The organism is Aminobacter sp. SR38, assembly GCF_014843375.1.
Lineage (GTDB): Bacteria > Pseudomonadota > Alphaproteobacteria > Rhizobiales > Rhizobiaceae > Aminobacter > Aminobacter ciceronei.
Window position 1 is genome coordinate 344853 of the sequence record NZ_CP062113.1, and the last position, 57671, is coordinate 402523.

Here is a 57671-nt window from a genome sequence, read left to right on the forward strand (position 1 = left end):
GTGATCAGCTTGGAGCCGAAGTAAGTCTTGTCGACGTCATAGGAGTCCGCTGCGAAGCCATCGAGCTTGGCCTCGGCATAGGCCATCAGGCGAGAGTCCTTCTTCAGCAGTTCCATCGACACCGCATCGGCGATCAGCAGCACGTCCGGCTGCGGGCTGTTTGCGGCAAACTCGGCGGCGAGCTTGGCGAGGATATCGCTGGTGCCCGAACGGTAGACCTGCACGTCGACGTCAGGATGGACCTTCTTGAAGGCCTCGACGGTCTTGGTCGCATCAGCTTCCGGCTGCGACGTATAAAGGGTCAATGTTTCAGCGCTGGCAGCGCCGGCGAAGAGCGCCACGGCCAGGGCGAGCTGGCTTGCGGCCAGCCTGGCGAATGTCGTTTTCATGAAACCTCCTGTTGTGTCCACACATGGCAAGTCGGCTTCAGATCCGCGTGCCACGACCTCCCTACACAGCGCGTTTGACACTTGGGTGACGGAACGCTGACACATTTATGATATGATCATTTGTTGCGTGTCAAATACAAATGATCATGCTGCATTGCGAAATTTGGAGCATGAAAACAGGCTTCGGAACCGGCATCCGGCCCTTGCGCCAGACTGCAGAACAGCCATTCTCCAGAATCGTTGTGGCGCCGAGGGGGAGACCGGACAAGGAATGCGCACGAAGCAGGAAATGCCGGTCGAGCCGGGTGCCGCCATGGTCTCGTCCGACCTCGCGGTGAAGACGGCATGGCTCTATTATGTCGAGGGCCTGACCCAGGAACAGATCGCCGACAAGCTGAAGGTCAGCCGGGTCAAGGTGATGCGCACCCTCGCCGCCTGCACCGCCGACGGCGTGGTGGTAACGACGATCAACGCCCAGACCGCCAGGCAGGTCGAGTTCGAGCGGGCGTTGGAAAAGCGTTGGGGGCTCGACGCCGCGATCGTGGTGCCGACACCTTCGGCCGACGAACATCTGGAACGGGCGATCGGCCATTCGGTGGCGCTTTATCTCGACCAGCAGATGCAGGACGGCATGACGCTGGCGATCGGCGGCGGGGCGACGCTTCACTCCAGCATCGGCTTTCTCAACCGCCGGCAGCTCATGAACGCAAGCGTTGTCGCCCTGGTCGGCAGCCTGCCGCACTCACAATGGGTCAACCCGTCGGCGGTGGCGGCAAAGGTTGCGGAGACGCTTGGCGTCGACAGCTACCAGATCACCGCGCCGGTCATCGCCCACAGCCGCGAGCTGCGAGACCTGTTGTGGGCCCAGCCGGAACTGCTCGACGTGCGCAAACGCGCGGCAAAGGCCGATGTCGCTCTTCTGACCGTCGGAGAGATGTCGGCCAACGCCACCATCTTCCGCCACGGCATCGTGCCGCAATCCTTCGTCGCCCCGCTCAAGGCCAAGGGCGCAGTTGCCAATATGTTATGCTACTTCATCGATGCCGAAGGCAGGATGGTCGACCACGAGGTCAATGACAGGGTCATGGCGATCGATCTCGAGGCCGTCAGCGCCGTGCCGAACCTGGTCCTTGCCGCCGGCGGCAAGCGCAAGATCCCGGCCATTCGCGCCGCCCTTGGAGCCGTCAACGCCAATGTGCTGATTACCGACAGCGACAGCGCCGCAGCGCTGACCTAGCTGTCCTGAGACCTCCGGGCAGCGGTTTAGAGCAGCCCTCTTTCGCGCAGAAAATCCTCGATGCCGACATGGGTCATGGCCTCGAATTCGGCGATGGCCTCGGCCATCTTCCGGCGCTGCGCGGCAAGCAAGGTGAAGACCTGGCGCATTTCACCGGAGACGCCGAACCGGCCCCAGCGCTCGGCAATGTGGCCGGGAAGGCCGATATCGGCACAGAAGGCTTCCAGGCTGCCATAGCCGAGTTCCTTGACAAAAGCCCTCGCCGCCTCGGGCGACATACGCTCTTCGACGGCATGGTCATGCAGGCGCTGCGCGATAAGCCTGACGTCGGAAGGCGACGCCCTCATGACCTTGCTGACCAGGGAGCGGACATTCTCCGGGTTGAAATCAGGCATGGGACCTCCAATTGTGGCAAAGCTATCCGGTTCGTCCGGCGGCTCGTCGAGCAAGCCGCCATTCGCGATCATGCAGGCCACACCGGGGGATGACAAGCACGGCAGGCATTTGTAGCTCAGGGCGCTTCGATCATCCGTCTTGCGCTGTGTTCATCGGTGATCAGCACCGTCGGCTTGACCAGCTTCATGGCGCCGAGCAGCGCGTCGATCTTGTCTGAGCCACCCGAAGTCAGGATGCGCAGCGGCGCACGCAGGATGCGGTCGACATCGACCGACATGCCGAGCTGGTTGATGGGATGGTCGACAAGCTTGCCGGCGCGGTCGAAGAAATGGAACAGAAGATCGCCTACCGCGCCCTTGGCAGCCAGCTTTTCGCGCTCGGCCTCGGTCAGGAAGCCGCCGCGATAAAAGGTCGAGGCCGAAGCGATGTCGCCGACGCTGACCAGCACCGCATCAAGCGAATCGGCCAGCGCAAATACTTCGGACAGGCCGCAGCGCTCGATCAGCGCACGCTTGGTCTCGATGCTGTCGACGACGGCAGGCGCCGGAATGAGATAACCGTCGCCCTGGAAGGCCTGGGCGAAGCGCCAGGCGAATTCGGCCGGGTTGGTACGGCGCGCGACGCCGACGCCGCCGAGCAGCGAGATGACGCGGAAATCACTGAGTGGTTTGCCGCTGATGTAGGGCAAGGTGCCGGTCAGCGTGCGGCCCCAGCCGACGCCGACGGACATGCCCGACTTCATCGCCTCGGATAGATAAGCGCCGGTTGCCGCTCCAATCGTCGGGATCGGATCAGCGCCCTCCCCGGAGAGCGGTGCGACGATCGCCCGCTGGACGCCGAACTTCTGCTCCAGCGCCCGCTCCTGGCGGACGATGTCGGACAGGTCACCTTCGATGGCGATCTTGATCTCGTTGCGCAGGCGCGCCTCGGCCAGCATGCGCACCACGGTGACGCGGCCGACGCCGAGAACCTCGGCGATGTCGTTCTGGGTCATCTGTTCGATGAAGTACATCCACGCGGCGCGGACCCGCAGCCGGTCAGCCCGGCTGTCGGTGGGGGACCCCTCGACATCCTGAGGTGTCTCGGCGGTACGCGATTTTCCACCCGACCCTTTGACACCTTTGCTCACGCCGCCCCCCCCGTTTCAGTTCACATCACTTTTCAAGGAACCGCGGCAAGGTCAAGCGGCGAGGTGTCGCGATCGATTTGCACCCCGCGCAAAACAGTGCTGCAATGCCCCGAGGCTGCGGCTTCGTCACGGAGCCGCCACGGCAGCAGGGAATGCGCAAGATGCTGAGAAGTCTTTCGGAAGATGTTGTCGTCAACATCAAGGATCGCCTTCGCGACATGCGCCATCTCGTCCGCTCCAGCCGCCACGACAATCCCGGCGGACCGCGCCGGCCACAAATGGCCGAGCCGTTTGCCCCGCCACGTGAAATCGAGCGCCTGCTGGGTCGCGCTGCAAGCGTTGTCGATGACACGCTGACCGTCGCCGAGACGGTGTCGCGCACGCTGCTGCCGATGGTGCGCACCGGTGACGGCGCCCGGCTGCATGGCTTCGACACCTATTTCGCCACCGGGCGCTCGGCCACGGTCGAGGGCGAGCGCTTGTTCCGCCGCGACCTTTATGCAGCTTTCAAGGCCATGCCACGAAAGGCAGTCGGCGATGGATTGCCGCTTCACGAAGCAGGTTTCAGCCAGGCGCATCTGGCCGTCCGCAAGAAGCATGGCGGTTTGCTCACCGCCATGCACATGGCGAGCCCGGAGAGCCGGCTTGAAGCTGTCGCTGCCGTTGCCGCCGCAACGTTTGTCGAACTGCTTGCCTGCCAGCCCCTGTCTGGCGACGAGGCTATGGTCCGTGCTCTCGTGCCGCTTGCGCCCATGGTGCTTGCCGCGGCCATCTTGACGTTGTCGCCATCGGGTATGAGCGACGCCGACCTGCTGGAAGCCACCGGCATGGCGGTCGACGCGCGCCGCGAGCGCATCTTGCGCGCACTCGACGGTGCCAACCCGGCCAACGAGCTTGGCGCCATCTTCCGGGTGCTGCTCGCGCATCTGCCCTGAGCCGGCTAGGCGCCGAGCTCGGCTATCCGCTTCTTGGCACGCTGGATCGAGGCCGGGCTCATCGAGAGCTCGGTCAAGCCCATGCGCAGGAACTCTGGGATCAGGTCCGGCCGCCCGGCGGCCTCGCCGCACATGCCGACCATGATGCCCGCCGCTACCCCTGCCCTTGCCGTCATCTCGATCGCCGACATGACAGCGACATTGGTCACGTCGTTGAGCTTGGCGACCGTCGGGTTCAGTCGATCGGCGGCCATGATGTATTGGGTCAGGTCGTTGGTGCCGATAGAGAAGAAGGCGACTTCTTTCGCCAGCGCCGGCGCGATCAGAACCGCAGCCGGCGTCTCGATCATGACGCCAAGCTGAAATTCGCCGAAGGTTACCTTCTCCGCCGCAAGTTCGGCCTTGCAGGTTTCGATCAGCGCACGCGTCGCGCGCACTTCCGACACGTCGGCGACCATCGGCAGCATCACCTTGACGTTGCCATGGACGGCTGCGCGCAACAGCGCTCGCAGCTGCGGCTTGAAGATGTCCGGCCGATCGAGGCACATGCGAATGCCGCGCCAGCCGAGGAACGGGTTCTCCTCCTGAGGGAACTCGATACCCGAAATCGGTTTGTCGCCGCCGATGTCGAGCGTGCGCACGATAACAGGATAAGGCGCAAAGGCCTTGGCAAGAGCCGCATAGGTCTCGGCCTGCATGTCTTCCGAAGGCAGGTGCATGTGACGCATGAACAGCAGTTCGGTACGGAACAGGCCGACGCCCATCGCACCCGCTTCGCGGGCGGCGTCGATCTCTTCGAGTGAGCCGATATTGGCGGCCACTTCGATGACCGTGCCGTCGGCACGGCGCGGGGTGGTGTCGCGGAATGCCTTCAGCGCTTCACGCTCGCGTGCGGCCTCGTCGATGCGGGTGCGGAAGCGGTCGAGCACCGGGCCCTCGGGATCGGCCACGACATGACCGCGATGACCATCGAGCGCGATCTCGCGTGCCTTGGCGAGGTCATGCACCTGCGCGCCCATGCCGAGAACCGCCGGAATGCCATGGGCGCGGGCGATGATGGCGATGTGGGATGTAGCTCCGCCATGGCCGCAGACGATGCCGCCGATGCGCTTCAGCGGTGCGCGTGCCAGGTCCCAGGCGCCGATGTCCTCGGCGATCAGGATCGCGCTCTCGGGAATGTCGTCGAGGCTGATGTCGGCCTGGCCGAGCAGCGCCAGGCAGATCTGGCGACCGACCGCCTGAACGTCATCGGCGCGGGCGTTGAGATAAGGATCGTCGACCTGGCCGAACTGGGCCGAAATCTTGGCGGCGGCGCCGATGACCGAGGTGACCGCGTCGCTGCCGGTGTTGATGGTGGCGACCACTTCGTCGCGCAGCTCGTCGTCAGCGGCTATGTCGCGCAGCGCGGCGATGATGCCACGATCATTTGCCGACAGCGTGTCCGATGCCAGCGAGGCGTTCATGCGCGCCTGCACGGCCTCGACAGCCTCGGCGAAGCGAACGAGTTCGGCGTTGATGTCGCCAACCGAAAGCGTGCGGCGCTCCGGCTTGATCTCGGGCGGGAAGTGGGCGAAGGCGGTGCCGACGGCATAGCCCTCGCTGGCAGCCACACCCTTCAGGGCGCCTGATATCTCTTCCTCGAATGCCGCGGGCTTGGTCGGTTCGATCTTGAGCGTCACGCCCGCGGCGGCGGCGGCATCAGGCTCGCCCGGCGCCTGTTCCTCGGCCAGACCGGCGAGCGGGTTCTCGAGATAGCCGACCAGCGCTTCCACTGCCTCGATCTCGTCAGCACCTTTGGTGCGGATCGTGACTTCGTCGTTTTCCTTGACGGCGAGCAGCATCAGCTTGACCGCGCTCTTGGCGCTGGCCGACTTGCCGTCCTTGATGATCTCGACCTCGCTTTCGAAGCTCTTGGCGAGCTTGACGAAACGGGTGGCGGGCCGGGCATGCAACCCTTCATGCACTCTGACGATCGTCGAGCGTTCCATAGGCAGGTCTCTTGTTCCAGGTCAGTATAGCGGCGTAACGCGCGGCAATCAGCGGCCGATGGTAATGGCTGCGCCGGCCTTGAGAGCTCCGACGAGCACTTCGCCCTCGACCACCGAGGCGCAGATTTCGCCCGGCCGCTCGGCGGCATCGGCGCCGTTGAAATTGATGACCACGTGGCCGATCTCGCGCACCTTGTTCCAGGCACTGTCGCCCATGGCGGTGATGGTGCCCTCGAGTTCGCCGATGGCAATGGCGGCGCCGACGACTGGGGCCGCGTCGCTCGGCCCGACTTCAGCCTTATGCAGCACCGACACCTCGGCCAGTTCAGGCGGAGCACCGTCGGCGAACAGGATCAGCACGCCGCCTTCGGCCAGCTCTGCCACTTCCGGTCCGATTGCCGTTATGAGCGTCTTGAGATGAACCGACATGATCGAAGCCTTTTTCTGGGCCCGGGCTGGAATGCTGTCCGGGCGTACCTGTTTTGCCGGCTTGGCCGGCCGATGAAATGCCCGGCGACGACAAGCGCCGCCGGGCAAGGATCTTAGAATACGACCAGGCTGACCGCCCAGGCGATGAGCACCGAGACCGGGCCCATGATCTGGCGGCTGATCAGAACGGCGGGAACGCCGATCTCGATGGTCTTGGGCTTGGCCTCGCCGAGCGCCAGGCCGACCGGCACGAAGTCGCAACCGACCTGGGTGTTGTAGGCAAACAGTGCCGGAAGCGCCATTGCCGGCGAGATCGTGCCGTTGGCGATCTGCGGGCCGATGATCGCCACGCCGATGACCTGGGCGATGACCGCGCCTGGCCCGAGGATGGGCGACAGGAACGGCAGGCCGCAGATGGCCGAGATGACCAGCAGGCCAACGATGTTGTTGGCCAGCGGCCCCATCGGCTGGGCGAGCACGTCGCCAATGCCGGTATAGAGGATCAGGCCGATCAGCATCGTCACGAACGCCATGAACGGCAGCACGTTGCGGACGACCTGGTCGATGGTGCGGCGGCCGGCATTGAAGAAGATACCGACGACACGCCCCATGACGCGGCCGATGCTGGCGACGAGGTTGATGAACCCGCCGTCGTTGGACGCTGCGGGGGCGGTGGTGTTTGTCGCCGTCGCGAACGAGGCGTTGTTCGCGTTGGAGGCAGAGCTTGCCGATGTCACGGCTTCCGAACCGTCGGCCATGGTGATGTCGCTTTCCTTGACGCCCGACACGTAGATGTCTTCGGTGATGAACTGGGCGAGCGGGCCCGCCTGTCCCACCGGGGTGAGGTTGACGGTGGGGATGCGTTTGCGCGGATACACCCCGCAACGCGCGGTGCCGCCACAATCGACGACCACCACCGCCATCTCGCCTTCGACCGGCGGCGACTTGAAGCCATCCACGGCTTCAGCACCGGTCATCTCGGCGATGCGGGCAGCGACAGGGTGGATGCCGCCGCCGGTGACGGAGACGACCTTGTTGCGCTGGTCCGTCGGCTGGACGACCAGGGGACCGCCCCAGCCGCTCTTGCCGCGGGAAATCTTGACTGCCTTGTAAGACTTGGCCATGTGCCCCTCCCCGCCCTTACAGCTCGACGCCCTGTCGGCGTGCCATGATGGCGGTGATGCGCTCGGTCAGCATGCCCTTGAGCAGGATGACGACGAGGCCGACGATGGCGTACCAGATGGCCACCTGGATGTGATAGCCGCCGGGAACAACGCCCTTCTTCTCAAGCTCGAGCAGAGCCACGAGGATGCCGCCCCAGACGAAGTATTCGCCCGGATTGATGTGCGGGAACAGGCCGAGGGGTGGATGCACGTAGGACACGGCCGCGTCATAGAAGGCGGGCTTGTGCTTTTCTTCCAGGAAAGAGCCGAAGGTGTAGGCCATCGGGTTGGTCAGGAAGAACACCGAGATCAGCGGCAAAACGGTGTAGCGGGTCAACGCGATGCGCCCGGCGCCACGGGCGATGCCGTGAACCCTCTCCTCGCCGACGAGCTCGGTCAGCGCGTAGAAGGCAGTCATCAGCACGACGAGCGTCGGGATGATGCCGGTGACGAAACCGGCGAAGACCTCACCGCCCTTCTGGAAGATGCCGATAAAGTATTTGCCGATGCTGGTGAGCCAGCCGAGCTGTTCCTCCTGAGCAACGGTGTTGAGCTTTTCCTTGAACTGCTCGACGGTCAAGTCGCCGCTCGCCTGGGCGAGCACGACGAGATCGTTCGTCGCTCCCTTGACGGCGAGCTTGCCGTGAATTGCAGCATCCGTGGCCATTGAACCCGCGACATGCAGGTTCTGGACGGCCATGTCGGCGTGCTGCGCCAACATAGATAGGACTGACATTTCTCCTCCTTGATATCCTCACCCTAGGGACCGCGCCCGAAAGGTGCCGTCCCTACATACCCACTGGCTTGAGGCCGGCGAGGCCGGGCCCCTTTGGCTCGAGCCGTGCGCGGTCGACTTGTTCGACAGCCTTCTTCACGGCTTCCGCCACACCGGCTTCCCCCTCTCCCAGTACAGCGGGATTGGACCGGAGTTGATCGAGGGAAATTCCCTCCAGGTTTTCATGACGCTTGAATTTGGCGAAGACGGAGCGCCCGGTCATGGTCAGCAGCCGCTGGACCTTGAGGTCCGGCGTGACCACGATCAGCGCGATCGTTCCCTTGCCCAGACGGCCGCGGCAATTGCCGGCGCCGACATAGCCATCCTGGTACTTCGCCGTGATGCCCTTGAAGACATCGGCGTAGTGCCGCATCTGGATCCACACGCCGAGCGACTGCAGCGCCCAGACGACGCCCAGAAGCAGCAGTCCCCACTGCCAGATTGCCATAAGGCTCTTCCTCCCGAAGTCCTCCGGAGCGACGACATGCTGAGCCGCTCACATATCAATCAAAGAACATTTGTCTTTATGAATGTCAATATGTATAACTTTGGACACCCCGCACGGTGGTTCCGATCCACAGCGGCATTTGGCATTTTGCCTGCCGGTGGTATCTTCGGACAGGGCAGGAGCACTGCGACGATGGACCTGATCTTCAAGAACGAACTGGCGCTGGTGCCCGACCTCCGTCACAGGCTCAGGCAGTTGCGCTGGTTCCGCACGACCTTCCGCAACAGCGCGCGTGCCATCACCGCCCGCTATGGCATCCGCTTCGACATCGACGAGAAGAAACTGACGCGCATCTTCCTCGACTGGGTCGAGATCGTAAACGCCCAAAAATCATATGCACAGCTCGACCGCGCCGACTTCATCGTCTACGCCGCCGGCCTCGCCCTCAAGGAGCTGATCAGGCAGGCGCCGGTGCGGATCGACGATGCGCGTCCTCCCGACGCGTCGACACCGGCGCAGGCCATTCCCGACATCGTAAGGTTCTGGCCGGAGGGCTTCGTCTACACCAACTTCTGCGTCTGCTCGATTGCCGTGCTGTTCGAGCAGGAGTTTGGCGAAGCCCCTGCCCTCGACGCATGCGCCGACGACCTCAGGACCTGGTGGTCCTACAAGGAGAATACGGCCGAGATGCCGAGCTATGCCGTTGCCTATCTCGACCGCTTCCTCGGCGCCGAACCCAACTGGCTCGCGCCCGACCTGCCGGAAGAGCGCAGCGCCATGCAGCGTGCGCTGCAGGCGTCGCCACGACCCGAAGCGATCGGCCGGAACTAGATCTTCCACCATCGCGGCTGCAACGCGGCGCGACCGCAGCAGCCTGCTTTCGACAAACGACGGCCTGTGCGCCGCAAAGCTTCCTGGAGTTCGACTTGCCCAAAGACAGCCTGGTGATTTTCGATTGCGACGGCGTGCTGGTCGACAGCGAACCGCTGGCCGCCCTTGCCTATGTGCGCGCCTATGCCAGGAACGGCCTCGAGATCGAGGCAGAGGTCATCTCGCATTGCGTCGGCATGAAGCAGGCCGACATCATCGCCAAGATCCACCAGCTCACCGGCCATTTGCTGCCCGACGACGCCACCGACGATATCTGGGGCGAGACCAAGGCGCTGTTCACCGAGCAGCTGGCCTCGACGCTCGACATCGCCGCCTTCCTGTCGAAGCTCGAAGCCGCCCGTTGCGTCGCCTCGTCCTCGTCGGTCGAGCGCATCAACCACAGCCTCGACGTCACCGGCCTCGCGCATTATTTCGGTCCATCGATCTTCAGTTCGTCGATGGTCAAGAACGGCAAACCGGCGCCCGACATCTTCCTCTTTGCCGCCGAGAAGATGGGTTTTGCGCCCGAGCGCTCGGTGGTCATCGAGGACTCGCGCTACGGCGTGCAGGGCGCTGTCGCTGCCGGCATGACGGCCATCGGCTACGTCGGCGGCGGCCACACCCATGACGGCCACGGTCCGGAGCTTATGGCGGCGGGCGCATCAGCCGTCTGCGCCAGCTGGGACGAGATCTCGGCCGAGCTGCTCAAGCGCGGCTTCGTCTGACGACAAACCACCTTTCCCGTTGTTGCCGCTACTTGATGCGGGCATGGTCGCGCATCACCGCGACCAGCTGGTCATGCGGCATCGCCTGGATGCGGAAACGATCGAAGGCGGTGCCGCCGGCGTCCTCGGCCGCCAGCATCGCATTGACCACGGCTTCCTCCACGCTGTCGACGGTCGCGGCATAGACCTGATCCAGCTTCTCGTCATTGACGATTTCGAGGTTCAGCCTGGCCGGCGCATGGTGGGCCATGGGTTGCGAGTTGGCGGTCGAGAAGGCCAGGAAGATGTCGCCTGAATTGTTGCCCCCTGGTGTGCCGCCACGGCCGATGCCGATGGCGGCGCGGCGCGCCAGCCGCTGCAGCTGATGCGGCGCCATCGGCAGGTCGGTGGCGACGACGACGATGATCGACCCGCGTTCGGCGAGCTGGCTCTGGGGCGTGCCGTCGCGCATGTGCTCGCCGACGGGCACGCCCCTGATCGTCAGCCAGTCACGCTGGCCATGGTTGGCCTGGACCAGCGTTCCGATCCTGTGCTCGCGGCCGCCGAATTCGACGATACGCGACGACGTGCCGGTCCCACCCTTGAAACCATAGGTGACCATACCGGTGCCGCCGCCACAGTTGCCTTCCTGGACCGTCCCCGATGACAGGCTGTCTAGGGCGGCCCTGACGTCCGCTTCGGTCAATGGCAGGCCGTTGATGTCGTTCAGCACGCCGTCATAGGTCTCTGCAATGACAGGCATGATCCAGAGGAAGTTGTCGGTGTCATAGGTCGAGGCATAGCGCTCCAGCATCCATTTCACGGTCGCGTGGTGGGCCATGCCGACGGCATGGGTATTGGTGATGACGACAGGACCGAGGAAGTAGCCGCCATCCTCGATCCAGTGCGTGCCGGTCATCTCCCCGTTGCCATTGAAGCGGTGCACACCTGCATAAACCGGGACGGGCGTCGGCGAAGCCGCATGCGGCAGGATAGCGGTCACGCCGGTGCGCACCGGGCGCTTGCGGCCGGGCCTCGGTACATCTTCGAAAATTGTCCTGAACCCGACGCCAATGCCCTCGACATCGGTGATGGCATTAAACGGGCCGGGCCGGCCCGGAAACGGCAGGCCGAGGTCGCGGGCCCGGGCTTTGGTGGCGGGAGATTTGGGTTTGGTCATCAGGATCATTTCTGCCGGGAGCGCAGGTAGAGGCCAAGCGAGGCCACGACGAAGGAGAAGGTGAGCATCATCACCGCAATCGCATTGATCTCGGGTTTGATGCCGCGGCGAAGCATGGCGAAGATGAACATCGGCAGCGTCGTCACATCGACGCCGGCGATGAAGTAGGTGATCACCAGGTCGTCCATCGAAATGATGAAGGCAAGCAGCGCGCCGCCGATGATGCCTGGCAGCAACTGCGGGAACACAACCTTGCGGAATGTCACCCACTCGTTGGCGCCGAGATCGGCGGAGGCGTTTTCGAGCGTGCGGTCCATGCCGGCAAGACGCGCCGACACGACGATGAAGACATAGGAGATCAGGAAGGTGCACTGGCCGATGATGATCGTTTTCAGGCCGAGCGTGATCCCCGAATTGACGAAGAAGATCAGCAAGGCGATGCCGAGCACGATGTCGGGCATCAGCATCGGCATGAACATCACAGTGCGATAGAAACGTTTGCCGAAGAAGGCGAAGCGGTAGAGCGCAATGGCGATGGCGGTCCCGAACACGGTCGCGATTATGGTGGTGGAGGTCGCGATGATCAGGCTGTTCCAGACCGCCTGGACGAGTTGGTCGGTCGATTCGATGTAAAGGGCATTCTCCGAGATCGTCGTCTTGAAGCCGAGGACCTGAGCGTACCACTCGGTGGTGAAGCCGCTCCACGTCATCATGTTCACGGGATTGGAGTTGAACGAGTAGACGGCGATCAGCACCAGGGGGATGTAGATGAAGGCGAAGAACAGCATGGTGTAGGCAATCAGCCCACCGCGGAAGAGAAAGCGGGCAATCTTCATCTGCAGCCCCTCAATTTGTGGCGTCAGCGCCGCGGCGACCGGACGCGACGACATGGATGAAGAGCAGCACCAGCATCACGCTCATCACCATCATCGCCAGGGCCGACCCGAAGGGCCAGTTGCGGGCAGACAGGAACTGCTGCTCGATGAGATTTCCCAGCATCATCACCTTGGCGCCACCAAGAACAGCAGGAACGACGAAGTTCCCAAGCGCCGGGATGAAGACGATGATGGCACCACCGGCAATGCCAGGCGCGGTCAGCGGCAGGATGATGCGGACAAAAGTCCGGACCGGGCCCGCGCCGAGGTCGAGCGACGCGCGTACCAGCGTCCAGTCGAGCTTTTCGACGCTGGCATAGATCGGCATGAACATGAACGGGATGAAGATGTAGACCATGCCGAGCACGATCGCGCCGTCGGTGTAGATGAGCTCGAGCGGTCGGGCGATAAGGCCCGTCGCAAGCAACGCTTCGTTGACGATGCCCGTCTGGCGTAGGATGAGCACCCAGATGAACAGCCGCACGATCAGGCTGGTGAAGAACGGCAGTGTGATCAGGAAGAGGCAGAAATTCCTCCAGCGCTCAGACAGCCGCGCAATGCAGAAGGCTGCGGGATAACAGACGACCATGGTGGCGATGACGGTGAAGGCCGCGATCTTGAGCGAGCGCAGGAAGATCGAGAGGTAGACCGGGTCGAAGACCTCGAATGCCGGGTCGGCGAAACCGAGGATGCGGCCATAATTATGCGGATAGTAGGTCCACTCCACGCCCCCATAGAGGCCGGGGGCGAGAAAGCTGGTGACGATCATGATCGCCAGCGGGCCCAGGAAAAAGACAGCTAGGAACAGCGTCACCGGGGCGAGCAGCAGCGCCAGCTGAACGCGGCGGCGACCGGCGAGAGACATCTCAGATGCCATCGGCGTCGCACCTGATGAGATGGACAGCGGAAGGATCGTAGGACAACCGCGCTTTCCGTGCCTGTTCGACCTTGCCGATAAAGCTGCGCCGGCCGGCCGGGATTTCGGCAACGACCTTGCGACCCTCGGCCGTGTGGCCGAACAGCTCGAATGACGAGCCGACGAAGACGATCTGCTCGACCTCGACGTCGAGGAAAGGATAGTCCCGTCCCTCCCCCGTAATGAAGAACTGTTCGGGGCGGATCAACGCCTTGGCCTTGCCTGACACTTTCCCAAGCGACGGCTGGTGGCGGATCGCGAGGCCATCGCCGGTCAGCAACCATCCGTTGTCCAGTTGGCCTTCGAAGAGATTGCTGGCGCCGACGAAGGTGGCGACGAAACTGTTTGCCGGCCGGTCATAGATGTTGCGCGGGGTATCGAGCTGTTGGATGCGTCCGCCTGACAGAACGGCGACGCGATCCGACATGGTCAACGATTCCTGCTGGTCGTGCGTGACGAAGATGAACGAGATGCCGAGCTCGCTTTGCAGCGTCTTCAGCTCGATCTGCATCGACTGGCGCAGGTTCTTGTCCAGTGCCGACAGCGGCTCGTCGAGAAGCAACAGCTTTGGCCGGGCAATGATGGCACGGGCGAGCGCCACGCGCTGCTGCTGGCCGCCGGAAAGCTGGCGTGGCCAGCGGCCCTCCATGCCGGAGAGGCCGACCATGTCGAGTGCAGCCGCGACCTGCTTGTGGCGTTCAGATTTGGAGACGCCCGCAACCTCAAGCGCGTAGCCCGTATTCTCGCCGACGGTCATGTGCGGAAACAGCGCATAGTTCTGGAAGACGGTGTTGACGGGCCGGCGATAGGGCGGCCGTGTCGTCAAGTCGACACCGTCGATCAGAATGCGGCCGGCATCGAGCTCGACAAAACCGCTGATCGCCTGCAGCAAGGTCGTCTTGCCGCAACCCGAAGGGCCGAGAAGCGTCAGGAACTCGTTGCGATCGACATCGAGGTCGATCTTGTCGAGCGCGACCACGCTTTGACCTTCCGGCGTGGGGAAGGTCTTTGCCGCTCCCTCCAGCCGGACAATGGAATCTCGCATCTGTCGTTCCCCGAATTGTTATTCAAATAACTCTTGTGCGATTTCGAGATTTGGATACCATTTGATCATCCAAGTCAACGGCCACCAGAAGCCGGAGCCGGAACACGCGAAGCCGGCCTGGGCAGATAACCACACAGAGGAGAATTCGATGAGGATCATGAACCATGCCCTCGCGGGCGCCCGCCCGACCAGGCGAAGCCTGCTGGCGCAAGTCGCCGCACTATCGATTGCGGCCGCCATGACGACGATCGCGCCGGCCAGCGCTGCCGAGCTCAACATCTACAACTGGGGCGAATACATCAATCCGGCGGTGCTGAAGAAATTCGAGGACGAAACCCAGATCAAGGTCAACCTGTCGACCTACTCCTCGAACGAAGAGATGCTGGCGAAAATCCAGGGCGGCGCCACCGGCTACGACATCGTCTTCCCGTCGGTGCACATGCAAGACATCATGGCCAAGCTCGACCTGCTCGAGAAGACCGACATCAACACCTATGAAGGCTTCAAGAACATCGACCCGGCCTTCATGCGCGCCAAGAGTGACCCCAAGGGCGAGTACTGCCTGCCCTACGCATTCGGCTCGGTCGGCATCTTCTACAACCGCAAGATCCTCGGCAAGGACATCACCGGCTGGAAGGACCTGATCGCCACGGTCGAGGCCAAGGGCCTCAAATTCACCCTGCTCGACGACATGCGCGAGGTGCTCGCAGTCGGTCTCATCCTCAACGGCAACAAGGTCAACTCGACCGACCCCAACGAACTGCAGCAGGCCGCCGACACGATCATCGCGATGAAGCCCGATGTCGCCGCCTTCACCTATGACACGCGCCCGATGGTGCAGTCGGGCGACGTCGCAGCGGGGCATTTCTTCGTGGGCGCCATGGTCGACGTGTTCGGCAACACTGCCGACCTCGGCTATGTCATCCCGGAAGAAGGTGCCACCATGTACCAGGAGGACATCTGCGTCCTCAAGACCGCGCCCAACAAAGAAAACGCGCTCAAATTCATGCAGTTCTACACCCGTCCGGAGGTCGCCGCGCTCAATGTTTCCCAGCAGACCAACGGCACCGCGAACGTCCCGGCGCGGCAATTGACCCCCGACAACATCAAGAATAGCAAGGAGATCAATCCTTCGCCCGAAACGATGCAGCGGCTGCAGATTTTCGAGGATCTGGGACCTGGCCTGCGCCAGCTTGACCGGGTCTGGACCAAGGTGAAGACAGCCCAATAGCTGCCTGAAAGGCGGTTGGCCGGAGAGGACATGGCGCAGCGAATCCTGAAGCTCGTGCAAGGCGAGGAGCTGAGGCGGTCGAAATCCGACAAGCTGATCGCCAACTACATCGAGCGCAACCTGGCGGAAATCCCGTTCGAGACGGCGCGATCCATTGCCACCCGTCTCGAACTGTCGCCGATGACCGTCGGCCGCTACCTCCGCCGCATGGGCTTCGACGGCCTCGACCAGTTGAAGCATGAGTTGCGGCGCGGCAGTTCCAACCCTGCCTGGCAGGTCAAGGGCCCGGTCGACCGTTTCCGGAAGGACATCCGCGAGGGCAAGCTGCTTGCCGGGCTCATCCAGCAGCAGATCGACAATCTTGGACGGATCTATGAGCTGACGGCGGCTCCCGAGTGGCAGCAGACGATCGACGCGCTGGTTTCGGCAAGCGAGGTCTATGTCGCCGCCTACCAGAATGTCCGCGGCATCGCCCAATATTTCGCCAGCCAGCTGTCCTACACGCGCCCGCGTGTGCAGTTCGTAGACGGCCTGAACGGCACCTATTCCGAACTGCTCGATGGCTCGGTCGAAGGCCGTGTGCTGTTCCTGCACGACGTCAGGCGCTTTGCCGCCAAGGCGCGCCCACTTGCCATGGAAGCGCGGCGCATGGGCGTGAAGGTCGTTCTGCTGACCGACGAGTTCTGCCCCTGGGGGCCGGAGGTGTCAGACATCTGCCTCGTCGTGCCCGGTTCGCACGGTCCGCTCTGGGACGGCTCGGCAACAATCGTCGCGGTGATGGACCTGATGCTCAGCAACATCATCGTGCTGCTTGGCGACGAGGTCGGCGAACGTGTCGACCTGCTGACCCGGCTGCAGAACACGTTTGGCGACTTTGAGAGCTGATCCAGTCGCATACAAAATCCCCACATACGTCGCGTGGGGATCTCGAAAGCATTAGGCCCGCGCCATCTCCAGGAGGATCCTGAGCACCTGCTCACGCCGCTCGACCTGCGGCATGTGGCCGGTGGCCTGGAAGACATGCAGCGCAATTTCGCCGGGCAACCCCTGCGACTGACTTGCCGGGATGATCCGGTCGTTGGCGCCGACAATGACACGAACCGGAATGCGCAAGGCTGCCAACAGCCCCCTGATGTCGAAGGTCTGGGTGCCATCAGCGAAGAAGCGGTCCGATATCACGCCTTGTGCAGCACGCAGTTCGCTGTCGCCCGCCTGCGCCAGCGTGGCGTTGACGAAAGGCTTTGATAGAACCTGCTCGTCTGATACCAGTTGGCGAAGCCATGGCATCAGGCTTGCCTCGCTCTTTGCCCGCACGAAACCCTGCAGGAAGGCACCGTTGATCTCGGGGCCGAGGCCGGCCGGCGCGATCAGCGCCAGTGCACGGACATCGGCATGGCCGCGCGCGGCAACGGTTGCCGCCACGGCTCCACCGAAGGAATGGCCGACAAGCAGGATCGGGCCAAGGCCAAGCGATGCCAGCGTCGCCTCGACATCCGCAGCGATGGCGTCGAGGTCGGCAGGTGTCTGGCGCGGCGAGCCGCCATGTCCGGGCAGGTCGAGCGCCAGCAGCGGTGCATCGACCGGACCGGCCGCCAGCATCGGCCGCCAGCTGTTGAGGTCGGCCCCGAAGCCGTGGATCAGAACGATCGAACGCCCTTCACCCTGTCGCAGCCAGGCAAAGTTCAGCGGTGCCGCGCCAGCGGACCGCTGTGGCGCCGGCCGCGGCTGGGAGGATGCCGGCGGCCTGGAAATGATCCGGTCGGGCCAAAGCGCGGCTTTCGCCTCAAGCTTAGGCGCCGTCATGGCGCTTTCGACGTCCTTGCGCATGATGCGGCCCTTGGGGCCGGATCCTGCGATGGTGTCGAGCGCGAGCCCGGCTTCCGCCGCGAGACGGCGTGCGAGCGGCGTGGCGCGCGTGCCGTTCAATGACATGGACGGGGCGACGGTCTTCACCCGGGCGAGCTCTGCCGGAGACACCGGGGCGATCGCTGCCGCGGCAGCCGGCGCAGCAGGAACCAAATCCTGCACAGGCTTGGCTTCGGCTGCTGCGTCCTTGGCCGGCTTGCCGGCTTCGCCCTCGGCGTAGATCCAGGCAACGGCTTCGCCGACCGGGATGTCTATACCTTCCTTGCCTGTAATGTCGCGGATGGTGCCCGAGGCTGGGGCGTCGATTTCCATCGCCGCCTTGTCGGTCTCGATCTCGAACAGCAGGTCGCCCTTCTTGACCGCAGCACCTTCGTCGACATACCAGCGCGAGATGCGCCCGGTCGCCATGTCCATGTCGACCTTGGGCAGAATTACTTCGACCGGCATGGTCTAGCGGCTCCCCGTGGCGAGGCTGCGCGCGGCGGCCAGGATGTCGGGCACTTGCGGCACGGTCGCCTTTTCCAGTTCCGGATTGTAGGGGATCGGCGTCTCGGCGCCGCCGAGGCGGACGATCGGCGCATCGAGGAAGTCGAAGGCCTCGCTCTCGGCGATCATGGCGCTGACTTCAGCTCCAACGCCAAGGGTCTTCACGCCTTCATAGACGCAGAGCAGGCGCGACGTCTTCTTGACACTCTCGATGACGGTTTCCTTGTCCATCGGCCTGATGGTGCGCAGGTCGACGACCTCGACGTCGATGCCTTCGGCTTCGAGCGTCTTGGCGGCTTCCAGCGCCTTGTGCACCATGATCGAGGTGGCGACGATGGTCAGGTCGCGGCCCTCGCGGCGGATCTCGGCCTTGCCGATCGGCACGGTGTAGTAACCCTCGGGCACCGGACCCTTGGTCTTGTAGAGCAGCTTGTGCTCGAAGATCATCACCGGATCCGGATCGGCAACGGCCGCGAGCAGCATGCCCTTGGCGTCGTGTGGCGTCGCCGGCTGTATGACCTTCAAGCCGGGCACATGGCCGAGCCAAGCTTCGAGGCTCTGGCTGTGCTGGGCTGCAGCACCCGTGCCCGACCCTGCCGGAAAGCGCATGACCACGGGCACCGACACCGCGCCGCCGAGCATGTAGCGCATCTTGGCGGCCTGGTTGACGATCTGCTCCATGGCGAGCGTGGCGAAGTCGGAGAACTGGAACTCGAAGATAGGCCGGAGGCCTGTCACGGCGGCACCTACGGCAACGCCGGCGCCACCAAGTTCCGAGATCGGCGTATCGATGACACGGTCGGCGCCAAAACGCTCGACAAGGTCGCCCGTCACCTGGAAGGCGCCGCCATAGACGCCGATGTCCTCGCCCATCAGGACGACGCGTTCATCGGTCTCCATGGCAATCGCCATGGCTTCCTGGATCGCCTGGGCATAGCTCAGCTCGCGCACGGCCTGATCCATCACACAGTCTCCGTGTAGACGTAGCGTTCGAGATTGCGGATCTCGGGCGACGGGCTCGCCTTGGCAAACTCGATGCCGTCGGCAATCTCCTTGGCGACCGCCTCGCGGATGGCCTCGATACCTGCCTGGTCGATGATGCCGAATTCCATCAGTTCATTCTCATAGCGGACGATGGGATCGCGGTTGGTCATCCAGTCCTCGATCTCTTCCTTGGTCCGGTAGCGGTTACGGTCGCTCTTGGAGTGGCCGCGATGGCGATAGGTCTTGGACTCGATCAGCGTCGGCCCCTCTCCTGCCCTTGCACGGCGAACGGCCTCGTAGCTGGCTTCGGCGACGTCGGACAGCACGTTGCCGTCGACGATCACACCCGGCATCGAATAGGCGGCGGCGCGGTCGGCGACATTCGGCACCGCGGTCGAGCGCGCCATCGAGGTCGACATGCCGTAGCCGTTGTTTTCGCAGACGAAGATGACCGGCAGCTTCCACAGCGAGGCCATGTTGAGCGCCTCGTGGAAGGCGCCCTCATTGTTGGCGCCGTCGCCGAAGAAGGAGATGACGACTCGATCAGAGTTCAGGCGCTTGGCGGTGAGGGCCGCACCCACGGCGATCGGAATGCCGCCGCCAACGATGCCATTGGCGCCGAGATTACCCGTGGTCACGTCGGCGATGTGCATCGAGCCGCCGCGGCCGCGGCAATAGCCGGTCGTCTTGCCAAAGAACTCGGCGAACATCTTCGATACTTCAGCACCCTTGGCAATGCAGTGACCATGGCCGCGATGCGTCGAGGTGATCTGGTCGTCATTGGTGAGCGGCATGCAGATGCCCATGGCGCTCGCCTCTTGACCGATGGACAGGTGCATCGTGCCGTGGATCAGGCCACGCATGTAGGATTCTTCCGCGCCCTCTTCGAACTGGCGGATGAGATACATCTTGTGCAGGGCCTGCTTCAGCCGCTCGGCACTGTATTCCCGGTAGATGAAGGGCAGGTTCACGCCCGTCGGCAGGTCCTTGGTCTTAAGCTGGGCCACGATTATGCCTCCGCCCCATAGACCAGCCGGTCCTGTCGTGCGCGCAGCTCGGCGATCTTGGAGCCTGGCGCGACTGATGCATTGGCCGTGGTGATCAGCTCGCCCTTCTTGATCGGGGCGGTGACGGTGCCGCCCTGCAGCAGGCCGCAAGGGATCGCTTTTGCCGCACGGGCCTCGCCTGCCGTCATGATCCAGGCGCGGTAGGTGTATTCGCCGATGGCGTCGAGCGTATCGCCGGGCGCAAGATCCTTCTTGGCGACGGCACAGACATCAGCCACCGGCCTGGCCAGCGGCACCATGTCGGCCTTGCCGTAAAGCACCACACGGGCACAGGTCAGCGGCACCTCGAGCGAGGTCAGGTGATAGGGCCGGTGGAAGGTGAAATACGGGCCATGGCCCATCTTCAAATCTTCCATGCGCTCGCGGATGCGCGGATGCGACATGTCGGCGATGACGAACACGCCGGGGGCAACCCCCTTGCCGATCGAATAGTCGACGACGCCGACCTTGGAGAGAACACCGCCGTCCTTCTCCGGGACCAGCACCTTGTTGAGCTCCGGCAAGGTCGCGGCCGGGCCGTGCATGCCGGCCTTGTCCGGCACCAGACCGGTGGCATTGGCGATCGCCGCCATCTCGACCATCGTCTTGGAGCCGTCGACGAACTCGACAAGCATACGCACGTTCATGTTGCGGCGGGCCGCTTCCTCGGCATAGTCGTGCGGCACCGCGTCGATGTTGAGCGGGTTGTTCTTGCCCTTGCCGGCAGCGACGATGGTGTGGCCCATCGCCGAGACGAACTCGATCAGCTCCATGCAGGACGACGGCTCGTCGCCGGCGCCGAGCGAATAGGTGACGCCAAGCCTGTCGGCCTCTGACTTGAGATAGGCACCGATGGTGACGTCGGCCTCGACATTCATCATCACCAGATGCTTGCCATGCTCCATGGCGCGCAGGCCGATCTCGGCGCCGACGGCAGGAACGCCCGTCGCATCGATGACGACGTCGATCAGGCCGCTGTTGAGGATGAGATCAGCATCGTTGGTGACCGCGACCTTGCCGGCCTCGATGGCTTCGTTCAGCGCCGAACCGGAGGCAACTTCGCGGGCGTGACCCTTCTCCTGATAGGCGATGTCGACGGCGCGATGCGCGTTGGGCAGGTTGAGCTCGGAGATCGCGCCGACCTCGATGCCGGGCATGTGCGCCACCCGCGCCACGATGTCGGTGCCCATCTCGCCCGAGCCGATCAGGCCAATGCGGATCGGCTTGCCGGACTTGCCACGCTCGGCAAGATCCCGCGCCAAGCCGACAGGGGCTACGTTGATGGTCATCCGATGGTTCCTCCCGAGCACGCTCTGCAATTGCGCCCAGAGGTAATGAACATCTGTATTTGTGTCAATACGAATGTCCATGGTTGGGCGATTCATGGACTCGGTTTGAAGTTTCCAGCTGTGACTACTCAAGCACTCTGAACGGCGGTAGCCGCCGCTGCGCACAGATGACGAACAAAGCGACGCGACAGGGTTTCAGCCAGTGACGAAGCTGTGCAGAAGGCCGACCTGCGCCAGCAAAGCTCGACCGGCCGGCATGATAAGCTGTGAACCAGGGGAGGCCCTATGCTACGTCCACCACAAGCTTGAACAGGCAATCTCCGGGCTCGGTCAGTGCCGGAGCACGTTGGCAGGCGACAAGGCCAGACTGCGCGAAGTGAACTGACCTGGCAGGCTCCGACGGCCCTGCAATCGGATGGATTGTTCCGGCAAGATCTCCTGCCTCAACCTCGTCTCCCACCGCCACCGCAGGTTCGAAGATCCCCCTGACCGGCGCATAGGTGAAGGCCTGCCTGCCATCGACCCGCATGGATCGTGTTGCTTCAGGCGGCTCGACGATGGCCTCGGGCAGGATGCCCATATGCTTCAGCACACGCAGTACCCCGTCGCGCGCGAGCTTTTCACCCGCCCGTGACAGCGACGCGCCGCCGCCCAGTTCGGTCGTCAGGGCAGGAATGCCGAGCGCCTGGGCTGTCGCCGACAGGGTCGTGGCACCGCCGCCGCCCGAACCATCGCTGATCGAGCCGATGGGGGCGCCAAAGACATGCATGAGTTCGACGAGCCGTGCCGTCTCGGCTGCGGACTTGCCCACACGGATCAGGCAGCAGGGGAGATAGAGCAGCGAGCTGCCACCGGAGTGCAGATCGATGACGATGTCGGCGAGCGGCAGAAGCACCTCTGAGACATAGTGGGCGATCATCTCAGTCGGTGAGCCATTGGCGTCGCCGGGAAACATGCGGTTGAGGTTGCCCTGATCGAGCGGCGACACGCGCCTGCCTGCGTCGACTGCAGGATAGTTCAATGCCGGCAGGATGATGATGCGGCCACGGAGCTCGCCGGCATCGAGCTGCCGGGCGAGCTTGCTGAGCGCGACCTGGCCCTCATACTCGTCACCATGATTGCCTGATATCAAGAGTGCGGTTGGCCCGGCACCATTCCTGATGCAGACGATCGGGATCGGGATGGTGCCATACGCCGAACGGTCACTCGAAAACGGCAACCGCAGAGAACTGATCTGCTTGCCGTCCCTGTCAAAATCAACGTCCGTCCAGATGCGTGTGTCGTTCGCCACCGGTCCGTCCCTTCTCATCTGCCCACACGTCGTCAATGCAGCAGCGTGTTGAGGAAAGACTGGGCACGCGGATGACTGGGCGTCGAAAAGAACGTCATCGGCGATGCCTGTTCGACAATGCTGCCCTGATCCATGAACACCACCTGGTCGGCAACCTCGCGGGCAAAGCCCATCTCGTGGGTGACGCAGATCATCGTCATGCCTTCCTGGGCCAGCCCGGTCATGACGTCGAGCACCTCCTTGACCATTTCGGGATCCAGTGCCGAGGTTGGCTCGTCGAACAGCATCAGCCGCGGGTTCATGCAGAGCGCCCGCGCGATCGCCACCCGCTGCTGCTGTCCACCTGACAGTTGCGCAGGGTATTTGTCGGCCTGTTCGGGAATACGGACCTTTTCCAGGAAATGCCGCGCCAGGCTCTCGGCCTCCTTGCGCGGCATGCGAAGTACCCGCCGCAGGGCAAGGGTACAGTTCGACAGAACAGTCAGATGCGGAAACAGATTGAAGCTCTGGAACACCATGCCGGTCTGCCGGCGGGCGAGAGCCGTCTCCCTGGCATTGTCACCCAGCCGGACCGTGCCAAGTGTGACGGTTCCCTGCTGGTAGGCTTCAAGTCCGTTGAGGCAACGGATCAAGGTGGATTTGCCCGACCCGGAGGGTCCGCAGATCACGACGCGGGAACCGCTTGGGATGGTGAGGTTGACCTCCTTCAACACATGGAAAGCGCCATACCACTTGTTGAGCGAGGTGATCTGAACGGCAGGTTTGTCGTCTGTGAGGGTCATGAAGTACCTCTGCAATCGCTTGAAGGCAGCGATTTAAGTGTGTGATTTCGTGTAAACGTGACTGGCGACTGGGATGCCGGCTGGTCGGCTATCTGGCTGTCGGCCCCATCAGCCTGACCTCGAGCCGTTTGATGGCTTGCGAGATGAGGAGTGCGAGGCCGAGGAAGATGAGGCCGGCGACCGTCAAAGGCTCGGCATAGCGGTAGGTCTCGGATGCGATGTCGAAGGCACGTCCCAGCATCTCCGGCACGGCAAGCACGGCCAGATAGGGCGTCGCCTTGAGGATCGAGACGAAGTAGTTGCCCATGGGTGCTGCGATGTTGCGCAGCATCTGCGGGGCGATGACAAAGACGGTCAGTTCCATCCTGCCGAGTCCGAGTGCCCTTGCGGCCTCGCCCTGGCCCTTGGGGACGGCATCGATGCCGGCCTTGAACACCTCCGCGAGATAACCGCTGTAATAGAGGCTGAGCCCGATCATGCCTGTGGCAAGCGCGCCAAGGCGAATGCCATAGAACGGCAGAATGAAATACAGGCAGTAGAGCCAGACCAGCACCGGCGTTGCCCTGATGAAGTCGATCAGAAAGCGAACGAACAACCCTCCCGGCCCGCCGGAGCGGCGAACGAGTTCAAGGCCGAACCCGACTGCCGAGGCGCCAACGCAGCTGACTGCTGCCACCAGCAGCGTCATGCCAATGGCGCCAAGGATGGTCGGCACAGTCGACAGCGCAAAGGCGATATCAAACTGCACAACGCGCCTCCCTTGCCGGGTTGATGCGCCGTTCCACCCAGCGTCCGAAAAGTGCGACCGGGTAGCATACGATGAAATAGGCGAGCAGCAGCGAGCTGTAGATCGGCACCGGGTCATACTCGATCTGCGAGATCTCCTTGGCGCGGAAGGTCATGTCGGTCAGCGTCACCAGCGAGACAAGCGATGTCGCCTTCACCAACTGAATAAGCTGGTTGATAAAGGTCGGGCTCATGGCGACGAGTGCCTGCGGCAACTCAATGCGCAACAGGATGGTGGCACGCGACAGCCCCAGTGCCTGGCCAGCTTCCTTCTGGCCGCGATCCAGCGCCTGCAGGCCGGCTCTCACCGCCTGGCTGGCATAACCGCCAATGTTGAGCCCGAGCACCATGGCACTGACAGTCATTGCCGACAGCGCCAGTCCGGCAAGCGGCAGGGCGTAATAGAACACGAACAGCAGGATGATGACGGCGGAGCTGCGCCAGAACTCGATGACCGATGTCACCACGAGCCGCGCCGGGCCCGTGGTCAGGTACTGGGCAACGCCAAAGACGAGGCCGAAGGGAATGGCAAAGACAAGGCCATAGAGCGTCACCAAAGCGGTGACGCGAAAGCCCTGCAGGATGCCGAGCCAGATCTCGAATATGGTCATTTGCCGGCACCAGCCCTACCGCAGAGCTTCTCGACGGTGACGGTATCAGGCACGACCTCGGTCTCGCCAAAGCCATATCTGGCCATGACCTTGGTCACCGTGCCATCCTTGGTCAGCGCCAGAAGCCTTTCATCCCATAGTGCCCTGAGATCCTGGTCTTCGCTGCGGAAGGCGACGGCGGCATAAGTTGCCTGCTCGTCTGTCGTCACGAAGGGGTTGGCACTCTCCAGTCCCTTGAGCTTGCCACTGGCAAGCAGCCCGATCACGGTCGGCGACGACAGCACCGTCACATCGATGCGGCCGGAGCGCAGGGCCGAGATGTTGGCCTCGATGTCGGGGAACAGCAGCATGTTGCTTTCCGGCACGCCGGCGACAGTCGCATTCCTGACCGACACGCTGCCGCGGCCGGCACCCATGATGATCTGCTTGCTGACGATATCGTCAAAGCCATGGATCTGTTTTGGATTACCAGTGAGCACGATGGCTGCGTCATGCACCTTGAGATCGGGAGTGCCAAAGGCAACCTGCCGGCAGCGCTCCGGCGTGATCGAGAGACCAGAGGCCACCGCATCGAAGCGGCCGGCGAGCAGCCCCGGGATCAGGGCGCCGAATTCGGTGACCCTGATGTCGATTTCCTTGACGCCAAGTTCGGCAAAGGCGGCCCTCAACAGATCCGGATGCCATCCCTTGGCCTCGCCGGTGGCTTCATCACGAAAGCCCCAGGGCGTCCGGTTGTGAATACCGATGACGATCTTGCCTTCGCGCCGAATGCGCTCCTTCGTCGTCTCGGCAAAGGCCGGACCACCTGGCAAGGCGACGATCAGCGCGAGCAAAACGCACCACGTGAATGCAAGCCGCAGGCGTACAGAACTTCTGAAGGTCATTCTCTCTCTCCCATTGTTGTAAAAGGTGCCTGCCCACCCGCCGCTCCACGGCACGCCTGATACGTGACGGCGGGCATCGCCTGCCTCGCCTCCCGCGATCCTGCAGTGCGTTCAGCTTCGCTGTTGATGGCTTTCGCGGACTATGGTGCCGTCGGGCACGGATGCGCGAAGGCGGTTCGTCTCGCCGTCCAGGCCGCGATGCTCAGCGTGCTGCCGCCGGCTATCCGCCGGCAGCACGTCCGCGCCGCGGTCGCCCAATGCCTGGAGATCCGCCAGGACCGACTGAATTTGCGGCCAGGGAAATGCCGATGTGTCGCCCATGTTCTCGCCGCCGCCGACGATGATCTTCAGCTTGGCGATCACCCCGGCAAGTGACTGGGCGGGAGTGGCGGCAACAGCGTCGAGGATCTCTTCTTCTGCCTCAACGGCCTGTGCCTCGGCGGCACGGGCTCGTGAGTATCCGAACTCCTGGTCGAGCTCGTTCCAACGTGTCTGGTGATCCGCTGGCAGCGGTGCGCTCTGCTGGTCGTTCTCAGCTCCAACGCGTGGTTCAGAAGCCCTCAGGGCATTCCTGATCCTTATCTCCAGACGCTGCTGCAGCCGGCACAAAACCACGGCCATGTGGTGTGCCTGTTCCCATTCCTGCAGCAGGACCACGCATGGGTCGATGGTGCCAAGCAAACGCGCGGCGGTCTTCTCGGCCAGTCTTACGCCAAGCGAGCTGTCACCTTCCGCCTCGTCATCCACAGCACAGCTCTTCCTTCGTCCTCCTTGGGTGACGAAAGGCAAAGCTGTGGTATTGTCGGAATCAGCCATGATCCGAGCTCCAACCAGCTTGGGTTTGGTCAGGCCGAGTGAGGTGCAGCAACACCTCGTCGGCCGTCTAACTAGCTTTACTAGTCGCCGTCATTAACCCGAGTTTTTTGACCAATGTCAATTAAAAATAACGACTTTGAATGATGGGGGCTATTTCAGTCGCGCAATGCAGAGCGGCAAGGGCTATGCTTGGTTGGAGCCAAGGCGAACTAGCCGAGGCCGCGACAGTCTCCAAGACAACTGTCGTCGATTTCGAACGGGGCACACGTACTCCTCATCGCAACAACCTTGCTGCAATTCGTCATGCACTTGAACGCGCGGGTATTGTGTTCATACCGGAAAATGGTGGTGGAGCCGGCGTGCGGTTTGCACGGCCAACCAGCGACAATTGATGTTGGCCGCTGAAGTGAGTTGAATTTGCCGCGGTGCTTCGTCACGGTTCATCCACCCGATTGGTGCACGGATAAATTAACTTGTAGAGAGCCGCACGCCTTTATTAAGTCTGCGGAACCCGCACATTACCAAATCACTCGCCAAGGTGAAGGCTTTGAGGGCGCTCTGAGCGGCCTCCCCCAAAGACTTATGCTGCGCCTGCGTTTCATAGCTTCCACGCCAATCCCTGGCGCTGTGCCATTCGCAGCTGCTCGACCTGCGTCAATGTCTGCGCTGTGCGCTCATGAGCAGCGAGTTGCTGGGCGACACGCATCAAAGGCCATGCGTCACGTAGCTTCTCTCGCTCGCTAGCTCGAAGGCCCTCCGCGGCCTTGTCAAAGAGAGCACCCGATGCCTCACGCGCGGCGTTGCCGAGCAACGTCCGCTCGCCGAGGCGTTCAGCAATGGCACGGTTGAAGCCATCGATCTCCAGCCTCACCTCACGATTGTCGCGGATATGGGCGAGTGCGGCTGGAAGATCGTTGCGGTCGATTGCCTCGCGGATCGTTTCCAGCACTGACCTGGCGGTCGGTGACAGGGCCGGGATGTCGATCGAGACACGGTGACGATGTGCCTGCTCCTCCTTTTCGATCCTTTCGGTAGCAACCGTGCGCATCTGCAGATAGCGCTCGATGTCACGTTTCAAGGCCGGCACATTGACCTCGGCAACACGGCGCGCCTCCTTGTCAGCTTTTGACGCGAGAAGGCCCGTTCGCCCTTTGAATGCTCCGAGCGATGCCGGCTCGCTGACGAGCTGAGCAAGCGTGTGTTGCGCAGCCTTGTGGTTAGTCAGAAGCGCATTGAAGTCCATTGCCCGGAAAGCGGCCTCCGGATCGGCAAAGACGTAGCGGAAGCGTGTGGACATCTCCTCCCACTGCTTGGCAAGGGCCGGATCGGCGAGAAGCCTTTCCTCGACGATATCAGCCAGCGACCTGGCAAACACCGTGACACCGGCGACCATCGGTTCGGCCCTGTTGCGGATTTGCGTTGTCGGGCTTTGCAACAGGCCAAGGCACTCGCCGTGGACACGGAACCGTTGCGCCAGGTCGGCAAGCCTCTCCTTCTGGCGCAGCATCCAGTCGAGCCGGTCGCGGACGAGCGTGCGCGCAACACGCGATATGTGCAGCCCACGGTTCTCGGCAAAGCGCAGTGCCTGTCGGTAGAGTGTGCCACGCTCGTAATCGAGCGTGGTTTCCTTGGCGTTCGTTCGAGATAGGATCGTCTCAAGCCCGCCCACTTTGCCGAAGGAACGACGCCCGTAATAGAGTGCCATGTCCTCCCGGTGCCGGGTCATTGCGACATAGGTGAGATGCCGATCCAGTGAGAGCGAAGCCAGCACCTTGACCCGGTCGACGGTCGCGCCCTGAGACTTGTGGATCGTGGTCGCATAACCATGATCGATGTTGGTGTAGAAGCGCTGCTCGACTGTGACCAGCCGGCGATGCTGACCCTCGCCGATGGCCGCAACGATCCGGTTTGGTGCCGCCTCGACGACACGCCCGATCATGCCGTTCTTCACCCCGAGCGACGTCTCGTTCTTGAGGAAGACGATCTGGTCGCCAGGGTCGAACCGGCGAAGGCCGTCCTCGGTGCGGAAGGCATGTCCCACGCCGACGATCCCCCGCTCGACGAGCTTCTCACGCGCCAGGCTGTTGAGCTCGCGCACGTCGCGCCGAAGATGGGCCAGGATGAGTGTAGTCTTGGTCGGATCGTAGTCACTGTTCCAGTCGCCGATCAGACTGTCGATCGCCTGTGCCTTGAGCTCTGACCCACGCACTCTGCCATGCTCGCCATAAGCATGGATCGCCTGTGCGACGCGGCCACGCGCCAGATCGAGAGAGGCGGCCCGCATCCATTCTTCACGCTGGCGGTAGATGGTCTCGAGTTCAGCGTAGCCGATGCGGTCAACGATGGCCCGAAACGCAGCTCCTGCTTCAATCGGCTGGAGTTGCTCGGGATCACCGACCAGCACCAGCTTTGCACCGGCCAGGGTTGCTGCTTCGACGACAAGTGCCATCTGCTTCGAGGCAACCATGCCCGCCTCGTCGACAACAAACACCGTGCTTTTGTCGAGCATGTCCCTGCCCTGCTTCCAGCGCAGCTCCCACGACGACAGCGTGCGGCTGACGATGCCTGCTTCCTTCTCGAGGCCCTCCGCCGCCTTGCCGGCAAGGGCAGCACCGACAACACGATAACCCGCCAATTCCCAGGCCTCGCGTGCTGCCTTCATCATCGTGGTCTTGCCCGCGCCTGCACGACCGACGACAGCAGCGATGCGTGCCTCGTCCACCACATGTTCGATGGCGACACGCTGCTCCTGCGACAGCTGCGCATGACGCGCCAGCACACTGTCCAGCACCTTCTGCCGGACGCCATGTGATGTGCGTTGTGACAGCCACAGCGATTGCTTCGCCATCTTCGCTTCGATGCGGATCAGCTCACGCGTCGTGTAGCGGGAACGGATCCTTGCTCCCGTCGCAAGGTCGATGCCGTCGCGCTCGATGCGCAACGCCTCCGGGCTCTGCAGAATGCGCACCATCAACTGCTGGAACGTGACGGCATCGTCGACATAACGATGCAGGATCTTTGCGATGTCGCGTTCATCGAAGACGCTTTTCTCCGAAGAGACGATATCGAGCACAATCTCGGGTCGCTTCAGGATCCGGCTCGCATTCTCCTTGCGCCTCGCCTCGAGCAGCTCGATCCGCTCGAGCGACATCTCATGGCCTTCACGCGCTGACTTGCGCTGGATCGCCTTGGCGCCAACACCGATATGGGTGGTTGGCACGAGGTCGATGCCACGCTCGGCATAAGAGCGACCATCGACACGCAGGTCGATCCCGCCAAGTGCCAGATGCTGGTTCTGGATCTCGAACCAGGCATCGCGCAGGGCCGTGAAGTCGTCGATCCCGCCGGCCCAAAGCTCATAGACGATCTTGCCGGTCTTGGTGCGCAGCACCTCGCCATTCTCACCCATGACAGCAACCTTCTTGGACCCAAACCCGTCCTCGGTCAGTGGTCGCAGGGTCATCATCAGATGGACATGCGGATTGCCAGGCGCATCATGATAGACCCAGTCCGCAACCATGCCCCTGGCGAGAATGTGTCGTTCGACGAAATCACGCACCAGCGCGATGTTCTGCTCGGCTGACAGCTCCAGCGGCAAGGCGATGGTGATGTCCTTGGCAAGCTGGGCATCCGAGCGTTTCTCGAAAGCTTCGACCTTGTTCCAGAAGGCTTCCGAAGCACCTGCCACCGAGCAGTCGGCAATCAGGCTGCGCAGCCATTGCGGCGCATCGGGTGGCACCGAAAACGCCTCATGCAGCAGCCCCTGCTTGCGTGTGTAGTCAACCGAGCGCGCTTCGCGTTCGTACTCCATCTTGGCGCAATGGCGATAGGCGGCCGACAGAACCACGCTGCGACCGTCACCGCGGCTGACAATGCTGACGGAGAAATGCGGGACAGCCACGGCAGAGATTGCTCCTGGACAGCGAACGGACACTCATGCGTTCGTCAGGAGCGGCTGCTGGGCAGGCCGCTGAGCAAGGCGTCGCGTCAGCGACGTATAATTGCGCCCTTGGACCGCTCCTTCGGAACGGCGGGATCATCATCCAATGTGCCGGCTTCGCCGACTGCGCAATAAACGGGGATGTGCTGCGCATCCTCCCCGTTGATCCTGACTTGGCGTTTCGCTCAATCCAGACAAGGGAGGGGCGAGTAGAAATCGCCCACCTGCTGGGTCGATCAGGACAGCACTTCGGCGAGAGGGGGCAATCCCACAGAACTTAGACCAGGACAGTGGATGGCCCCGAGCACCCCCGCCTCGAATAAGGCCCTCAGCTGCACTTCGATGGTCGAAAAGACCGGAGACTATCGGACCGCTCACGTCAGGGGCCGCAATGCAATGGAGGGCGGCAAGAAGCAGCTTTGTTGGACCGCGAGGAATGCGAACCGTTGCGGGATAACGATCGAGGCGAAGCCGTTCTTCGATTAGACATGCCCCATCGGGCCCGCGGAAGGACCGGCTGTCGCGACACGGAAGGAAGGGCACTGCGGCCAGTGTGCCGATGCCATCTGCACCACACGGCTGACTGACGTGAAATGGCCTCTCCCGCCGCGGCATGCCCCGCTCAATGCCCGATCAACCACACAACCAAGGGCAACATGTCACTGCCTCTGTGAGCACCGGACTCGAAGCCGCCAGAAGCCGAGCAACAGGGTCGCCATCAATCGACGGCGAGAGCAATAGTTGCCGAAACGCCCTCTCACCACGCGTCCGTGACAGAAGGCGGTAGGTCCTGAAGGCCCAGAGACCAGCCTTCGAAATGCCCTTCGGACTGCCAGCTCTTCCAACATGCGGGCCGTACTGGCTTGGCTACCTGCATCGTGCAAAAAAAAGAGCTCAGGGCGTTAGTCATAATCAGCCGTCCGGCTAGGCACACGATTCAGCACTAACGACAGCGACATGCGCGCTAGCACCTCCCGCGAGATTTACAGCCGTCATATTTGGGCCGAAGCCGGCAGTTGGATTGTTGCTGCATTGCGGGCATTAAGGTAAGCAACAGCTAGCAGTTAGACATGGGATTTCGGCCATTGAGCGTGGCATTTGCCAAAGAGGAAAGTGCTGAGGCGGCATCGGAAACCATACTGCCGGCGCGCCCTATCTCCGATCGGATCAACCTTGTCACGGAGGTGGGACTCAAAATGCTGCAAGATGCATTTGCGGGCGCCCAGCAGGCTCTCGAGGCCGCCAACACGCTGGAAGACGTTAACGAGCGGCGACGGCAGTCGGCGGTTCCGGTTCGAGATATGCGCTACTATGCCGAACGCGTCCGTACAGCCCAGCTCATGCCGGCGCCGACCTCAAACGATGTGGTCGCCTTCGGTCACACAGTTACGTTCGCACGTGACGATGGCCGCACGCAGACCTTCCGCATCGTCGGTGAGGATGAGGCCAACCCGTCTCGAGCTTCCATTTCGCATGGCTCACCCGTTGCCATCGCGCTGATTGGCAAGACTGTCGGCGACGTAGTCCTGCTGGGGCAGCGCGAGCTGGAGATCCTTTCCATTTCTTAGCCGGACATCGGGCGTCGGGTACGACCGCAGTGGGGCCGGAAACGGATGGTCCGGTTTGGCCGTCGAAGTTCTTATAGCCGCCGTTCAGGGCGGGCCGAACTCAGCGACGGTTTCCGACCTCATTGCGGTTGTTGCCTTCCTAAAACTCCTAGCCCGAAAGCTGCCGCTAGGTCGCACGAGGCTCGAAAACTGGCTTCACTGCCCAACAGTTAGTCTTGGATGAACAGTAAGGTCGGCATCATCACTCAGGATTTGGTGATGCCATCCTCGCGCAACATGCTCTTTTCGACGGCATCGACCATGAACGAGCGGCGAAGGAATGGCAGCAATGGATGAAGCCAATAGGCGCTGGGGGCGTGGCACGGTCGTGCCGGCCGATGTCGGCATTGCGGCGAAGTCAGCCTTTACAACCAAATTCGCGATGCCATCGCCTCATTCCACGACGAGGTGGGAAGGGCTTCCAAATGCCTATTGGGTACCCTCGCCGTCATAGCGGTCCTTGCCGTCACGTTCCTCACGCCACTTTTGCAGAATCGCTGCACGCGCTTCCGGTTGAGGCCTTTCGGCCAAAAAGGCCTGCAGCAGGTTTCGCGTCATCCTGAGCGCAATGTAAAAAGTGTCCGCAAGATCGTAATAGGCGCTCTCCGGCCATTTGGCATCCACGCCAGACAGGTTGAAGAACGTGTCATGATCAAGGTGAGTGAGCTTCGAAGTGACGTTCATTCGATCGAGATGGACATAGGCAGATGTAGCCTCATAAGACTCTGAGACCCATTCATATTCCTTTGACAGCTCTTCGTGGAGGATCTTGTCGCGAAGCGCGTCTTTGGTCCCCGCCAACTTTAAGCTCGAGTACTTGGCGCCATGCATGAGCTTGGTGCCGGCATCCTCGATGTCGTCGACTAACGTGAGGCCGAAGAGCCGCATCGCTGCCTCGATCTGCATGCGTACCACTGCCGCGGCGGCCACGGTGTTTCGAGCATTCACCAGAAGTTCGAATGCGTTGGCGTTCGATGTGCTCTTGGTCACCGCAGCCAACGAAAACCACTCTACGTCCGCGAGAAAACTCCCCTGAGGCGCATAGGTCTCGTCGGGCAGAAGCTCGATCTCTCGCGAAATCGAGCGGATGCGATCGAGACGACCAGCCAAATCCGGTACTTCCGGCAACTCGATAAGTTTTGTCTCAACCGCCAATGTCCACCCTCCTAAGCCGATCGGAATCGGCGACACGCGCATCGGCCGCTCTGATTTGACCCTTAGTCAGCGACCGCTGGCCGGAGAATACCGCCGGCAGAGCAGCTACGGCGATATGCTCGGGCCCGTTGAACACCACAAGACCTTTCGCCCGCTCGAAGTCCAGGTCGAAGAACAGGAGATGCTGTGCCTTCGCCTCTGTCTGACGGAATGCTGGCCCAGAACCGGTGCCTGTAGCCTTCACTTGCACCGTCCGACCATCGGGGGAACGACCGTCGATTCCAGCGGTTGATCTCGCCTCAGCAAGACGGAGGCCGAAAAGCTCAACGGCAATGGCTTCGCCCAAATCACCGACCAGATTGCCGTCCAGGGTGAATTTCAAGCCCACTGCCTTATAGTAATCGCGCAGTTTATTGCGGGCAGCGACGAGATCGGCGATCGCAGGCGGAAGATCGAACTCCAGCATCAAGAAACGCCCATCTTGTTCCAAGACGGCTGAATCATGTCGATCAGTCCGGCCTCGAGCCCGGCAGCCGTATGAATTGGCAAACCGTTCCACTCCAGCGCTGGCGGCACGGCGATGTAGATCTCAACAACGGCGCCTGCGCGGGAGTGCTCGCCGATGATCCCGTTGATCCGCTGGCTGGTGCGCTGCGTGCTGCCCGGCTTGGAGTAGCTGTACATGCGTCGCGCGAACCCCATCTTTGTCAGCCCGATGTATTTGACGGCGCCATCGACGACGAAGGCATAAACACCGGGGTCCTTGGGCGCCGGCGCGGAAAGCCCGATGCCAGCATCGGCGACTACCCAGCTGCCTAGCAATGTGAACCCGGCATCAATGAGCATATCGACCGCAGTCTCTTCGCGGACGGCAGGCAATGGTTTCGTCGCTGGTAAGATCACGATCCCGCGCTGCAGGCCCTGATTGATGCCGGCGTCTACAGCAACCTTCCGAACATGCTGGTAACGAATGTCGAGGAAGCGAGCGACGTCCGCGCGAAGATAGCCCTCGCGGAGCAGTGCCCTGATCTTATCCGCGGTCGTGTCGAAGCCAATGACAACCTCTGACATTGATCTCATGAAGAAGGGGCTCCCTGTTTGGAGGAGCCTATGGTCGCCGAGCGACCATGGTCAATGTTTGCGATCGAGCTTTTCCTCGGCTCTGTCGCGGCGTTTCGGATACTATCGACGGCTTTCTTCACCGCCTCTTTTGACACGTGCTCCTTGTCGGCCTTCGTAGCGGAGCCATGATCCTACTGGCCAGCGACCTTGATCGCGTCTTCCTTCAGCTGCTTATAGGTCTTTCCGATTGCCTCAATGAAGCCGATCCTCTCGCGATCTGCTTCCTCTGTCTTGCCATCCTTAATCAGCTTGTCCAGTTTCTTCTCGATATCGCCAGCAGTCTTGATCGCTGGCAAGGAAGCTCCGGAGCCGATGAGAAAGTTCAGATTGCCGGATTGGATGTAGGGCGCCAAGAGCTTCGCTGTTTCCTCATCGTCATTACTGACTATGTGGGATTTGCACCATAGCAAACCGTCTCTCAAGCCAGAAGAATCTACAATCCGAGATATGTTAGATGCCCCGTCGCCGAAGCGATAGGCCTCGGCTACTTGATCCTTGCCACAGGAGAAGCGGGCGCCAACTGGCCTCCATCCCGCCGCCCGGAATGCCGATTCCGGACGGCTATCAAAGCCCACACATGGTGGATCGACGACTGACAGGGCGCGCGCAAGCAAGGTCTGCTTTTAAGAAGCTGCGAAGTGGCCCGTTAGGCCGATATGGGGCGCAATCCCGTGACTCTATGGGGCGATGGACTTCGCCGCGCTATTGGCAGAAACTCGCTCGCGAAATGCGGGGAACGAAATGCTGCGGGCAACTGACGAAGAGATTGAAGAGGTCAAATCCTACTTCAATTGGCAAGCTCCTGACTTGACCATAACCTTCCTGCAGAAGGTATATTCCGAAAAAGTTGTTAGCCATGCGCACCACGTCTGGGACGTTCATACCGACCGTGATCGCTGGTGGGTAATCACCAACCCTAACAATCTCTACTCGCAAGACCAGTTCCCGAATATGGACTTGGCCCTCACGTTCCACATCGGTCTCTGCCTACGCACGCCTCGTTCGGAGGAACAGCAGCTCAAAGATCTGCGTGTTTTGCCGTTTGGAGCGGTGTTCGCGCAAATGGAGGAAACAGAAGCCGCTCTGTCTCAAGCAGCCGACGTTGCGGGCTACCAGGCGGTCGGCATGAGGTGCAGAGAGGTGTTACTCACTCTCATCGGAGTGGCGCAGGACGTTACGATCTGGGAAAGCCCGGCGGTTCAGCGGGCCAATTTCAAGGGTTGGTCGGAGATCATTGCCAACGAAATGCTGGCGGGCGACAAGAACAAGGAGCGCCGAAGAGCTCTCAAATCTGCCATGGAGGAAGCATGGGTCTTTGCAAACTGGCTGACACACGCCAAATCAGCTGTTTGGATGGATGCCGAACTCGCCAAGTCCATGACCAGTCATGCCATGGGGATCTGTGTTTCCTATTTTATGCGCCGCCTGCGTGACGTACCCGACGCCTGCCCGCAATGTCAGTCGCCTCGACTCGAACCGCAATATGGCAACAGCGAAACTTCGCCTGACACACTCTTTGAATGGCCGCATTGCGCGGACTGTGACTGGGAGGGAAAACCGGTGACCGTTGCTCAGCTCAATGGCTTCGAGGGATTGGTGACCGGTGAGGGCGAGCGCTCAGATGAGCACAGCGTGATGGCCGCCCCCTTTCGAACAATCAAAAGACCCTAATGCGTGTCGCAAGATCGCACGGGCAACTGGTCCAAGCGAATGTCTGTCCGCTTTTGGACGTTGAGCAACTTAGGTCGAACGTCTCCAAACGGGCGCGAAGATGCCGTTCACACCCCTGTGGTCTTGCCGGAGGGAAATGGCACACCTTCGCTCGACGCCAAATGGCAATTGGAGGGTCCTAGAGGCTATCCCGCGTGTCCCGCCAAACACCGCCAAGGCTAAAGGCAATTTTCGCGACATGAATGTACAAGCAGTGGACCTTGCGCCAATCATGATCGGTGCGCTCCTCCACCACTCGTTCATAACTTGAAATTCGCATTGCTCGGCAATATCGTTGTCGCACCTCGGTTCGCTGGCATCTGGACCACCTGTCACCAGCAGCCGATCAGCGCTCGAACCGAGTCGGTGACATGCAGGCTGGGACCGATCCGAACAATCCTGCATTGGCGTGTGGCGAGGAACCGGAAGGATTCCGGCTCGCACGCATCCGCGACCTGCAGGATCTGGAAGGCGGCGTGTATTGGCCACGGCTACAGCCGCACTTCCTCAATCCTCATTTCAAGCTGTTGCGCTACAAGATACAGGAGGGGACCGGAAGCGACCGGACCCCGAGGGTCTTCTCGGTCCGGGGCGCGAGCGGGGTCGGCGAGCTGGACGTCGCCTACATTGCGGATCGGCTCGCCGCGTCGCTGACGGTCACCGAATCCGGCATACCCGACTACTGCCTCACCGCCGTGAGCAGGGGCGCCCTTGAGTTCGGCGGCGGCGCACGGACAGTGCTTGGAATCGACCGCAGCGTGGGCCTGGTGTACCGCGGAGAGCCCGGAACGACGCTGTCTGCGACCGGGAGCCACGAGCGACTTTCGTTGTGGATCCCTGCGAAGAGCCTGAACCAGCGATTGGCTGCGTTGTTAGGTGGGCCCGTGCCGAAAGATCTCGCCTTTGAACCGGTCTTCGACTGGGGCGCGATGCCAGCGCAGAGCTTGAGGCGCCTTATGAAGTTGATGGTGGAGGAGCTCGGCGCGCCGACACCCTTTTCGGGCAGCGAACTCGCCAGCCGTTCCTTCACCGACCTCATGCTCTACACGCTCCTGCGCGCAGTCCCTCACAACCATTCGGATCATCTGGCACGGACAGGCAGCTCCGCTATCCCGGGAACCATACGGCGGGCGGAGGCCTATATCCACGCCCATCTCGAAGAGCCAATCGCGCTGCATGAGGTCGCGGAGGCGGCGGGGTGCAGCGTGCGCAGCCTGCAACTTGGCTTCCGGCGGTTCCGCGAGACGACGCCGCTGGCATCGATCCGCCTCGCCCGCCTCGTGGCGGTGCGTGACGCTCTCCGGTCCGGTGACATCGCGGGCACGGTCACCGACCTCGCCCTTCGGTTCGGCTTCACCAATCCCGGCCGCTTCGCGCACGACTACAAGGCGGTATTCGGTGAGACCCCGCGCGAAGCCTTGCGTCGCGATTCAGGACATCGACGACCCGGTCGGTGATCGAGGCGCCACGCAGGCCTGGGTGCTTCGCCACTTTCGCGATGTTTGCGCGATCTGTCCTGTTCTTTCGCTTTCCGCATAGAACACCGCCTTAACGTTGCGGAAGATGGCCTATCGCGCTCAGTCCGGCGAAGCCGCAACGCAGCGGCGGGGAGTGAAGCGATCGAGAGGCAGTCTGGGCAGGAGCCCGGGCTAAACTCTCTGCGGGCTAAAGGGGTCGATCATGAAACTTGCGCTATCTGCAGTTCTGGCAGTGCTTGCACTGTCGCAAAACGTACAGGCGGAGACCAAAACGGTTACGGCTGAAAAGAAAGTAGTCGCGGTCGAAAAAAGCCTTCCGGTTCTCGACAAAAAAGCCACCGGGTCGATCAGGCCTGCATCCGACAAAACCGACAAAAATCTGCCTTACCCTCCCGCGCTATGGTTTAGTTTCTAAAGCGAGGCTCGTCCTTCCTGCTGGGCAATAGCGCCTCGCGTTCAACCTGAACCTTCGAAGGGGCAGGCAGAATCGCTAGTTCTCCCGCATGCCTCGATTGAGCGAGTCGCGAAGCGGTGCGAGCATGTAGTCGAACAGCGTGTGCTCACCGGTTAATATCATGACCTCGGCAGGCATGCCGGGAGACAGGCGGACCCCGTGGAGCTTGCCCAGTTCAACGGCGTCGACTTTCACCTTGGCGAGAAAATATGGCTCTCCGGTGCGCTCGTCGGTGAACCTGTCCGCCGACACCGAGGTCAGCAGGCCGTGGATCTGGGGCAGATGGCGTTGCGGATAGGCTGACAACACCACGCGGGCGAGCATGTCGGGATGCAGCATGTCGATGTCGGAAGGCTTGATCCGGGAGTCGATGATCATGTTCGGTTCGCTCGGCACGATGTCGAGGATGGGCTGGCCGCTGGCGATCACGCCAGACTCCGTGGTCACACGCAGATTGATGACGGTTCCGGAGATCGGCGCGACGACGGTCGTCCGCGCCAGCACGTCCTGACGCCAGGGCAACTGGCTGCGAACCTCGGCAAGACCGCCCCGTATCTTGGTCAACTCCTCGTTCACCGCTTCGCGGTCTTGCTGGCGAAGGTTGAGGAGCTGCATCTCGGTCTCGCCGATCTGCTGCTGGTTGCGTGCGACCTGGGCGCGATTGGCCGCCTGGTTCGCCCGGATGTCGGCCTGGGCACGCTGCATCGCCAAGACGCGGGGCAATCGTTCCAGCCCCTTCTTGTAGAGCGCCTGCGCCGACTGGATTTCGCGGTCGATCAGAGCCAGCTGTTCGTTCTGGGCCACCATGACTTCATTCAGCCCGGTGATTTCTTCTTCGATCTGCCGCCGGCGCTGCTGGAGAATCCGCTCCCGTCCTTCGCGGGACGCAAGGCGGCTTTGCAAAAGCTCCTGCTCGCCGGCCTTGAGCTGCTCCGTGTCCTTGCCTTCGCGCGCCGCCAGTTCCTCGGGGAAGATGATTTCGGTCGCGCCGACAAGTTCCGCCGCAAGGCGTGCCTCGATCGCCAGCAAATGCACGTAGCGTTCGTCGAGCTCGTCGAACCGCCCTTGCGCATCGGTCGCCTTCATCGAGATCAGCACCTGACCGGCAGTGACCTTGTCCCCTTCCTTGACGAGGATGGCATTGATGATGCCGCCTTCAAGGTGCTGGACGGTCCTGCGATAGCCTTCGGGGCTAACGACACCTTGTGCCACGACGGCGCTGGCGATCATGGCCATGGCCGACCAGACACCGAAGCCGCCGACAAAGATCGCAGCCGAGAGGTAGCCGAGAAGGCGGGCCGAGCGCGTGCGGCTTTTGAGGTCGCGCCGGGATGCCCGATAGGCGCGGGAAGGCCGCTGCAGAAACCACAGGAGGATAAGCAGCAAGCCGAGCCCCGCGGCCACGGCCAGGGCCAGGGCCATCGACATGTCGACGGCGCCGAATCCGCTCAAGGCCATCATGTCGCGAACAGCTGCGGCCAGCTGCTCGACCAGTTCTGAGAGTTCTCCGAGAAGCTCGTTCATCGCTTACTCCGCCGCGTTGAGCTTGACCGCTGCGTTAACGGCAAGACCGCCCTGACCGGGAGCCGCAGTGACGATCTTCGGCGGCCGCCCGGCCAAGGCGCCCAGCACCTCGTCGCGTGGGCCGAACATCCGGATGCTGCTTTCATGCATGAAAAGCACGTTGTCGGCGGTGCGCAGTAGGTTCGTCTGATGGCTCACCACCACCACGGTGCGCCCTTGCTGCTTCAACTGCTCGAGCACCCGGAACAGCGCCAGTTCGCCCTCCCCGTCGAGGCCGGCATTGGGCTCGTCGAGCACGACCAGGACCGGATCGCCGAATAATGCGCGGGCCAGGCCGATGCGTTGCCGCTGGCCGCCCGACATGCGCGTGCCGCGCGGGCCGACCTCGGTCTGATAGCCCTTGGGCAACCGCAGGATCATGTCATGAATGCCGGCAAGCTGGGCTGCGGCGATCACAGCCGCGCTGTCAACGTCGCGCATGCGCGAAATGTTGTCGGCAATGGTTCCGGGGAAAAGTTCGACCTGCTGCGGCAGGTAGCCGACATGCATCCCCAACTGATCGGCGGGCCAGTTCGAAATCTCGGCGCCGTCGAGACGCACATGGCCGAATGAGGGCTGTAACGCCCCGACGAGCAGGCGGCACAGCGTCGATTTCCCGGATCCCGAGGGACCAATGACACCGCAGGTCATTCCTGCTGGCACGCCGAAGGACATTGCGTTCAACAGGACCTGCTGGCTATCCGGTGCGACGTAGCGCAATTCCTCGATGTTGAGGCGCCCCTGCGGCGGCGGCAGCATCACTTCACCGTACTGGGTCGCCTGGTCGTCGGCGAAGAGCTGCATGAGGTTGCGGCGAGCTGCCCGCGCCGCAACGAAGCTGCGCCAGGCGCCGATCGAGCGTTCTATCGGTGCGAGTGCGCGGCTCAGCACGATCGATGCGGCAATCATCGATCCGGGCGTCAGTTCGCGGCGCAAGACGAGATATGCCCCGAGCCCCAGTATGGCCACCTGCAGGGCCAGGCGCAGGGACCGCGACAGGCTGCCGATAATGGTCGTTCGCTCGAACAACCGCTCCTGAAGGGCCATCAGCGCTTGCTGAGTGACTTCCCAGCGTCGCAACGCCGTCTGGACCATGCCGAGCGCGCGCAGCGTCTCGGCACCGTCGATATACTGTCCCGCAATCGTCTGGTTGCGGCGCAGGCCGGCCGTCGCTTCCTGGCTCTTCTTGCGGGTCAGAAATTCATTGGCGAGCGCGCCGCAAAACAACAGGATCGCACCGGCAATCCCGATCAAACCCAGCACGGGATGGAGCAGCCAGATGAAGGCCAGGAAGACAGGTGTCCAGGGGGCATCGAGGAAGGCCAAGATGCCGTCGCCGGAAATGAAACTCCGCAGTTCCTGAACATCCTTCAGGCCGGCGTCGACGTTGATACCCCTGAGGCGTGCGTCCATGACCCGCTCGATCACCGGGACGCTCAACTGATCGTCAAGCCATTGGCTGATGCGCCCGAGGATCATCCGGAGGGCTTGTTCCAGGAGGCCATAGACGGCGATCGCGCCGATCACGGCGAGCGTCAGCCACAACAGCGTGTCGATCGACCCACTCGACAGCACCCGGTCGTAAATCTGCAGCATGTAGATGGCGCTGGAGAGCAGCAGCAGGTTGGCAAGCAGGCTGAAGAAAAAAAGAGCAGGCGCCTGCCGCCACGCCAGATGGATCACCTCCTGGAATTGCGGTCTTGGCTGTATCACCGATAGCCCCCGTTTCGATGCTTCACTCGGGGCTGTCCAGGCCCCCAGACCGGTACCCGGTCGGTGTTGTCAGAACGGGGGGCAGCTTGGCTGCCCCCCGTCGGTAACATGTCAGGCGATCTCAACAAGGATATGCTGCATCGCCGTCTGGTCCCCATCGGCGTCCTCCAGCTGGAAGGCGAAGTCGAGGCTGGCATTAGGCGTCTCGGTCACGGTCGACGTGAAGCCGATGTCGGTGATCTTCAGCACGTCATTATCGACGGCATCGAAATTCACCAGACTGCCGGTCGCATTGCTGCCGCCGCCAGCGCCGGTCGCGCCGGTCAGGTCGATCGCCGCGTTGGCGCCGGTGATACCGTTGCCCGACTGCATGATCTGCACACCCTGCAGCACATAGTCTTCGCCGGCCGCGTTGTAGTCGTTCTGTTCGATGATCAGGAGGCCGTCATTGTTGTCGAGCGTGAACTCGCTGTCATAGGGAGTTGGGACCTGACCCGTCCTGAAGATGTCCGCGTTCGCCGCGTACACAGCACGCGTGATCGTGGAGTTGTCGTCCGCGTTTCCGGCGATGTTGTCGGCGCCGTTCTTGTCGATCAGGTTGAGGATCAGCATCAGGTCTTCGCTGTTGCCGATGCCGTCGAACTTGATGGCCATGGCGCCGGCGGTCGCCGTCGGGGTGAGGGCCTCGCTCTGGATACCGACGTTGCTGTTGAAGAACCGCAACGTCAGCAGTTCGCCTTTCTGGATCGTGTCACCGGCGACACCGTTGGTGCTCTGCGTCGCAGACACCCAGGTTTCATTGTTGTTGCTCACCATCTCATGTCCACCGACGGTGAATGTGGAGTCGGCGGACGAGTTCTCGCCATCACTGGTCAAGCTGAACGGGTTGGGTTTGGTGATCGCATTGCCGGTAAACTGTACGTAGAAGTCTTCGTCGGTCGGTGTGCCCGGGTCATCCGCCTGCAACCGCGACACCACGATCTGCGGGTGGCCGACGTTGCTGGTGGGCTCCTTGGACAGGAGCTGACTGGTGTGGATGACATCGAAGGTGAAGCCTTCCAGCGGGTCGGTCAGGGTGATGGTGTAGGTGTCGTTGACCTTGTCGAAGACGAGGGTGCCACCGGCCGTCCCCGTCTGGACGCCGGCCGCCGGGTCCTTGTCGTAGGTGAAGCTGAAGTTGAACGTCGCAGAGGTGGGGCTCTCCGACGCAAGCGTCACCTCCTGGGTAAGGAGGCTGCCTCCGCCGCCACCGACAATCGTGCCGCTCAATCCGATCTGGACGCCAGCAAGCGCACTCTGGTCGACAAAATCAGAACCACCGCCCGTATAATACGCGGCCAGGCGGCCATCCGTGCCGATGTCGTAGCCGAATGCCCCGGTCGCCGACGCATTGAGCGCATTTGCCAGGGTCTCGTGGGTCCCGTTACCGTTGCCGGCGTTCTGGTCGCCGTCGAACGGCGCCGTAATCCGCGGGCCGTCATCCCTGATCTGAACCTTGTCGCCGATGGCGATGCTGGTCTGGTCGGTGTCGCCGTCGCCGTCTTCGATGTCGACCACGGCCAGCAGCACGCCGTCGGCCATCGTCTTCACGTCGTTGGGATTGGTGTCGTCCGGATGGGCGATCGCCAGATATTGCGCGACGCTGAGAATACCGGCCTGGTCGAGCGAGATGGCGATGGCCACGGCGTCGGTGTTGTCGACGCTGCCGTCATTGTCGTCATCGACCCGGCCAACGACGAGGCCGCCGGCCTCGACATTGAGCAGGATGTTGTGTCCGTCGAGCGTGTCGAAGCCTGAATCGGCATTCGCGGCGCTGACGTCGAGCGACAATGTTTCGCCGCCGTCCCCGTCGGCACCGAAGTTCGAACCGGGCGTCACCGCCGCCGAGGCGCTGGCTGCCCAGCCGAGCGCCGCGCCGAGCGCGGCGAAAACGGCAGGCAAGGCAGTCGCCTTGTCGTTGGAAGCCGCGTCGACGCCCGCCGTCTCGTCATGCAGCACATCGGCGTCTTCTTCGGTCAATTCGGCCGTTGGGCCGTCGTCCTCGAAGTTGAAGGCATCGCCGATATTGACCGTGGCGTCGTCGGTGTCGCCGTCACCATCGGTGGCGGTCGCCGTCATCGTCACCAGGTCGGCTGCGGCAAGTTTCGCTGCCGAAGCGCCGCTCTCTTCCGGATCCGCCGGGTCGTCATGGACGACCGAACGGTTCTGGGTCAGCGTCACCTCGCCGGTGTTTTCGTCGACGCTGATCACGAAGGCGACCGTGCTCGTGGCGTTCGCCAGATAGCCTTCGACTTCGCCGCTGGCGTTGAGGCGCAGCAGGATGTCGTCGCCACTCAGCGTGTCGTCGAGCCCGCTATCGACACCCGCACTCTTAACGCCAAGCGCATAGGTGATGGCGTCAACGTCCTGGACATCGTTGTCGTCGCTGTCCTTGAAACCGTCGGTGCCGAACGTCGCGGTGAAGATGGTCGAGAAGTCATCCGAGTCGCTGTCGGGAATGTCGGTATCATCGGTGGTCAATGTTGGAACGGCGCCGTCCGCCGTCACTGTCAGGCCGTCGTCCTCGAAGTTGAAGGCGTCGCCGATATTGGCCGTGGCATCGTCGGTGTCGCCGTCACCATCGGTGGCGGTCGCCGTCAGCGTCACCAGGTCGGCCGCGGCGAGTTTCGCTGCCGAAGCGCCGCTCTCTTCCGGGTCCGCCGGATCGTTATGGACGACCGAACGGTTCTGGGTCAGCGTCACCTCGCCGGTGTTTTCGTCGACGCTGATGACGAAGGCGACTGTGCTCGTGGCGTTCGCCAGGTAGCCTTCGACTTCACCGCTGGCGTTGAGGCGCAGCAGGATGTTGTCGCCGCTCACCGTGTCGTCGAGCCCGCTATCGACACCCGCACTCTTGACGTCGAGCGCATAGGTGATTGCGTCGGCGTCCTGGACATCGTTGTCGTCGCTGTCCTTGAACTCGTCGGTGCCGAACGTCGCGGTGAAGATGGTCGAGAAGTCATCCGAAGCGGTATCGGGAATGTCGGTATCATCGGTGGTCAATGTCGGAACGGCGCCGTCCGCCGTCACGCTCGGACCGTCGTCTTCGAAGTTGAAGGCGTCACCGATATTCGCCGTGGCATCGTCGGTGTCGCCATCACCATCGGTGGCGGTCGCCGTCAGCGTCACCAGGTCGGCTGCGGCAAGTTTCGCTGCCGAAGCGCCGCTCTCTTCCGGATCCGCCGGGTCGTCATGGACGACCGAACGGTTCTGGGTCAGCGTCACCTCGCCGGTGTTTTCGTCGACGCTGATCACGAAGGCGACCGTGCTCGTGGCGTTCGCCAGATAGCCTTCGACTTCGCCGCTGGCGTTGAGGCGCAGCAGGATGTCGTCGCCACTCAGCGTGTCGTCGAGCCCGCTATCGACACCCGCACTCTTAACGCCAAGCGCATAGGTGATGGCGTCAACGTCCTGGACATCGTTGTCGTCGCTGTCCTTGAAACCGTCGGTGCCGAACGTCGCGGTGAAGATGGTCGAGAAGTCATCCGAGTCGCTGTCGGGAATGTCGGTATCATCGGTGGTCAATGTTGGAACGGCGCCGTCCGCCGTCACTGTCAGGCCGTCGTCCTCGAAGTTGAAGGCGTCGCCGATATTGGCCGTGGCATCGTCGGTGTCGCCGTCACCATCGGTGGCGGTCGCCGTCAGCGTCACCAGGTCGGCCGCGGCGAGTTTCGCTGCCGAAGCGCCGCTCTCTTCCGGGTCCGCCGGATCGTTATGGACGACCGAACGGTTCTGGGTCAGCGTCACCTCGCCGGTGTTTTCGTCGACGCTGATGACGAAGGCGACTGTGCTCGTGGCGTTCGCCAGATAGCCTTCGACTTCACCGCTGGCGTTGAGGCGCAACAGGATGTTGTCGCCGCTCACCGTGTCGTCGAGCCCGCTATCGACACCGGCACTCTTGACGTCGAGCGCATAGGTGATGGCGTCGGCGTCCTGGACATCGTTGTCGTCGCTGTCCTTGAAGCCGTCCGTGCCGAACGTCGCGGTGAAGATGGTCGAGAAGTCATCCGAAGCGGTATCGGGAATGTCGGTATCGTCGGTGGTCAGCGTCGGCACGGTACCTTCCGCCGTCACCGTCAGGCCGTCGTCTTCGAAGTTGAAGGCGTTGCCGATATTGGCCGTGGCATCGTCGGTATCGCCGTCATCATCGGTGGCGGTCGCCGTCAGCGTCACCAGGTCGGCCGCGGCGAGTTTTGCTGCCGAAGCGCCGCTCTCTTCCGGATCCGTCGGATCGTTATGGACGACCGAACGGTTCTGGGTCAGCGTCACCTCACCGGTTTGTTCGTCGACGCTGATCACGAAGGCGACAGTGCTCGTATCGTTCGCCAGATAGCCTTCGACTTCGCCGCTGGCATTGAGGCGCAGCAGGATGTTGTCGCCGCTCAACGTGTCGTCGAGCCCGCTGTCGACACCGGCACTCTTGACGCCAAGCGCATAAGTGAGCGCGTCGACGTCCTGGACATCGTTGTCGTCGCTGTCCTTGAAGCCGTCCGTGCCGAACGCCGCGGTGAAGATGGTCGAGAAGTCATCCGACGCGGTATCGGGAATGTTGGTGTCGTCGGTGGTCAATGTCGGCACTGTACCGCCCGCCGTCACCGTCGGGCCGTCGTCTTCGACAAAGAGCTGGTCGCCGACCGACTGGGTAACGTTCACCCCCTGCGAGATGTCGACCCGGCCGACGTCGAACTTGCCGACGACGCCGGTAACCTGGAAGCGATTGAATGTTTCCGTCCCGGGCGTGCCGCTGTCGTCGGTGAAGACCTGCACCGTATATTCGGTATCAAGACCGGAAACCGTCACGGTGCCGTCGGCATTGAACGTGACCGTGCTGGTCGAGGTCGTGGTGTCGACGACGACTTGACCGGTCTCGTCCTTGACGACCACGCGCACGATGTCCACCGCGGTATCGTCGGCAAGCGCGCTATCGCCCGCATCATTTCCGAGATCGGGGCCGGCATCCGGCAGATCATTGTCGATATAGCTGCGGCCCTCTTCGGGGTTGGTCCCCGCGCCACCGGCGCTGAACGCGCCGATCTTCAGCGTGTAATCGGTGTTCGGACTGCCCTCGGTCTGGGAAATGAAGATCGCTGCATCGGTGACATCGACGAAGTCGTCATAGTTCATGTTGTCGATGTCGCCGAATGTGCCCGTTGCCTGGCCGGAGACGAAGCTGAACACCGCCGTCTCACCTGGGTCGAACATCTGGTTGTTGACGCCGATCGTGGCGCCTGTACCGCCCTGGCTCGTCTTGATGTTGTCGCCCGAATTGTCGAGCGTCCCGTCGGCCTTGATGACCGGATGCAATCCGCTCACCACCAGCCCGACATCCGCCGTGCCCACGGCAACGAACAGGTGATTGCCCGAGTCCAGATTGTCGAAGTTGAAGGATGTCGAGCCCGTGGCCGTGACGTTGAGGACGTCGCTCCAGTCGATGCTGTCATCGCCGCTTGTCGCGTCGGGATGGGCGATGGCCTCGAAGGTCACCATCTCAATGCTGGCACTGAGGTTGTCGCCGGCTGCGTTCAGATAGAAGGCGGCGACCACATCGCCTTGGCCGGCAATTGGGCTGGTCGTGGCTAGCACGATCTTCCCGCCCTCGAAGGAGTGGAAATAGATGTTGTCCCCGTCTACCGTTTGCAGCGGATTGCCGTTGAAGAAGACCTGGTCACCGTCGAGCGGGTCGCCGTTGAGGTCGGAAAAGAACAGCTCGCTGATCGTGCCGCCATCCGGAGTGACCGTTACGAGCGCAGGCCCGCTCACCGAGGCCTCGACGTCGTCGGCGTAAGCAAGCTGGCCGGCCGAAAGCTCGAGGTCGCCGCCCAGTCCGAGCAGGAAATCCTTGAAGAATGTCGAAAGCCCAGTGAGGTCGTTGCTGACGACGGTATCGTCGTCCTGGACACCGGAGCTTTGATCCAGAATGAGTGTGTCGGTGATTTCGATCGTCGCCATGACCTGTCTCCACTGTGCGGCCGGCACAGACGCGACCGCCCGCGCGGCACAAGACACCACACGCTTGCATGTCCGCCGACATCGGTCAGCAGCACGCATTTCGGTTTACTGGAACTGGGAATAATCAGCCGGCTTAAGGGGGTAGAGGGTGTTGAGGGGGCGCGCCGCTACCGCTCCCCGCTCCGTGCCCCATCAGGCATTTCTTCGGAGGCGGATCCTGTGCGCTTCAGGCGCACACACGCGGTAAGTGCAGGTCAAAAACAAAGAGGGCATTGCCATTGCCCCTCCCCCGGCAGGCTGCATACAGCCTGCGTTCAACCCAAGTTGCCCAACACTAAAATTTTACTCCAATCCCACGCTAATTCAAGATAGCACTCTTGATCTAGATGCAACCCTGGATTTAAGAGCATTTTGGCTCGAACTCAGCGTCGGTTCACCCTGATCTCGCCGTGCGAATCCGCCAGTCCGCATGTGCTTTGCCTTGCGCATCTGTGCATCGAGCCCATGCCCCGCCTCGGCACCAGTCGCGCGAAATGCATGCACCAGTCACTGACGTCGCTCGTCAACCGTTTGATTGATACAATTAACGCGAGCATATTTACCGGGCCTGCACGCGGTTGTCATAAGCTGCATGAGCCGGTCCCGTACGACAGCGACAAAGGGCCGCTCGATTGAAGGGCCAGGGATGACCCAGGGATGACAATGAGCACTACGGTATCACGGATTCGGGCAAGAATGCACCCAGGTGGCTCCCGGCAAAGCTGGTCTTAAGCTTACAAGCCGATTGACAAGCTACTTGCAAGTCGGATTGCTGACGTCCGCAGGGGCGCCCGTCGCCTGATCAAGGCAGATCCCTGCTTCCAGCAGTACCTTTGTCAATGCTTCGGCCTCGCCGCAATGAAAGCATATTAGCGCGGACCATTCGCGCTGTTCCAAAACATAGTCGAGTGGCAGTTCAAAGGCTGCGGCCGGCAGGCGGCCAAGAGGCAAATTTTACCGAGAACCCTCACCAACGCCCCCTGGAAGATTCTTCGCACGCACAACGGTATATCACAACCTACACACGGTGGTGCTGTGAGCGCACATGGAGCGCGTTCCTGCCAACTCGAAATGAGATGCGATCGGAGCAGTCAGAGCTTTTTTGAAACGGCGGGTAGAAGCACTACGGCCAAGGAAGGTTGATTACTGTAATTGCATGACGGCCCACGGCGCATCCTAACCGCTGCCGATGCCGGCTGCGGTTAGGATTTTTGACTTACGTCTTTAGTTGACGGGCACCACGAGGGGCGCAGGGGCCGGCTCTATCGCAACCTCGGGTTCTGGTTCGAGCACCGGTGTCACTTCCGCTGCCTCTGTCGGCAGGGTGGCCTTGATCTCGTCGATCTTGCCGTAGGCATCGCCAACGCCAAGAACATCCTTGGCCCAATCCATAACCTCGTCATTCAAGTAGTCGTCGCCATATTCAGCGACGCGATTGGGATTGGCTGCTGCGAGCAGCGCCTCCTTGAGGTCGTCTTCGCTGGTGCCTTCGGCCGCGGCATCGGCCGTCGCTTGGGCATCTGCGAGTTCCTCTTCTGCCTTGGCCAAATCAGCCGCGGCCGCAAGTGCATCGGACAACGCTTCCTTCTCGGCCTCGAATGCGGCCAGTTCGGTGGGGTCGACAGGTGGCTCCAAGGCATTCAGTGCGTCGAGGCGTGCCTGAAGTGCATCAGCGGTCGGATCCACGATCGGCGCACTGCCGTCAAAAGGCACGATGGCTGCTGCGGCCGCATCCAATGCAGTCTGCAACTGGGCTGCCTTTTCGGCTGCTGCTGCAGCAGCTTCGACCGCCAATTCGGCCTGGGCTGAATTCAGCACATATTCCCTGACAAGCGCCATGCGCGGAGACTGCGAGTTCAGATAGGCATGATAGTTGCGATTGAGCGAGTTGAGACCCGCCAGACGCGCATTGAGGTTCTTTTCCTTGACAGGCTTTGTCCCTGGCACCTCCACGGAGGCGGGCAGAACATTGGCCGTCAGTGCTTTGGGATTCTGCTTGGCCTTGGCGGTTTTCGGCGCCGTGTGCTTGTTGCCCGCAGCCGCCGACTTTTTCGTCTGTCCGCCGCTGAAGATCGACTTCATCAACCCGCCAACAGAGGCCGGCTGAACACCCCCGCTCGATTTGGTTTTACCGGCAGCCGATGCAGACTTGCCGTTGGACGAGCCGCTGCTCTTGCCACCACTATTGCCCCGATCGCCGCCACCACCATTGCCGCCGCCACCGCCATTCTCGCTCTTGGCGAAAGCTGAAGTCTGGGCGAAACTGCCGACTGACCCGATGTCAAGCTTGATCGGCAATGCGCTGATGGCGAGCGCGGATGCCGCGCTGACAAGAAGCTTCCTGCTATTGGTCACCGTATTTTCTCCCTCTCTCGGTGCAGAATTCGAATCAAGCCCGACGCCACATTAGGATCCCGCGATACGCGTGCCAGCCAACTCGTGTTGCAGTTTGAAATGTCTTGATGGCATGCCATCAGCGCACCAGCCTGATGATGCGGCCGGCATACATTTTCTTGCCACCGAGCTCGGCTTCGCAGTTCGACGTGACCGATGAATTGCCGGTCATCTCGATGGTATTGGCGACAATACGAATACACTGACCTGAACCCGACATCTCAGAGTTGCCGGCATAAAAGACATGCGCGCTCGGCGCGTAGATGAATCCGGTCACATCCGAACCAGCCCCACCATTGATAACCACGGAATTGGTGTTGGTCCGCTGCTGGTAGATCGTAATGCCTGCGTAGATTCCTTCCGATGGCGGTGACAGATTGATGATCTCGTTGGCGTTCGAGGTGAATTCCGCGCCTTCCATCAGGAAAATCGTCACGCCACTCCCGGTAAGCGAACCGTTGCCGCCCAGTTTTATCTGCCCGCCTCTCAGAACGTATATTCCTGGTTCGAGTGTGACCTCGCCAGAGATTGTCTTATCGCAGAACGTACCCGGTGATAGCGTTTTGGTCTTGCCGCCAGGCACTGACTTGCAGGCCGTATAGGACGGCGGAACGACGTTCGCGAGCGGGTCGAGCGACGCATATTGGTTCTCACGCGGAATGCCGCAGGCGAGGTTTGTGTTGTAGCCGGTGAAGCCATCCGTACGGCCGACGGTCGTCACGCACTCAGCCGCCACCTGCGCCGATCCACCTCTCGATACTGAGTCGCTGGCGCTGGAGTTCGAGGCAATAACACAACCATCAAGCACGACCTGGGTCGAGCCCTGAAGCTTGACCGCAGCCGATGCGGCCGGATCGAGCGCCAGCACACAAGCCGGCTGTCCAGGCGCCACCTCGACCACAGCGCGCCTGGCGGTCCGCCATTCGATGTTCCCGACCATGCCCGGCAGCTCGATCGTCGAGGTGACCTCAATGTGGCTGATATCGCCCGAGGTCGTCGCAGACGCATCTAAATCAGTGACCTGATCTTTGTAGATCAGCTCGCTCGCATCGTCGCGGGTCCGCGCGAGATTCGAATCAAAGAAGTCTCTGCCGAGGCTTATCAGTTCGTCCCCGGACATGCCTGAGTAATATTTAGTTGCAATCGCGAGCGCAGAGACATCGAGCGAGTTCTGCAGTTTGTTCGCCTTGTTGTTAATGCTGACGAAGTCGACCACGCCGGCTACGCCGGTCATGATCGGCACCATGGCAATGGCTGTAATGACCGCGAAATTGCCGTGCTCCGACCCGAGAAAATTCCGCATGGCCTGCCCCGCCAGAAGTTGCAGTCACATTAGGGCATGCTGACATTTATGGATTTGTTGCCGGAACCGTTAAAATGCCTACGACTTGCAGAGAAGTAGCGATGCCCTAGCGTGTAGTGCCTACTTCAGGCATTGAGGGTGGGCTTGTCGTCGCTATCGTCCGACATATCGGTAAATTCGACACGGTTGCGGCCACGGGCTTTTGCCTCGGTCAAACGACCATCAGCCTTGCGGAACATCTCGTCGAACTCGAACTGATCGTCGAACAGGACTGCTCCCACACTAACCGTCAGCGGGCATTTGCGGCCTCCCGGCTCGAGCACGGTATCGGATATGGAGCCCCGAATGCGCTCGGCGACACGCTCGGCATTCTCCTTGCTGGCGCCGGGCAGGAAGACCCCGAACTCCTCGCCGCCGATGCGGCCGACGAGATCGCCGCCACGCACCGACGATTTGATTGCACCGGCAACGATCTTGAGAACCTCGTCGCCCCAGGCATGGCCAAATCTGGCATTGATCGCGCGGAAGTCGTCGATGTCGACGACCAGCAAGGCGCCCTGGCGGCTGGAAGGCGAATTGCGAAAGGCGTCGATCAGACTGGCGAACACGCTACCGTTCAGGCATGAGGTAAGGGCATCGACCGAAGACAAGCGGCTGACTTCGGATTTCAGCGCGCCGAATTTGCGTCGTTCGTTGGCAATGATCGTAAGAAGCGGTGCAGCAACAACACCAGCAACGACGCCGGCGCCGATCACGCCGCGCCAGAATGCGCCGTCGGCCTGGCCCTGAAACAGCAGTGCCGCGGCGCCCGCCGCGACGACGACGCAAGCAGCCGTGCCAAGACCGGCATAGCGCGCCACCGCCCCAAAATCGCCAGCCGTATTCCCCGTACCAGAAGTGTCCACGCCAGATCCCTCCGCTCCCATGGTCGAATCGATCTACCTGTGGAGAATGAAACATTCCTTGTGCGATTTCGAACAGTTTGACGAAACCGGTCGAATGTCGCGTCGTTTCAGCATAATAACAGCCTCGAACGCCGGTTTGAATGGCCCGGCAGGCTCAATCTGGCGGCCCGAACACGCCCATTTTTGCCTTGCGCGCCACGGCCTCGGCCTTCTCGTACCCGCCGCCTGGCCGCGCGTAGGCCCAGCCATTGGCAACCAGCCAGGCACCGATATCCTGTTTGCCAAGCCTGCAAGCGGCCGCAACCGGCTGCCTCTCGGCCGGCGAAAACACCTGACACAGCGGTGCGCGGCCTCGCAACCAGTAGCGGAAGGCGAGCCTGGCACGTTCGCCACAGCGCCATGCAACGCCTGCGAAGTCGCAGGACTGGTCCGGTCCGACCGGCTCGGTCCCGGCGACGAAGATGGTATGGCCCATCGCCTCGAACGAAGCCGATGAAGTCACGACCGGACGGAAGAGCACGGTGCCCTCCCAATCATCAGGCTTGACCGGTTTGGGAGGCGAGGCAAGCCCGAGCTCGCTGAGCGGCGGCCTTGCCTCGATCCGCTCCAGCCCAAGCCCGGAAACCTCTGGCGGCGCGACGAAATGCGGCGCGATTGCGCGCGAGGCAGCAGATTCCGTCGACCTCGCCGGCCGCCCTGTTCCAAGGACTCGAAGTGGCTGGCGTTCTGTGTCAACCGCACCAGCGTCGCTGAAAACAGGCGGTCTTGGCAGGTTAGGCACTGACGCGACCACGAACGCGACAAGGCAGATGGCTGTCGCGGCTCCGATCTTGCTCAGCAGGGAACGCACCAGCTTCATGTGTCTTACCACACTGCAGAGGAGCGGCGTCACGACCAAATTGCCTTGTTCCAGTTTCACAACAAGAAGGCCACGGATCGCGGCACAGCGCCAGCCACCTATGCAGCAAGTGAAAAGATTCGATAAAATTTGATCTAAAATATCGCCTCAATATTACAGAAGAATTTCCCTAGTTCCTTTCCGATAATTTGATACGCCGTTGCTATCGTTCATCAAAATAGGTGAACGCGATGATAGCAACGACAGCCAATCCTGCAAGATACCTGACCAAGAGCTTCGCAGCCGCGGCATTCCTTGCCGCCTTAATGCAAGGCGCCACGGCAAGTCAGGATCGCGCCACTGAAGCAACCGTCTCGATTGAGACGCGCATGCCCCAGCTTCTTGGTGGCTTGATGCTGGCGGAACCTCTGGCAGCCGTTGCAGCCCAGCCCTTCCAGTTCGGACCGGACTTCGACGGCTACGGGCTCGTTGCGCGAACCGCAGTTGATCAAGCGGAAACGCCGGCTGGCGTCGACCCGATGAAGACTGCGGCCATCATCCCGGGCGTTTTCGGTTCCGTCGCAATTCCGATGCGCAACTTCCCGGTGGCTGGCCGGTGGGCCAAGGTCTATCGCGACATCGGCGGCTGCACCGAAACCTCATGCGGCAAGAATGGCGCCGCACTTTTCGGACTTGCCGCGGACAGCCGCGACAGGAAATTTCTCGACAAGCTTGCCGTCGTGAACCGCGCCGTCAACACCATGATCGCCTATCGCAAGGACCAAGGCGTTTATGGCAATCTCGATTACTGGGCGAAGCCCTCCGAAATACTGTCGCGCGGCGCCGGCGACTGTGAAGACTTTGCCATTCTAAAGATGTCGGCACTGATCAAGGCGGGCGTTCCGGCACAAAGCATGTCGCTGGTGGTTCTCCAGGACGCGAGTCGGGGTGTCTTCCACGCGGTGTTGTCCGTTGCCACCCAAAGTGGAACCTTCATCCTCGACAATCTGAGCAACCAGGTCCTGCGCGACGAGGCACTCAAGAGCTACGTGCCCCTCTACTCCTTCAGCACCGATCGAGCCTGGATCCACGGCGCGCGCGCCGGATCAGGGCAAATCGCGTCTGCAGGCAACAATTTTGCTGCTATTGCGCCTGGTGAAGGCCCATTGGCTCAATAGATCGACGCGGACCGGCGACCCGATGCGGAAGATTTCTACACGAATCAACTGAGCGGCTCCCGCCCAAGAAATTTCTAGCGGCACGAATGTCAGGAGATCATGTGTAGTGTCCAGCTTCGCAACCTCAGCGTTTAACCCGACCCGGTCACTTTAGTGCCACGAGATGTAGCATTTTTGCATCAGCGCTCAGGTCAAATGGCGCAAAACCAGTGAAAACTACGCCAGAGTGATCAAAACGCTGTCGATTTTAGTTCACTGCTGGATAATTACGTCTAGTTGGGTACGATCGGGTTCCCGAACGCTTCGGCATCGGGATGGAGTGGGGAGATACTTAATGCCTAAGCGCCTTGGACAACTGGCGGTACGGCTGACCGTCATGCTTGCTGCGACCATGCTGTCGGGCACGGGTGCAAATGCGCTGACGCTCAAGGAAGCAATGGCCGTCGCCGTCGAATCCAACCCGGAAATCGGCCAGGCCATCGAGAACCGCGAAGCAATCGAATTCGAGCTCAGGCAGGCGAAGGGGCTCTACCTCCCAAGCGTTGACCTTGAAGCATCGACGGGCGTGCGCCGCCTCGACAACCCGTCACGGCGCCTGAGCGGCATCGAAGACGACGAGTTGTACCCGTCGGAGGCTGGCGTGGTGGTCACCCAGAAGCTGTTCGACAACGGCGCGCGCCGCGCCGAACTGACCCGCCAGGCCTCACGCGTCGACGGCGCATCCTTCCGCGTTCTCGAACGCTCCGAGTTCATCGGACTGTCGGTCGTCCAGGACTACCTCGAATACCTGCTGCAGGCCCAGATCGTGGGCGACGCCAAGCGGAACCTCGGTTTCCATCAGTCGATCCTCGGCGACATTCGCGAAGGCATCCAGGGCGGCGCCCTGACCGACGCCGACCGTCAGCAAGCCGAAGAACGGCTGTACGCCGCCAAGGCCCGTGTGCAGGAAGCCTCTGAAGAGCTTGAAGCGGCAAAGATTCGGTTCTTCAAGACCGTCGGCAAGCCGCTGACCAACCCGTCCAAGCCTGGTTCCGTCGCCAAGGCCCTGCCCCGCTCGCTCGATGATGCGCTTGGCCTTGCGCGCCGCAACAATCCGCGCGTCCACATGGCCAACAGCGATATCGACGCGGCTGCGTCGCTCGTCGATGCGGCCCGCGCCAAATACGGCCCCGAGGTCGTCGCCGAAGGTCGCGCCCGGATCGGCAATGACATCGACGGCGCCGAAGACGAAACCAACGATCTGCAGGCCCGGCTGGTTTTGCGCTGGAACCTTTATCGCGGCGGCATCGACAAGGCCAACGAGCAGGAGCAGATCCGGCGCGTCAGCGAACAGCGGCTCGCCCTGCACCAGGTGCAGCGCGAGATCGAGGAGGCAGTGCGGATTTCATGGGACCGCCGCTTCCGACAGGCTGATCTGGCCAAGACGCTGCGCCAGCAGTCCATTGCCAACGACAGGCTGGTCACCTCTTATCGCGAGCAGTTCAAGGTCGGCCAGCGCTCGCTGCTCGACGTGCTGGACGCGCAGAACACGCGTTTCAACACAGCGACGCTTTCCAACACCGCCGCATTTGCGTCGCTCTTTGCCGAGTATCGCCTGCTGGCAGCAACTGGCCAGTTGCTCAAAACGATGAACCTTGCGCCGGCAAAGCAGGCTGACGCCTATGCCCGAACAGAGTTCAACGTGCCGGCGACAGCCGACACCGAGACCTATGCGCGGACACCTTCGCAGCAGGCAAACGACATGCCTTTTGATCTCTTGGCCCCAGTCAGAAAGAAGTAGGGCGTCTGACGGCAGACCCCGTCCGTCATGAATCAGCAGGCGCATATCCAGACCCCGGTCGAAGCATTCAAGTCCTGCTTTTCGGCTGTGGCCGCGTTCCTGGGCCGGCCGAGCGCCGAAACCGTGCTGTTCGCCGGCGTGCCGATCTCGGAAGAGCGGATCGAGGTCCAGGAAATCAGGCACCTTGCCGAACGGATCGGCCTTGAAACGACCGAGTTCGCGCATCGCGACTTCATGCGTGGCCGCTTCGACCTGCCGGCCATCATCTTTCGTCCCAATCGCCTGCCGATCGCGGTACTGGCCGAACAAGGCGACGGCGCGGAGTTCCTGACCGGTCCGCAGGAAGACGGCCGCACATCAATATCGCGCACTGAGCTGACGGCCGTTCCCATCTCAGGCGGTGTCGGCTTCTCCATCACCTATGCCAACACCACCGAGAACATGAGTGTCGGCAACGCGGCCAGGATCGAGCGGCCGCATTGGCTCTATGGAACACTCGGGACGTTCTGGCGGTCCTATTCACGCGTTGCCTTGGCTGCGATCTTCATCAACCTTCTCGCCATCGCGTCGCCCATCTTCACGATGAACGTCTATGACCGCATTCTGCCCAACAAGGCGATCTCATCGCTTTGGGTCCTAGCGATCGGCGTGTCGACCGCAATCCTGTTCGACCTTTTGCTCAAGACGGCGCGCGCGGCACTCATCGACCATGCCGGCCGCAAGGCCGACTTGCGCATTTCCTATATGCTGTTCGAGAAGGTGCTCAACACTTCGCTCAGTGCTCGCCCGGCATCCACCGGCGAGTATGCCAATCGGGTTACGCAATACGAATTCGTCCGCGAGTTCTTCACCTCCAACACCGTCAGCACCTTTATCGACACCGCCTTCGTCTTCATCTTCCTGCTGGTGATCTACGCCATATCAGGATGGCTGGTGATTATTCCGATTATCGCCTTCGTAGCCGCAGTCGTCATCGGGCTTATTGCCCAGCAGCGCATCGGCAAGCGTGTTGCCGCTTCCATGAATGAGGCTTCGCAACGTCAGGCGTTGCTGGTCGAGTCGATATCCACGGTCGAGACGATCAAGTCGCTGCGTGCCGAAGCCTATCTGCTGCGGAAATGGCGCGAGCATTCCAAGAACGCGGCCAATACATCCGAAAAGATCAAGCAGCTTTCGGCTGCCGCAGCCAACATGACGCAGTTCGTCCAGCAATTGGTGACTGTAGCGCTGGTGGTGGCTGGTGCCTACGCATTCGACAACGGATCGATTTCTACCGGAGCCATTATCGCCGCGGTCATGCTTTCGGGCCGCGCTGTGGCGCCGCTCGGGCAGCTGGCCATGACCATTGCCCGCTTTCGCCAGGCCATGCTGTCGCTGCGGGTGTTGAATGCCATCATGCAACAGCCTGAGGACCGGCCCGACACGGTAGGCTTCGTCAATCGCCCGATCCGGGTCGGCGCCCTGACGCTGCGCAATGTCGGCTTCGTCTATCCAGGGACCGAGACCGAGGTCCTGACAGGCGTCAACCTCTCGATCAATCCCGGCGAGCGCGTTGGCATCATTGGCCGTATCGGATCCGGCAAGACGACCTTCGGCCGGCTGGTCGGGCGGCTGTTCCTCCCTACCAGTGGCGAGCTAATGCTCGATGGCATCGATGTGCGCCAGTATCACCCTTCGGAGGTTCGTGCCGCCGTCGGCATCGTCGCCCAGGCCGGTGACCTGTTTTCAGGTACGATCAAGGAAAACCTCCTGATGGCGCGCCCCGAGGCGACAGACGAGGAGATCATCCTCGCAGCAAAGGCCGCCGGCGTCGACGAATTCGTTTCACGCCATCCGCGCGGCTACGACATGAATGTCGGCGAGCGCGGCACCAATCTTTCCGGCGGTCAGAGACAGGCCGTGGCGATCGCACGGCTTTTGCTGACCAGACCGAAGATCGTCTTTCTCGACGAG

At 61.9% G+C, this 57671-nt stretch carries 49 protein-coding genes (2 of these 49 cut by a window edge); 15 read left to right on the forward strand and 34 right to left on the reverse strand.

The window, feature by feature from the left end:
- A protein-coding gene (locus tag IG197_RS29485; protein WP_067968265.1) for an ABC transporter substrate-binding protein crosses the window boundary here: on the reverse strand, positions 1-389 show its 5' portion. It extends 598 nt beyond the left edge of the window; 389 of the gene's 987 nt are visible here — the first part of the coding sequence; its start codon is at positions 387-389; its stop codon lies beyond the left edge, outside the window.
- A 271-nt stretch (positions 390-660) separates the two neighbouring features.
- On the opposite strand from IG197_RS29485, the gene IG197_RS29490 reads away from it, so the two are divergent.
- Positions 661-1626 (forward strand): sugar-binding transcriptional regulator, encoded by a 966-nt coding sequence (locus tag IG197_RS29490; RefSeq protein ID WP_246765441.1) that lies wholly within the window; start codon positions 661-663, stop codon positions 1624-1626.
- Positions 1627-1652: 26 nt separating this feature from the next.
- Here IG197_RS29490 and IG197_RS29495 read toward each other — a convergent pair whose 3' ends face one another.
- Positions 1653-2021 (reverse strand): hypothetical protein, encoded by a 369-nt coding sequence (locus tag IG197_RS29495; RefSeq protein WP_192320102.1) that lies wholly within the window; start codon positions 2019-2021, stop codon positions 1653-1655.
- 116 nt (positions 2022-2137) lie between these two features.
- Positions 2138-3151, reverse strand: a complete 1014-nt coding sequence (locus IG197_RS29500; RefSeq protein ID WP_246765442.1) for a sugar-binding transcriptional regulator — start codon at positions 3149-3151, stop codon at positions 2138-2140.
- Between the two features lie 161 nt (positions 3152-3312).
- On the opposite strand from IG197_RS29500, the gene IG197_RS29505 reads away from it, so the two are divergent.
- Positions 3313-4086, forward strand: a complete 774-nt coding sequence (locus IG197_RS29505; protein ID WP_192320104.1) for a hypothetical protein — start codon at positions 3313-3315, stop codon at positions 4084-4086.
- A 5-nt stretch (positions 4087-4091) separates the two neighbouring features.
- Here IG197_RS29505 and ptsP read toward each other — a convergent pair whose 3' ends face one another.
- The 5 genes from ptsP to IG197_RS29530 all read right to left on the reverse strand — a co-directional run bounded on the left by ptsP (position 4092) and on the right by IG197_RS29530 (position 8889).
- Entirely contained in the window at positions 4092-6074 is a 1983-nt protein-coding gene (gene ptsP / locus IG197_RS29510; protein WP_192320106.1) for a phosphoenolpyruvate--protein phosphotransferase, read from the reverse strand.
- Between the two features lie 48 nt (positions 6075-6122).
- A complete protein-coding gene (locus IG197_RS29515) occupies positions 6123-6503 on the reverse strand; it encodes a PTS glucitol/sorbitol transporter subunit IIA (protein ID WP_067968250.1) in 381 nt (126 codons plus the stop codon).
- Positions 6504-6616: 113 nt separating this feature from the next.
- Positions 6617-7627 (reverse strand): PTS glucitol/sorbitol transporter subunit IIB, encoded by a 1011-nt coding sequence (locus IG197_RS29520; RefSeq protein WP_192320108.1) that lies wholly within the window; start codon positions 7625-7627, stop codon positions 6617-6619.
- Positions 7628-7643: 16 nt separating this feature from the next.
- A complete protein-coding gene (locus IG197_RS29525; RefSeq protein WP_154384397.1) occupies positions 7644-8402 on the reverse strand; it encodes a PTS glucitol/sorbitol transporter subunit IIC in 759 nt (252 codons plus the stop codon).
- Between the two features lie 52 nt (positions 8403-8454).
- Positions 8455-8889 carry a transcriptional regulator GutM gene (locus IG197_RS29530; protein ID WP_067968240.1) on the reverse strand — a complete coding sequence of 145 codons (435 nt, stop codon included), beginning with the start codon at positions 8887-8889 and terminating at the stop codon, positions 8455-8457.
- 192 nt (positions 8890-9081) lie between these two features.
- Between IG197_RS29530 and IG197_RS29535 the strand changes: the two genes are divergently transcribed.
- Positions 9082-9720 carry a hypothetical protein gene (locus IG197_RS29535; protein ID WP_192320110.1) on the forward strand — a complete coding sequence of 213 codons (639 nt, stop codon included), beginning with the start codon at positions 9082-9084 and terminating at the stop codon, positions 9718-9720.
- Between the two features lie 95 nt (positions 9721-9815).
- Positions 9816-10484: an HAD family phosphatase gene (locus tag IG197_RS29540; RefSeq protein WP_192320111.1), complete on the forward strand. Its 669-nt coding sequence runs from the start codon at positions 9816-9818 to the stop codon at positions 10482-10484.
- Between the two features lie 28 nt (positions 10485-10512).
- Here the strand turns inward: IG197_RS29540 and IG197_RS29545 are convergent, their stop codons facing one another.
- From IG197_RS29545 to IG197_RS29560, 4 genes are read right to left on the reverse strand one after another with little or no spacing between them, the layout of a single operon-like run.
- A complete protein-coding gene (locus IG197_RS29545) occupies positions 10513-11643 on the reverse strand; it encodes a P1 family peptidase (RefSeq protein WP_192320113.1) in 1131 nt (376 codons plus the stop codon).
- A 5-nt stretch (positions 11644-11648) separates the two neighbouring features.
- Positions 11649-12479 (reverse strand): ABC transporter permease, encoded by an 831-nt coding sequence (locus IG197_RS29550; protein ID WP_192320115.1) that lies wholly within the window; start codon positions 12477-12479, stop codon positions 11649-11651.
- 10 nt (positions 12480-12489) lie between these two features.
- The gene (locus IG197_RS29555) at positions 12490-13383 is read right to left on the reverse strand and encodes an ABC transporter permease (protein WP_192320681.1); all 894 of its coding nucleotides are present in this window, start codon (positions 13381-13383) and stop codon (positions 12490-12492) included.
- Between the two features lies 1 nt (position 13384).
- Positions 13385-14479 carry an ABC transporter ATP-binding protein gene (locus IG197_RS29560; RefSeq protein WP_192320116.1) on the reverse strand — a complete coding sequence of 365 codons (1095 nt, stop codon included), beginning with the start codon at positions 14477-14479 and terminating at the stop codon, positions 13385-13387.
- A gap of 238 nt (positions 14480-14717) precedes the next feature.
- Here IG197_RS29560 and IG197_RS29565 point away from each other — a divergent pair, with 238 nt between their 5' ends.
- Together IG197_RS29565 and IG197_RS29570 are read left to right on the forward strand one after the other, a co-directional pair.
- Positions 14718-15710, forward strand: a complete 993-nt coding sequence (locus IG197_RS29565) for a spermidine/putrescine ABC transporter substrate-binding protein (RefSeq protein WP_371746587.1) — start codon at positions 14718-14720, stop codon at positions 15708-15710.
- Between the two features lie 30 nt (positions 15711-15740).
- Entirely contained in the window at positions 15741-16595 is an 855-nt protein-coding gene (locus IG197_RS29570) for a MurR/RpiR family transcriptional regulator (protein WP_192320118.1), read from the forward strand.
- Between the two features lie 51 nt (positions 16596-16646).
- Here the strand turns inward: IG197_RS29570 and IG197_RS29575 are convergent, their stop codons facing one another.
- From IG197_RS29575 to IG197_RS29620, 10 genes are all read right to left on the reverse strand, one after another.
- A complete protein-coding gene (locus IG197_RS29575; protein ID WP_192320120.1) occupies positions 16647-18023 on the reverse strand; it encodes an acetoin dehydrogenase dihydrolipoyllysine-residue acetyltransferase subunit in 1377 nt (458 codons plus the stop codon).
- A gap of 3 nt (positions 18024-18026) precedes the next feature.
- Complete coding sequence (locus tag IG197_RS29580) at positions 18027-19025, reverse strand: alpha-ketoacid dehydrogenase subunit beta (protein ID WP_192320122.1); 999 nt, start codon at positions 19023-19025, stop codon at positions 18027-18029.
- The gene (locus IG197_RS29585) at positions 19025-20053 is read right to left on the reverse strand and encodes a thiamine pyrophosphate-dependent dehydrogenase E1 component subunit alpha (RefSeq protein WP_192320123.1); all 1029 of its coding nucleotides are present in this window, start codon (positions 20051-20053) and stop codon (positions 19025-19027) included. Before IG197_RS29585 ends, IG197_RS29580 begins: the two co-directional genes overlap by 1 nt.
- Before the next feature lie 2 nt (positions 20054-20055).
- The gene (locus tag IG197_RS29590) at positions 20056-21381 is read right to left on the reverse strand and encodes an NAD(P)H-dependent oxidoreductase (protein WP_192320125.1); all 1326 of its coding nucleotides are present in this window, start codon (positions 21379-21381) and stop codon (positions 20056-20058) included.
- Positions 21382-21664: 283 nt separating this feature from the next.
- A complete protein-coding gene (locus tag IG197_RS29595; protein ID WP_246765443.1) occupies positions 21665-22672 on the reverse strand; it encodes a succinylglutamate desuccinylase/aspartoacylase family protein in 1008 nt (335 codons plus the stop codon).
- A 32-nt stretch (positions 22673-22704) separates the two neighbouring features.
- Entirely contained in the window at positions 22705-23454 is a 750-nt protein-coding gene (locus IG197_RS29600; RefSeq protein WP_192320129.1) for an amino acid ABC transporter ATP-binding protein, read from the reverse strand.
- A gap of 88 nt (positions 23455-23542) precedes the next feature.
- Positions 23543-24202, reverse strand: coding sequence for an amino acid ABC transporter permease (locus IG197_RS29605; protein WP_192320131.1), 660 nt, complete (start codon positions 24200-24202; stop codon positions 23543-23545).
- Positions 24192-24851, reverse strand: coding sequence for an amino acid ABC transporter permease (locus IG197_RS29610; protein ID WP_192320133.1), 660 nt, complete (start codon positions 24849-24851; stop codon positions 24192-24194). The genes IG197_RS29605 and IG197_RS29610 overlap by 11 nt, the downstream gene beginning before the upstream one ends.
- Positions 24848-25735 (reverse strand): ectoine/hydroxyectoine ABC transporter substrate-binding protein EhuB, encoded by an 888-nt coding sequence (gene ehuB, locus IG197_RS29615; RefSeq protein WP_192320135.1) that lies wholly within the window; start codon positions 25733-25735, stop codon positions 24848-24850. The genes IG197_RS29610 and ehuB overlap by 4 nt, the downstream gene beginning before the upstream one ends.
- A 111-nt stretch (positions 25736-25846) precedes the next feature.
- Positions 25847-26551, reverse strand: a complete 705-nt coding sequence (locus tag IG197_RS29620) for a hypothetical protein (RefSeq protein ID WP_192320137.1) — start codon at positions 26549-26551, stop codon at positions 25847-25849.
- A gap of 143 nt (positions 26552-26694) precedes the next feature.
- On the opposite strand from IG197_RS29620, the gene IG197_RS29625 reads away from it, so the two are divergent.
- Positions 26695-26943 (forward strand): helix-turn-helix transcriptional regulator, encoded by a 249-nt coding sequence (locus tag IG197_RS29625; protein WP_256441279.1) that lies wholly within the window; start codon positions 26695-26697, stop codon positions 26941-26943.
- A 206-nt stretch (positions 26944-27149) separates the two neighbouring features.
- Here the strand turns inward: IG197_RS29625 and traA are convergent, their stop codons facing one another.
- The gene (gene traA / locus IG197_RS29630; protein ID WP_192320140.1) at positions 27150-30452 is read right to left on the reverse strand and encodes a Ti-type conjugative transfer relaxase TraA; all 3303 of its coding nucleotides are present in this window, start codon (positions 30450-30452) and stop codon (positions 27150-27152) included.
- A 1124-nt stretch (positions 30453-31576) separates the two neighbouring features.
- Between traA and greA the strand changes: the two genes are divergently transcribed.
- Together greA and IG197_RS29640 are read left to right on the forward strand one after the other, a co-directional pair.
- On the forward strand, positions 31577-32059 hold the full coding sequence (gene greA, locus IG197_RS29635; RefSeq protein WP_192320142.1) for a transcription elongation factor GreA: 483 nt from the start codon (positions 31577-31579) through the stop codon (positions 32057-32059).
- Between the two features lie 328 nt (positions 32060-32387).
- Positions 32388-32552 carry a DUF4113 domain-containing protein gene (locus IG197_RS29640; RefSeq protein WP_246765444.1) on the forward strand — a complete coding sequence of 55 codons (165 nt, stop codon included), beginning with the start codon at positions 32388-32390 and terminating at the stop codon, positions 32550-32552.
- Here IG197_RS29640 and IG197_RS29645 read toward each other — a convergent pair.
- The 4 genes from IG197_RS29645 to IG197_RS29660 form a co-directional block, all read right to left on the reverse strand.
- The gene (locus IG197_RS29645) at positions 32528-33253 is read right to left on the reverse strand and encodes a hypothetical protein (RefSeq protein WP_192320146.1); all 726 of its coding nucleotides are present in this window, start codon (positions 33251-33253) and stop codon (positions 32528-32530) included. The genes IG197_RS29640 and IG197_RS29645 overlap by 25 nt on opposite strands.
- Positions 33243-33719 (reverse strand): hypothetical protein, encoded by a 477-nt coding sequence (locus IG197_RS29650; protein WP_192320148.1) that lies wholly within the window; start codon positions 33717-33719, stop codon positions 33243-33245. The genes IG197_RS29645 and IG197_RS29650 overlap by 11 nt, the downstream gene beginning before the upstream one ends.
- On the reverse strand, positions 33719-34324 hold the full coding sequence (locus IG197_RS29655; protein ID WP_192320150.1) for a GIY-YIG nuclease family protein: 606 nt from the start codon (positions 34322-34324) through the stop codon (positions 33719-33721). Before IG197_RS29655 ends, IG197_RS29650 begins: the two co-directional genes overlap by 1 nt.
- A 182-nt stretch (positions 34325-34506) precedes the next feature.
- Positions 34507-34989, reverse strand: a complete 483-nt coding sequence (locus IG197_RS29660; RefSeq protein ID WP_192320152.1) for a hypothetical protein — start codon at positions 34987-34989, stop codon at positions 34507-34509.
- Positions 34990-35116: 127 nt separating this feature from the next.
- Here IG197_RS29660 and IG197_RS29665 point away from each other — a divergent pair, with 127 nt between their 5' ends.
- The 3 genes from IG197_RS29665 (at position 35117) to IG197_RS29675 (ending at position 37978) form a co-directional block, all read left to right on the forward strand.
- The gene (locus IG197_RS29665; protein WP_192320154.1) at positions 35117-36046 is read left to right on the forward strand and encodes a hypothetical protein; all 930 of its coding nucleotides are present in this window, start codon (positions 35117-35119) and stop codon (positions 36044-36046) included.
- A gap of 410 nt (positions 36047-36456) precedes the next feature.
- A complete protein-coding gene (locus tag IG197_RS29670) occupies positions 36457-37542 on the forward strand; it encodes an AraC family transcriptional regulator (protein WP_192320156.1) in 1086 nt (361 codons plus the stop codon).
- 223 nt (positions 37543-37765) lie between these two features.
- Complete coding sequence (locus IG197_RS29675; RefSeq protein WP_192320158.1) at positions 37766-37978, forward strand: hypothetical protein; 213 nt, start codon at positions 37766-37768, stop codon at positions 37976-37978.
- 75 nt (positions 37979-38053) lie between these two features.
- On the opposite strand, the gene IG197_RS29680 is transcribed toward IG197_RS29675, so the two are convergent.
- From IG197_RS29680 to IG197_RS29710, 7 genes are all read right to left on the reverse strand, one after another.
- Positions 38054-39541, reverse strand: coding sequence for an HlyD family type I secretion periplasmic adaptor subunit (locus IG197_RS29680; protein ID WP_192320159.1), 1488 nt, complete (start codon positions 39539-39541; stop codon positions 38054-38056).
- A 3-nt stretch (positions 39542-39544) separates the two neighbouring features.
- Positions 39545-41263 (reverse strand): type I secretion system permease/ATPase, encoded by a 1719-nt coding sequence (locus IG197_RS29685; RefSeq protein WP_246765445.1) that lies wholly within the window; start codon positions 41261-41263, stop codon positions 39545-39547.
- Positions 41264-41404: 141 nt separating this feature from the next.
- A complete protein-coding gene (locus tag IG197_RS29690) occupies positions 41405-47281 on the reverse strand; it encodes a DUF5801 repeats-in-toxin domain-containing protein (RefSeq protein WP_192320161.1) in 5877 nt (1958 codons plus the stop codon).
- A 1263-nt stretch (positions 47282-48544) separates the two neighbouring features.
- Positions 48545-49675, reverse strand: coding sequence for a hypothetical protein (locus IG197_RS29695; protein WP_192320163.1), 1131 nt, complete (start codon positions 49673-49675; stop codon positions 48545-48547).
- Positions 49676-49793: 118 nt separating this feature from the next.
- On the reverse strand, positions 49794-51017 hold the full coding sequence (locus IG197_RS29700) for a TadE/TadG family type IV pilus assembly protein (protein ID WP_192320165.1): 1224 nt from the start codon (positions 51015-51017) through the stop codon (positions 49794-49796).
- A 125-nt stretch (positions 51018-51142) separates the two neighbouring features.
- Positions 51143-51922: a GGDEF domain-containing protein gene (locus IG197_RS29705; protein WP_192320167.1), complete on the reverse strand. Its 780-nt coding sequence runs from the start codon at positions 51920-51922 to the stop codon at positions 51143-51145.
- A gap of 154 nt (positions 51923-52076) precedes the next feature.
- Positions 52077-52442 (reverse strand): thermonuclease family protein, encoded by a 366-nt coding sequence (locus IG197_RS29710; protein ID WP_192320168.1) that lies wholly within the window; start codon positions 52440-52442, stop codon positions 52077-52079.
- Between the two features lie 569 nt (positions 52443-53011).
- On the opposite strand from IG197_RS29710, the gene IG197_RS29715 reads away from it, so the two are divergent.
- The 3 genes from IG197_RS29715 to IG197_RS29725 all read left to right on the forward strand — a co-directional run.
- A complete protein-coding gene (locus IG197_RS29715) occupies positions 53012-53938 on the forward strand; it encodes a transglutaminase-like cysteine peptidase (RefSeq protein ID WP_246765446.1) in 927 nt (308 codons plus the stop codon).
- A gap of 334 nt (positions 53939-54272) precedes the next feature.
- Positions 54273-55718 carry a TolC family outer membrane protein gene (locus IG197_RS29720; protein ID WP_246765447.1) on the forward strand — a complete coding sequence of 482 codons (1446 nt, stop codon included), beginning with the start codon at positions 54273-54275 and terminating at the stop codon, positions 55716-55718.
- A 27-nt stretch (positions 55719-55745) separates the two neighbouring features.
- Positions 55746-57671, forward strand: the 5' portion of a protein-coding gene (locus IG197_RS29725; RefSeq protein ID WP_192320170.1) for a type I secretion system permease/ATPase. Its footprint extends 210 nt past the window's final position; 1926 of the gene's 2136 nt are visible here — the first part of the coding sequence; its start codon is at positions 55746-55748; its stop codon lies off the right edge, out of view.

Coding starts and splice junctions, on each gene's coding strand:
- IG197_RS29625 (WP_256441279.1), top strand. CDS start 26,695: ATGGGGGCTATTTCAGTCGCGCAATGCAGAGCGGCAAGGGCTATGCTT.
- IG197_RS29700 (WP_192320165.1), bottom strand. CDS start 51,017: ATGCGGAATTTTCTCGGGTCGGAGCACGGCAATTTCGCGGTCATTACA.
- IG197_RS29665 (WP_192320154.1), top strand. CDS start 35,117: ATGCTGCGGGCAACTGACGAAGAGATTGAAGAGGTCAAATCCTACTTC.
- IG197_RS29580 (WP_192320122.1), bottom strand. CDS start 19,025: ATGGATCAGGCCGTGCGCGAGCTGAGCTATGCCCAGGCGATCCAGGAA.
- IG197_RS29680 (WP_192320159.1), bottom strand. CDS start 39,541: ATGAACGAGCTTCTCGGAGAACTCTCAGAACTGGTCGAGCAGCTGGCC.
- IG197_RS29570 (WP_192320118.1), top strand. CDS start 15,741: ATGGCGCAGCGAATCCTGAAGCTCGTGCAAGGCGAGGAGCTGAGGCGG.
- IG197_RS29620 (WP_192320137.1), bottom strand. CDS start 26,551: ATGGCTGATTCCGACAATACCACAGCTTTGCCTTTCGTCACCCAAGGA.
- IG197_RS29490 (WP_246765441.1), top strand. CDS start 661: ATGCGCACGAAGCAGGAAATGCCGGTCGAGCCGGGTGCCGCCATGGTC.
- IG197_RS29545 (WP_192320113.1), bottom strand. CDS start 11,643: ATGACCAAACCCAAATCTCCCGCCACCAAAGCCCGGGCCCGCGACCTC.
- IG197_RS29530 (WP_067968240.1), bottom strand. CDS start 8,889: ATGGCAATCTGGCAGTGGGGACTGCTGCTTCTGGGCGTCGTCTGGGCG.
- IG197_RS29550 (WP_192320115.1), bottom strand. CDS start 12,479: ATGAAGATTGCCCGCTTTCTCTTCCGCGGTGGGCTGATTGCCTACACC.
- IG197_RS29715 (WP_246765446.1), top strand. CDS start 53,012: ATGATAGCAACGACAGCCAATCCTGCAAGATACCTGACCAAGAGCTTC.
- IG197_RS29600 (WP_192320129.1), bottom strand. CDS start 23,454: ATGACCCTCACAGACGACAAACCTGCCGTTCAGATCACCTCGCTCAAC.
- IG197_RS29590 (WP_192320125.1), bottom strand. CDS start 21,381: ATGACCATCAACGTAGCCCCTGTCGGCTTGGCGCGGGATCTTGCCGAG.
- IG197_RS29720 (WP_246765447.1), top strand. CDS start 54,273: ATGCCTAAGCGCCTTGGACAACTGGCGGTACGGCTGACCGTCATGCTT.
- IG197_RS29650 (WP_192320148.1), bottom strand. CDS start 33,719: ATGCTGGAGTTCGATCTTCCGCCTGCGATCGCCGATCTCGTCGCTGCC.
- ehuB (WP_192320135.1), bottom strand. CDS start 25,735: ATGACCTTCAGAAGTTCTGTACGCCTGCGGCTTGCATTCACGTGGTGC.
- IG197_RS29575 (WP_192320120.1), bottom strand. CDS start 18,023: ATGCCGGTCGAAGTAATTCTGCCCAAGGTCGACATGGACATGGCGACC.
- IG197_RS29640 (WP_246765444.1), top strand. CDS start 32,388: ATGGATGAAGCCAATAGGCGCTGGGGGCGTGGCACGGTCGTGCCGGCC.
- IG197_RS29655 (WP_192320150.1), bottom strand. CDS start 34,324: ATGTCAGAGGTTGTCATTGGCTTCGACACGACCGCGGATAAGATCAGG.
- IG197_RS29675 (WP_192320158.1), top strand. CDS start 37,766: ATGAAACTTGCGCTATCTGCAGTTCTGGCAGTGCTTGCACTGTCGCAA.
- IG197_RS29525 (WP_154384397.1), bottom strand. CDS start 8,402: ATGTCAGTCCTATCTATGTTGGCGCAGCACGCCGACATGGCCGTCCAG.
- IG197_RS29560 (WP_192320116.1), bottom strand. CDS start 14,479: ATGCGAGATTCCATTGTCCGGCTGGAGGGAGCGGCAAAGACCTTCCCC.
- IG197_RS29690 (WP_192320161.1), bottom strand. CDS start 47,281: ATGGCGACGATCGAAATCACCGACACACTCATTCTGGATCAAAGCTCC.
- IG197_RS29495 (WP_192320102.1), bottom strand. CDS start 2,021: ATGCCTGATTTCAACCCGGAGAATGTCCGCTCCCTGGTCAGCAAGGTC.
- IG197_RS29520 (WP_192320108.1), bottom strand. CDS start 7,627: ATGGCCAAGTCTTACAAGGCAGTCAAGATTTCCCGCGGCAAGAGCGGC.
- IG197_RS29565 (WP_371746587.1), top strand. CDS start 14,718: ATGACGACGATCGCGCCGGCCAGCGCTGCCGAGCTCAACATCTACAAC.
- IG197_RS29670 (WP_192320156.1), top strand. CDS start 36,457: ATGCAGGCTGGGACCGATCCGAACAATCCTGCATTGGCGTGTGGCGAG.
- IG197_RS29555 (WP_192320681.1), bottom strand. CDS start 13,383: ATGTCTCTCGCCGGTCGCCGCCGCGTTCAGCTGGCGCTGCTGCTCGCC.
- ptsP (WP_192320106.1), bottom strand. CDS start 6,074: ATGGAACGCTCGACGATCGTCAGAGTGCATGAAGGGTTGCATGCCCGG.
- IG197_RS29535 (WP_192320110.1), top strand. CDS start 9,082: ATGGACCTGATCTTCAAGAACGAACTGGCGCTGGTGCCCGACCTCCGT.
- IG197_RS29515 (WP_067968250.1), bottom strand. CDS start 6,503: ATGTCGGTTCATCTCAAGACGCTCATAACGGCAATCGGACCGGAAGTG.
- IG197_RS29610 (WP_192320133.1), bottom strand. CDS start 24,851: ATGACCATATTCGAGATCTGGCTCGGCATCCTGCAGGGCTTTCGCGTC.
- IG197_RS29505 (WP_192320104.1), top strand. CDS start 3,313: ATGCTGAGAAGTCTTTCGGAAGATGTTGTCGTCAACATCAAGGATCGC.